Origin of the sequence: Roseovarius nanhaiticus (assembly GCF_900156535.1) — a bacterium.
Taxonomy (GTDB): Bacteria; Pseudomonadota; Alphaproteobacteria; order Rhodobacterales; family Rhodobacteraceae; genus Roseovarius; species Roseovarius nanhaiticus.
Map to the genome: position 1 here is coordinate 168325 of NZ_FTNV01000001.1, position 55763 is coordinate 224087.

Below are 55763 nucleotides of genomic sequence, written 5' to 3' on the forward strand. Positions count from 1 at the left end.
GCTGATCGATTTCGGGGATATGGTGCATACCCCCATCGCCTGCGATTTGGCAGTCGCCTGTTCGTATCAAGTGACCGAAGGCGACCGACCGCTGGACCGAATCGCGCAGATCATATCGGGTTATGCATCGGTGCTGCCGCTGGAGCCGGAGGAACTGGAGCTGCTGCCCGATCTCATGCGCCTGCGCTATGCCACCACGCTGATCGTGGCCGAGCGGCGCGCCCGCGCCTACCCGGCCAATGCCCACTACATCCTGCGCAACACCAAAGTGTCGCTGAACGGCCTCGACGCGCTGGACCGCGTCGGCACTTCGGCCGCACAGGACATTCTCTGCGCTGCCGCCATGGAAAGGCCCACCCGATGAGCATGGTCAACGCCTTCGACGCAACCGCCGCCGATCATCTGGACCCGGAGGACCGCGCCCTGATCGACCGGCGCAGCAAGGTGCTGGGCCCCGCCTATCGCCTTTTCTACGACGAGCCGCTGCATCTGGTGCGCGGCGAGGGCGCGTGGGTCTGGGACAAGGCCGGCAAGAAATATCTCGACGCCTATAACAACGTCGCCTCAATGGGCCATTGCCACCCGCATGTGGTGCAGGCGATCTCCGCGCAGCTGGGCGTTCTGAACACGCATACCCGTTATCTGCACGATGGCGTCGTCGACTATGCCGAGCGTCTGCTGTCCACGATGCCGGATGCGCTGGGGCATGTGATGTTCACCTGCACGGGGTCCGAGGCCAACGATCTGGCGCTGCGCATCGCGCGCAGCTACACGCGGCGGCAGGGCGTGATCGTCACCCGCCTCGCCTATCATGGCCTCAGCGAGGCCGTGTCCGAGCTGTCGCCATCCTTGGGCGATTTCGTGCCGCGCGGCCCGCGCGTGCGCCTGATCGACGCGCCCAATGCGTTGACCATTCCGCCAAAAGAGCAAGGCGCCAAACTGGCCGCCGACCTTGCCAGTGCCATCGTCGATATGCGTGCCGACGGGATCGAGCCTGCGGCGTTCATCGTGGACACGGTATTTTCCAGCGATGGTCTTTATCCCGATCCCGCAGGATTCCTGCAACCGGCCGTCGATCTGATCCGCGCCGAGGGCGGTCTTTTCATTGCCGACGAGGTGCAGCCCGGTTTCGCCCGCACGGGCGAGGCGATGTGGGGCTTTCAGCGGCACGGGCTGGTCCCGGATATGGTGACGATGGGCAAGCCGATGGGCAACGGCTTTCCGGTCTCGGGCACGGCGATGCAGCCGCACCTGGTGGCCGAGTTTGGGGAAAAGGCGCGGTATTTCAACACCTTCGGCGGCAACCCGGTGGCCGCCGCCGCGGGCATGGCCGTGCTGGACGTGATCGAAACCGAGGGCCTGCAAGAGAACGCGCGGCGCGTCGGCGGCTACCTCAAGGCAGGGCTTGAGGATATCGCGTCCGGGCATCGGAACATCGCCCAGGTGCGGGGCGCGGGCCTGTTTCTGGCCGTGGAATGCATGAATGAGGACGACAGCCCGGATGCGGCCCGCGCGCGGTTTGTCGTCAACCACCTGCGCCGCAACGGTGTGCTGATCAGCGCGACGGGCCCCGGTGCGAATATCCTGAAAATCCGGCCGCCACTGATCCTGAGCGAGGCGGAGGCGGACCACTTCATCGCCGCCACACGCGCCGCCTTCGCCGCCGCTTAGTCCTGCTGCACCTCGTCCAGTCCTGTCGCCAAGACGGACCCCAGCGCCGCGATGACCGCAAAGAGAAGAAGGACCGGCGCGGGTCCGAATGTCTCGGCGGCAAGACCGAATAGACCGCCCGCCAGCAGGGCGATCCCGATCAGCGTATTTGACAGCGCGGTATAACGCGCTCGAAACGCGTCTTCGGCCATGTCGGTCAGGTGCAATTTGCGCCCGGCGCGCACACCCTCATACGCAATCTGCGCCGCAAAGATCGCCGCCGCCGCGCCGATAGCGCCGCCCAGACCGTCCCAGATCAAGCCAGCTGCCCCGACGCAGGCAAAGACAAACGCGCCCAGTGCGCCCGCCGCCATCAGCGTTTGGCGGCTGGAATGGTCCGACAATCGCCCCCAGACATAGGAGGCCAAGACAGACGCCGCTGTCGACGCCATGACAAGCGGGCCCAGCTGGTCCAACGCCGCGCGCCCCGACGCCGCCGTCAGCATGACGATGAAGGGCGGCGCCAGGGCCGTGACCGCAAGGGCCGCGCGCGATCCGACGAAAAGGCGCAGCTGCGCATCGCTGCGAATCGGCTCGATCAGTGCGGCGAGCGTGCCGTCGTCCTCTTCGGGCTCGGTATCGCCCTCGGGTTCGTTCAAACGCATGAAAATGGCCGAGGCCAGCAGGAACGCTCCGCCGGCGACGGCGATGATGGCCGCCAGCGGCAGAACCGCCACCTCAAAAAGGCCGGCCGCCATGACCAGGCCGACCAAGAAGACCGAGCCCGCCGCGACCGATGCAGCCAACCCCGTGATCGCGCCCCGGCGCCGCTTGGTAATAGTGCGGGCCAGTGCGTCCTTGTAACTGACCGACGCGGCAGACCGGGCAACCGCCAGCACGGCAAGGCACAGCACGATCGCGCCGCCCGCCCAAGCCCCCTCAAGCAGCAGGGCCGACGCCGCGATGCCGAAGGCAGCAAGGCCCTGCACAGCGCTGCCCACCGCCCAGAACCGCTTGCGCTGCGGGCTGGTCTCGACCTTGCGGGCCAACGCGAGCTGCGGCAGTAGAGCCCCCGCCTCGCGCACCGGAACCAGCGCGCCGATCATCGCGCCCGGTGCGCCCAGCGCGGTCAGCAGCCACGAAAGGACCAATTTAGGATCGATCAGCGCATCCGCCGTCTTGGTCAGCACCAAGGACACAGTATGAATGACACCGTTTCGGGCCTCTTCCGGTTTGACCTCGGCCGGGTCGCTGTCGGTGATGCGCCCAAACGCTGCCTTGATCGGATCGCCCATGGTGAATTCGCCTCTTCAAAATGCATCTGAAAGATAGGCACAATCCGCATGATCGCGAAAGGTTCCAATACGCCTCGTCCCCAGCCTGGTCGCAAAACAAATTCTGAACGGCGTTCTCCAGCGCATATCGGCTCTGCCTCTGTGTTAGCGGCACACTAGGCGCCAAGGGAGCATCAAGATCATGGGCAGCATCTTTTCCAATGTCTGGGCGCTGATGCTTGGCATTTTTTTCATCATGCTGGGCAACGGCATGCATTTCACCCTCATTGGCCTCCGCGGCGAGATTGAAGCGTTCTCGGCTGCCGAGCTGGCCGTCGTTACCTCCGGCTATTTCGCGGGCTTTCTTCTTGGGGCGCGGCAGACACCGCTGCTGATCCGAAAGGTCGGCCATGTTCGCGTCTTTGCTGCGCTGGGCAGTTTCATGTCGGCCGCGCTGATCGCCTTTACCCTACTGGCCGAACCATGGTCCTGGACGCTGCTGCGTTTGCTCGTGGGATTTTGCATGTCTGGCATCTACGTCACCGCCGAAAGCTGGCTGAACGATGCCGCGACGAATGAAAACCGCGGCAAGATCCTGTCGGCTTACATGATCGCGCAGACCCTGGGCATCATCACCGCGCAAGCCTTGTTGACGCTGGGCGATGCGGCGACTGCGAGCCTGTTCATCGCTGCATCCATCATGGTCTCGATCTCGTTCGGGCCAATTCTGCTGACAATCACCCCGGCGCCGGCAGCCGAGATCACGCGCAGCATGCCGTTGGGCAAACTCTTTGGCCGCGCGCCACTGGGCACGACCGGTGTTTTCCTCTTGGGCAGCGTCTATGCAACGCAATCGGGGATGGGCGCCGTCTTTGGCACGCAAATCGGCCTGACCACGGACCAGGTCGTGCTATTCATCGCAATGCTCTTCGCGGGGGCGCTGGTACTGCAATATCCGATCGGCTGGCTGTCGGACCGGATGGACCGCCGCGGCCTGATCCTGATTGGATCGGTTCTGGCCTCTGGGTTCTGCGTGCTGGGTTGGGCAGTGGGGGACGGCCACTGGATGCTGATGACCGCCGCCTTTCTCAGCGGGGGGATAACCACGCCGCTCTATGCCTTGCTCCTCGCGTACGCCAACGACACTCTTGAACCCGAGGAAATGCCGGCGGCCTCCGGCGGCCTTGTGTTGACCTTCGGCATCGGTGCCATCATCGGCCCACTTCTGACCGGCTGGGCGATGGAACAGTGGGATCCGTTCGCCTTCTGGCTGACCCTTGCCGGAACCTTCGCGGTCCTGGCGATCTACGCCGCCTACCGCATGACACGGCGCGCAGCAGTGCCCGCCGAAGATACCGAAAGCTATCTTAACGTCCTGCCAACCGCCTCTCCGTTGGTTGTCGAGGCGGCAGGCGCATGGTCCGCCGACCAAGGCGACGGCGCGGACGCGCAATCAACGGTGCGAGGGTCAGGACACGACAGTCAGGTATAACAGCGGATGTGCGCGCAGATCGTTGCAAAGCGCCGGCCCGGACAAGGCGCACAACCCGCGACGGCGCCCAAAGACGGGCGGGCGACGAAAGATCCGCAGGGAGGCCGGACCGTTAGCAACTGCCCCCCGAACAGTGGAGATGACATCAAACGCCAAGGGTCCGTGACGCCCTCTCACGCCATGGCGAGCGTAAAGTCAGCGACGCACGCCGTGATCGAACCGTTTCACTACACCGCAGGCTATGGATGGCTTCGAGGCCAACCCTTAGGGCGCCACCTCTTCATGGCCTCGCCCGCCGAAATCGGAAGGCGCATCGCAGGCATGGCGCGCGCATTCCAGCTCCAGGGTGGTGTGCTCGATGTCGAACGTATCGGAGAGGACGGTCTTGATCCGCTCCTTGATCGCGTCCGCCTCGCTCCAGCGGCCCTCCTCGATCACGATATGTGCGTCGAGTGCCGCGTGATGCTCGTCCATTTGCCAAAAATGCGCGTGGTGGATGCCCGTCACGCCGGGAACGCCGTGCACGGCGTCAAGGACGCCGCGCGTCTCGATATCGGGTGGTGATCCAAGCATGAGGATGCGAATGACCGGTCCAATTTCCCGGAAAGATTGCCACAGGATATAGCCTGCGATCATGACCGTGATGATGGGGTCGATCAGCCGCCAATCATAGAGCATGATCAGCGTCCCAGCGACAATCACGGCGACCGAGCCGAGCGCATCCGCAACGTTATGCAAAAAGGCAGCGCGAATGTTCACACTGGATTTGGACATCGTATAGGTGAGCAGTGCCGTTGCCACATCCACGATCAATGCGATTCCCGCGATGATCACAATCAGCCATCCGTCGACAGCTTGCGGATCGGCAAAGCGCATCGCAGCCTCGTAGAGCAGGTAGAGACCGATCAGGATCAACGTCGTGTAGTTGATCAGCGCGGCAACCACTTCGACGCGGCCGTAGCCGAAAGTCATGTTCGCGTCTCTCGGCCGCCGTGCGATCTTGCGGGCCGCGAAGGCAATGATCAGCGAGATCGCGTCAGAAAAGTTATGCAGGGCATCTGCAATCAGCGCGAGCGAGCCAGAGATGATCCCACCCACGATCTGCGCGATCGTCAGCCCTAGATTGACTGCAATTGCAGCAAAAACGCGACGATCACCCGCTTCCGGGTCGATATGGACGTGATCATGCGGCATCGGATGTTCCTCCGTGAAAAACGCGGCGCGACAATACTCGGCTATCGGCCCTACCGAAGGACAGGGTGGACCATGGCAAGCCCGAAGGTGCAATGCCGCGGGCTTGATTGCCAAGTTCCTTTCCTCATGTCGGAGAAAACAGGCTCATGCCGAGATTTTAACTATGGGGTCGGCCAAACGGGCGAAGAGATCCGAAAGGGTGTGACAGCACGAGGCGGCAGCGCATTGGTAGCTACAGGCCAGAGCCCGCCTGGATAACGGAGAGCATTCACTTCCTGTGCAGCCACAAAATCTTCAGGATCGACAGTATTCAGTGCGAACCAACGGCACGCCCTGGCAGATTGCGAAGTGTTGTCTCACGACTGAAAATGACCCATCGGGCGCGGCGAACAACTTGGCAATACTGTCATGCAGCCTTGCGCGGTCTTGAAGTCGCATTCGAATGCAGACGCGCAACAAGAGTCTGCGCAATCCGACAACAACAAAAGGGAATTTGGTGGAGCCTAGGGGGATCGAACCCCTGACCTCCTGCATGCCATGCAGGCGCTCTCCCAGCTGAGCTAAGGCCCCGAAGCGGCCCTGAGGCCACGTGTGCTGACTTAGGCAAAGCGCCGGGCGGGATCAAGCGAAAAATCCAGCCCGGCGTGCGCCGTATCAGGTATCGTCGTCTTCCGATGCGACATCCGCGATCTCGTCCAGCGAGACATCATCGTCGTCTTCGTCATCCTCGAGCACGTCATCGCCCAGATCGACATCGACATCGTCGTCATCATCCTCCAGCACCGCGTCATCGTCGGTGTTGGCGTCCTTCATCTTCTTGGTCTCGGCATCCTCTGCGTCGGCCTTGATCGACCGGCTCTTGCCGGTGTTCAGTTCGACGACCTCGCCCGTGTAGGGGCTGACGATCGGATCCTTGTTCAGGTCGTAAAAGCGCTGGCCCGTTGTCGGGCACAGGCGTTTGACGCCCCATTCTTCCTTGGGCATGTTGCGTCCCTTCCAATATGGTGCCTTGCATGCGGTCTGCGCCACCTGCCATAACGGTGCAAAGGTGTCAAAGCCTTTAAGACAGGCACCCGCAGCGATATCAGGCATATGGGCGAGCATATCCTTCCCGGCAACCCCCCGATCGCGCTGACCTTGCGCAGATCCGCCCGTGCGCGGCGCATCAGCTTGCGCGTGTCGGCGCTGGACGGGCGCGTGACCCTGACATTGCCCAAAGGCTTGCCCGAACGCGAGGCGCTGGACTTTGCCCGCTCCAAGCAAGACTGGCTGCAAGGACATCTGGAGGCGCGCACGCCCGAAGTGTCCGTCATGCCCGGCGCGCGTATTCCGGTGGAGGGGCAGCTTTATGCAGTAGCCACCGGCACGGGCAAACGCGTAACCGTCGAGGGCGATTCCCTCCTGGTGCCCGGCGGTCAGCCCGCGCGCCTGCAAGCGTGGCTCAAGACCTTGGCGCGCGACAGGTTGGCCACCGCATCCGATCGCTATTCCGCCGCGCTCGGGCGCCCCTATGGCAGGTTGACCTTGCGCGACACGCGATCGCGCTGGGGCTCATGCTCGTCCAGTGCGGGGCTCAGCTATTCGTGGCGGTTGATCATGGCCCCGCCCGAAGTGCTGGATTATGTCGCGGCGCATGAGGTGGCACATCTGGAACAGATGAATCACTCGCCCGCGTTCTGGGGCTTGGTCGAGGATCTGATGCCCGATTACGGCACGCATCGCCGCTGGCTGCGCCAGCATGGCACGGACCTGCATCGCTATCGCTTTGATTGACGGCGGCGCGCTTTGTGATCACAAGTCATTCATGCTTTTGAACCCGCGCCCAGATCCCGTCCCAGCCGCCCATGATCGCGTCTATCGCGGGCTGCGCACCCGCATCATGCATGGACAAATTCCGCCGGGTCATGCGTTGACGTTGCGCGGGATAGGCAAGGAATTCGACGTCTCGATGACGCCGGCGCGCGAGGCACTGCGACGCCTTGTCGCCGAAGGGGCGCTATCGCTCAGTCAGTCGGGACGCGTTTCGACCCCGGAGTTGAGCAATGACCGGATCGAGGAATTGGCGGCGCTGCGCTCGCTGCTGGAGGTCGAACTGGCCAGCCGTGCCCTGCCCCGCGCGCATATTGCGCTGATCGACCGGTTGACCACGATCAACGGCGCAATCGCCGAGGATATCGCGCGGCAGGATGCGGTCGCCTATATCCGCCGCAATCTGGAGTTTCACCGCACGCTTTATCTGCGTGCACAGGCGCCCGCGATGCTGGCCATGGCCGAGCAGGTCTGGCTGCAACTGGGGCCAACGATGCGCAAGCTCTACGGAAAACTTCGCCAGAAAGAGCCGCCACCTTATCACCGCCTTATCATAGGCGCGCTGAAGGCAGGGGACGAGCCGGCGCTGCGTCTGGCCGTTAGATCGGATGTAACGCAGGGATTGAGAATGCTGGTCGGTTAGGCCGCCAGACCCTTGCTGCCCATGTTCAGGAACTTCTCGCGGCGGTCTTTGACCAGTGCCTTGGCATCCTTGCCATCCAGCTCTTTGAGCATCTCGCCCAGCGCGGTGCGAACATTGTCCATCGCCGTCTTGGGGTTGCGGTGCGCGCCGCCCATCGGCTCGTCGATGAGGCGGTCGGCGACGCCAAGCTTGATCAGGTCCTGCGCGGTCAGGCGCAGCGCCTCGGCGGCTTCGCGCATCTTCTCGGAATCCTTCCACAGGATCGACGCGCAGCCTTCCGGCGAAATTACCGAATAGACCGAATGTTCCAGCATGGCGACACGGTTGGCGCTGGCAAAGGCGACGGCCCCGCCCGATCCACCCTCGCCGATCACCACGCTGACCAGCGGCACGCCGATCTGGAGGCATTTCTCGGTCGCGCGGGCGATGGCCTCGGACTGGCCGCGCTCTTCGGCGCCCTTGCCGGGATAGGCACCGGGCGTGTCGACCAGCGTGATCACCGGCAGGCCAAACTTGTGCGCCATCTCCATCAGGCGGATCGCCTTGCGATAGCCCTCGGGGCGGGCCATGCCGAAATTCCGCTCGATGCGCGATTTGGTGTCGTTGCCTTTTTCATGGCCGATGACCATGACGGGTCGGTCATCCAGCCGCGCAAGGCCACCCATGACGGCGTGGTCGTCGGCAAAATTGCGGTCCCCCGCGAGCGGCGTGTATTCGCTGAAAAGCGCCTTGATGTAATCGCGGCAATGCGGCCGCTCGGGGTGGCGCGCGACCTGGCATTTCCGCCAGGGCGTCAGATCCTTGTAAAGGTCGCGCAGCATGTTGGCGGCCTTCTTGTCCAGCGCGGCAGCCTCTTCCTCGACATCGACGCCCTCACCGGCGCGGGCCATCGCCCGCAGCTCTTCGGCCTTGCCTTCGATTTCGGCGAGGGGTTTTTCAAAGTCGAGATATTGGGTCATTGCGCCGCTCCGCTTGATGCCAGCGTTATATGGCTGGGGATGGTGCGAAATGCAATCAGCTTGGCCTTACTGGGGCATCAGAACCGGGATAAGCGTGGCCACCAGCAGCGCGGCCATAGTCCAGTTGAACGTCCTGAGCCGGCCCGGTGTGCCGAGAAAGCGGCGCATCTGCTGACCCAGCGCGGTCCAGCTTGTCGTGCTGATGGACGACACCGCGCAATAGGCGCCCGCAACCCACAGGATCGCGGTCGGCTCACGCCCGCCGGCGTAGAGCGTGATGGCCGAAAGCGCCATGAACCACGCCTTGGGGTTCACCCATTGAAAGGCGGCCGCCTGCAGAAAAGTCAGCGGCTTGCCCGCGGCCTCGGCGCCCGCCTGAGGGGGCGGGGCGGCATTGGCGATCTTCCAGGCAAGGAACAACAGATAGCAAACACTGATAACGGTCAGGACGGTCTGAACAACGGGGAACGCTTCGAAGATGCGGATGACACCTATGCCCACCAGAAGCGTCAGCACCGGCATGCCGATCCCGATGCCAAACATATGCGGCACCGTTCGGCGAAAGCCGAAATTGGCGCCCGACGCCATCAGCATCAGGTTATTCGGGCCGGGAGTGATCACCCCGACAAAGCAGAAGGCGACCAGCGCCATGAAGATATCGAGTGTCATAAGGCGCAACATTATGCAGATAGAGCCGCAATGAAATTGCGTTCTCTTGTGCCGTGACGGGTAATACGCAATTATCCGGCGTAATGGACCAGATCAACACCCGCATATTGCAAGAGCTGTCGCGCGATGGCCGGATCAGCAACATCACGCTGGCCGACCGCTGTGGCCTGTCGCCCAGCGCCTGCCTGCGCCGCGTGCAGGATCTGGAGCGGCGGGGGATCATCGCAGGCTATCGTGCCGTGCTGGACCGCAGCCGGATGGGCGTCGGCTTTGTCGCCTACGCCACCGTCGGCCTCAACAGCCACACCAAGGCCAGCCAAGAAGCGTTCGAGCGTGCGATGACCGCCGCGCCGGAGGTGGTAGAATGCCACAACATCACCGGCTCGGTCGAATACCTGCTGAGAATCGAGGTGGCGGACCTCCCCAGCTACAAGACCTTTCATACGGATGTGATCGGCGTGCTGCCGCAAGTGAACGCGATCACATCCTATGTCGTGATGGGCTCGCCCAAAGACGCGCGCGCTTGATGACTTTCCAGCCGCCGCTGCGCAGGCTATGTCCCTGACCATGAAAACGATGCCCGACATCTACGCCGACAAGGTCAATTCCGGCGCGCTCACCGCCGACCCTGCGCAGGAGGCCGTCCTGCCCGAGTTCGAGCGCATCCGTGCAGCTCTGGCCGAGCCGCAATCCAAGGGCTGGTTCCGCAAGGCGCCCGAGCCGCCCAAGGGCCTCTACATGTGGGGCGGCGTCGGGCGCGGCAAATCCATGCTGATGGATATGTTCGCGGCCTCGCTGGATGTGCCAAACCGGCGCGTGCATTTCCATGCCTTCATGCAGGAGATTCACGCCGGCATCCACAAAGCCCGCCAAGAGGGCCGCGAAGATGCGGTCGCCCCCGTCGCCGCCAAGGTGGCCGAAGACGTGCGCCTTCTGGCCTTCGACGAGATGCAGATCACCGACATCACCGATGCGATGATCGTGGGGCGGCTCTTTCAGGCGCTGCTCGATGCGGGCGTCGTGGTGGTGACCACGTCCAACCGTATCCCCGATGACCTTTACAAAAATGGGCTGAACCGCCAGCTCTTCCTGCCCTTTATCGAGCTGATCAAGGAGCGGATGGTGGTGCACGAACTGGCATCCCCCAAGGATTACCGCCAGGACCGCATGGCCGGCAGCTCCACCTATTTCACGCCGATCAACGCCGAGGCGCGCGCCCAGATCGAAGAGGTCTGGCAAAGCCTGACCGAAGGCAAGGCCGAGCCGCACACCCTGATCGTGCAAAAGCGGCAGCTGGAGATCCCGGCCTTTCACAACGGCGTGGCGCGCGCGACCTTCTATCACCTCTGCGGGCGCATGCTGGGCGCCGCCGATTACCTGGCCTTGGCCGAGGCCGCCCGCGTGCTGGTGCTGGAGGATATCCCCCTGCTCAGTCGCCAGAACTTCAACGAGGCGAAACGCTTTGTCACGCTGATCGACGCGCTTTACGAGGCGCGGGTGCGGCTGATCTGCTCGGCCGCGGCGACGCCCGAATACCTTTATGTCGAGGGCGAAGGCAGCTTCGAGTTCGAGCGCACGGCCAGCCGCCTGCGCGAAATGCAGTCCGAGGGATGGGGCGACGTCTGATCCCCGGTGTCGCAGCCGCCCTGCGACCCCTTTCAAAATTCGCGGCAAACGCTATATAGACGGCCTGATCCACTGACAGGCACAGCAGACAAATGGACCGCATGACACCGCAAGACTGGACCATGGCCACAGGCGATGATGACGACAGCGATGCTTCGGTCGTCGTCGCCACGCGGCCCAAGACCAAACGGCCCCCGCTCTACAAGGTGCTGCTTTTGAATGACGACTATACGCCGATGGAATTCGTGGTCGCCGTTCTGGAGCGATTCTTTGGCCTCAGCTCTGCGCAAAGCTTTGAAATCATGTTGACGGTCCACAAAAAAGGCGTTGCCGTCGTCGGCGTCTTCAGCCACGAAATCGCCGAGACCAAGGTGGCGCAGGTCATGGACTTTGCGCGCAAGCACCAGCACCCGCTGCAATGCACGATGGAACGGGAATAAACCACATGACCGGTATCAGACTGTCACTGGCGCTGCATGGCGGCGGCCTGTCACTGCCGGATGGCGCGCGCATCGCTGTCTTTGCGCCGACGCCCGATAGCGACCTGTCGGAATTGCCGCAGGATCTGTGCCACGTGATCACCGGCACAAAGCCCGATAGCGATTACTTTGCGGCCCTTGGATATACCTGCAACACCGCGCCCGAGGGCCGCTATGGCGCGTCGCTGGTCTGCCTGCCCCGCGCCAAGGATCGCGCCCGCGCGCTGATCGCCGAGGCGGCGGATGTGACGGACGGGCCGGTCATTGTCGACGGCTTGAAGACCGACGGGATCGAATCGGCGATGAAAGCCTGCCGCAAGCAGGCGGATGGCGTGTCGGGCCCGATCAACAAGGCGCATGGCAAACTTTTCTGGATGGACCCGGCCCCCGAATTGGCCGGCTGGCGTATGGGCGAGCCGGGCGAGATCGAGGGTGGCTACGTCACCGCGCCGGGCGTTTTCTCGGCCGACGGGATCGACCCCGCGTCCCAGGCGCTGGCCGACAACCTGCCCGAAACGCTGGGCGCGCATGTGATCGATCTGGGCGCGGGCTGGGGTTATCTCACGCAGCGCGCGCTGGAACGGGACAGCATCCGGCGCATCGACGCCATCGAGGCGGATCACGCGGCGCTAGCCTGTGCGCGCCTCAACGTCACCGACCCGCGCGCGTATCTGCATTGGGAAGACGCGCTGCGCTGGCGCCCCGAGACGGGCGCCGACACGGTCATCATGAACCCGCCCTTCCACACCGCGCGTAAGGCCGATCCCGCGCTGGGCCGCGCCTTCATCGCGGCGGCGGCAGAGATGCTGAAACCCTCGGGTCAGCTCTGGATGGTGGCCAATCGCCATCTTCCCTATGAGCAGACGCTCGCCGGGCTGTTCTCTGATGTATCCGAGGCACCGGGCGGCGACACGCGGTTCAAGCTGCTGCACGCCCGCCGCCCCATGCGCAAAAAGCGCTAGGCACACCCCTTACAAGGACGCTTTCAAATGTCATTTTCGGTATCCGGCAAGACGGCCATCGTCACGGGCGGCGCCAACGGCATCGGCCTCGCCATCGGACGGCACCTGGCCGACAAAGGCGCGAACGTGATGTTCGCGGACATGGAAGAGGACACGCTGATCGAGCAGTTGGGCGAGAACCCCGAGGACGGCCCGATCCGCTTTTTCGCGGGCGATCTGCGTGAGAAGCTGACGCTCGCGAACCTTCTGTCGGCGACGATCGACGCGTTCGATTCGGTCGATATCCTGATCAACGCGTCGCGGCAGGTGGTGACATCGGACTCGCTCAACCCCGATGACGACGCGGTCGAGCTGCTGCTTCAGCAGAACCTGATCACCGCTCTGCGTCTCAGTCAGCTGGTGGCCAAGCGCATGATCAAGCAGTCCGAGGGCGAGGAGACGCCGCAGGGCGGCGCGATCATCAACCTTTCGTCCATCGCAACCTGCCGCGCCAATCCCGATCTTCTGGCCTACGGGATCTCATCCGCGGCGATCGACCAGATGACCCGCTCGCTCGCCGTGACGCTGGCGCCGCATCGCATCCGGGTGAACGCGCTCGCCTTCGGCTCGGTCATGAGCCGGTCCTTGCAGGAAACACTCAAGGATCACGACGACTACCGCAACGATATCGAGCAGCACACACCCCTGGGCCGGATCGCCGCCTGCAGCGAGTTGGCGGATGCGGTGCAGTTCTTGGCCAGTGAGGGCTCCGGCTTCATGACGGGGCAGATCATGACGCTGGACGGCGGCCGTTCACTGGTTGATCCTGTCTCGGCGCCGGCGCACTGACCAGGAAAGGGACACCCATGACCGACGATTTCACCAATGAAAAGCGCCGCGCCGCCGAATGGTTTCGCACGTTGAGGGACCAGATCGTCGCCGCCTTCGAGGGGCTGGAAGATAGTCACGACACCGGGCCGCTGGCCGATGCCGCGCCAGGCCGGTTCGAGGTCAGCGAGACGCAGCGCAGCGCCGAGGATGGCAGCGACGCGGGAGGCGGCCTGATGAGCGTGATGCGCGGCGGCCGCGTCTTTGAGAAGGTGGGCGTCAACGTGTCGGAAGTCTATGGCCAGCTGGGCGAGGGCGCGCAAAAGGCGATGGCCGCGCGCGGTGTGCCCGGCATGGAGAGCGATCCTAGTTTCTGGGCCAGCGGCATCAGTCTGGTGGCGCATATGCAAAACCCGCATTGCCCCGCCGTTCACATGAATACGCGGATGTTCTGGACGCCGCACGCCTGGTGGTTCGGCGGCGGGTCTGACCTGAACCCGTGCATCGAATACGAGGGCGACACCGCCCATTTCCACGCCGAGCAGCGCGCGCATCTCGACCCGCATGGTACGGATCTCTACCCCCGGCTCAAGGCGTGGGCGGACGAATATTTCTACATCCCGCACCGAAACCGCGCGCGCGGCGTCGGCGGCATCTTCATGGACGATCAGAACTCGGGCGATTGGGAGGCGGATTTTGCGCTGACCCAGGATATCGGGCGCGCGTTTCTGCCGGCCTATCAGCCGCTGGTCGAAAAGCGGCGCGTGCAGACCTGGGACGAAGCCGACAAGGACGCGCAGCTGGTGCATCGCGGTCTTTATGCGGAATACAACCTTGTCTATGACCGGGGCACGAAATTCGGCCTCGCCACCGGGCATGACGCCAATGCGGTGCTGATGTCGCTGCCGCCCTTGGCGAAATGGGTCTAAGGCAGGGCCAAATTAACCCAGACGGGGCGATGACGGCTGGCCGCCGCCGCCACATCGGCCCGCGGCCCCTCCTGCGGCCAGGCAACACCCGCGTCCAGCACAGTCATGTCACGTGACGGCAGCACATAACCGACGCGCTGCATTGACGGGGTTACGCGCGGCCAATCGACAGTCGCCTCGCGCGGTGTTCCACCGGGGCGCCGTGGCCTCACGTCCTGCAAACGCGGGTCGCTCAACAGACCGCGTATCCCCGCTTCAATTCCTTCACCGCGCTGGGGATCCTGGTTGGCGTGTCCGACCAGAACAAAGCGCGCTTGAACCGCAGGCCCGAACGCGCCGTCCAGATAGTGCCGCCAGAATGTCAGCTGATCGTGGTTGCGCCGGCCATTCCGGTCCTCGGAGCCGTCGAAAACGGGCGGGCTGGCATGGAAGGCCAGAATCGTCACAGGTCCGTCCGGCGCCTGCACCGGCACCACCCAATGCGCCACATCCGCAAGCCGAAGAACGTCCAGCACCTCGGGGGCGAAATAAGAAACGCCATCCATTTGCGGAAGCAAGGCACCCGGAAGATCGCGCCACAGGATCCCGCTGAGATCCTTGACGCCCGCCAAGTCGATCGGCCATCGCGACAGCAGCGCCATACCACCCTGCCCCGCGAAGGCGCCGTGTCCCTGCGCATCCTCAGGCTCGCCCAGACGCCCGTCCCGATCGAGATCAAGGCCGGTCCCGACTCCCGTATTCGGGCGTAACGCAAAAACAGTGGGGTAATCGAGCCCGCGCGCCGCGATCAGATCCCGCAGCGCGGCAAGTGCCAGATGGTCTAGATCGAAATCGACGTTTTGCAGCAGCAGGATATCGGCGCCCAGATCGGCAATGACCTGCGCCACGGCCTCGGCCTGATCGTCGCCCCGCAGAATGTCACGCAGCAAAAGGCCCGGCCCGTCACGCGAAAGATCGGTATTGTAGCTGGCCACACGCAATGCGGCACCCCAAGCTGGCGGCGCCAGCGCCAGCCAGATCAGGCACAGCGCAATCAGACCACCTGCAATGCATCCTCGGCCCGCGCATAGGCGCGCCGCCTTTTCGCGGAAATCAGCTCGGCCACCCGGTGCATGGCGATGCCGCGCATCACGAGGCTGGCTGGAAGAAAGGCCCATCCCGAAATCACCCAAATCAAGGTCTGCGGCGTGACATGCGTTTCGGTTTCGACCACGCCCTGCATCACCGCAACAATCGCTGGGAGCAAGAATGGCAGCACGAAGCCTAAAGATAGGTTAATGCCGGCTTCACGCTGAAGTTTCTGCACCACGTCGCCGCCCCGCGTCGGATCGAACATCGGCAGGTTCATCCAGACATTGAACGCGCCGCGCCGCACGGGCCAGCCCAGCACCCTTACGATCACAACGAAAAGGAGGATTGTCAGTAGCGAGACGCCATAGCTGAGCCCCGCCGCACTGCGGACGAGGTCGACCAGTGAGTCGGGCGCATCTGCAGGCAGCAGCAGGACGACCTGGCGGACGGGTGAATACGGAAAGTCGAGAGTAGCACCAATCGCGCGCGCCCAATCAGCAAACAGCAGTGTCAGTGAGCCAGGGTTTTCACCGCTGCGAACGATGTTCGACAGAAGTATGACGACACTCGCAAGCGCGATGAACTTGATGCGATTGTAGGGTGCGGCAAAACGGAACTCGAGGATGCTGGGCGATTCTACGGCATATTCCGAGAACACCAAAAGGCCCGCGAGAAGGGCGATGAGAAGAATGATCTGACTGGCCTCACGGGCAGCACCGTCCACCATCAAGGATGGCAGGGCGATCAAAATAGCCACCGATACGGCGCGCACAGCAGCGCCTACGACATGTGATACCACTGCCCGATCCCTTCAACTTGGCCTGCCACGATACGATGCCGCGGCGTTGTCCCAACTTGATCCCGCTCTTTATGGCGGTATGCCTCAATTGTGCCTTGATCTTGCCTTGTTTCCGCGGGGCGCTCAACAATTTGCGCAGCATTTCCACGCGCTTGGCGCGATGCGTTAAAGTAGTGATGCGCGGTTGCATCACGTTGCATGGAGGAAATTGGCACAGAATGTGCGCGCCACCAGATATGGGTGTTGCCTAAGATGCACCCACTAGGGGCCCGCTATCGGTCCGCGTTAAGCGGACCGATGAGGCATTTTGCAGGTCAGACCCAAGGGCGCTGCGCGCTCGCGCTGGCCTCGAACGTGTCGATCGACGCTGCTTTCTCAAGCGTCAGGCCGATATCGTCCAGACCTTCCAGCAGGCAATGCTTCTTGAACGCGTCGATCTCAAACGCGATCTCATCACCTTCGGAGGTGGTCACGGTCTGTGCCTCCAGATCCACCTCGATCCGCGCGTTCGCGCCCTTTTGCGCCTCGGCCATCAGCAGATCGACCTCGCTTTGCGGCAGGGCGATGGGCAGGATGCCGTTCTTGAAACAGTTGTTGTAGAAGATGTCGGCAAAGCTGGGCGCGATGACGCAGCGGATGCCAAAATCCTTGATCGCCCAGGGCGCATGCTCGCGGCTGGAGCCACAGCCGAAATTGTCGCCCGCAACGAGGATCTCGGCCTCGCGATAGGCGGGTTTGTTCAGCACGAAATCAGGGATTTCGTTGCCGTCATCGTCATAGCGCATCTCGTCAAACAGGTTCACGCCAAGGCCCGAGCGCTTGATCGTTTTCAGAAATTGCTTGGGGATGATCATGTCGGTGTCGATGTTGATCATCGGCATGGGCGCGGCGATACCGCTGATCTTGGTGAACTTTTCCATCGGTTTATCCTTGTACAGGGGCCACCTTGCCGGAACCCGGACTTGGCGGCAGACGTTCACATGCGGAACGCCAAAAGAGGAAGCATCATGTCATATATCGAAGGCACGAACGTCGAGTGGGACTGGGGCAACGGCACCGGGACCGGCAAGGTGACCAAGGTTTATACGCAAAAGATCACGCTCAAGATCGACGGCGCCGAAGTGACGCGCGACGCGTCCGAGGATGAACCAGCCTACCGCATCGAACAGGATGACGGGGACGAGGTTCTTAAATCGCACAGCGAGCTGCGCAAATCCTGAGGGCGCGCCGCCAGCCATCACATCATCTCGCGCACATCGGTGAGGCGGCCCGTTATCGCCGCCGCCGCCGCCATCGCGGGTGACATCAGGTGCGTACGTCCGCCGCGTCCCTGACGGCCCTCGAAGTTGCGGTTTGACGTTGCGGCACAGCGCTCGCCCGGCGAAAGCTGATCGGGGTTCATCGCGAGGCACATGGAGCAGCCCGCGAGGCGCCACTCGAAGCCTGCCTCAATGAAGATATCGGCCAGGCCTTCTTCCTCGGCCTGCGCGCGCACCAGGCCCGAACCGGGGACGATCATGGCCCGCAATCCGTCCTTGATTTTCTTGCCCTTCAAGATCGCGGCGGCAGCGCGCAGATCCTCGATCCGGCCGTTCGTGCAAGAGCCGATAAAGACCGTATCGATCTCGACCTCGGTCAGAGGTGTTCCGGCGGTCAGCCCCATATAGTCGAGCGAGCGCTGCGCCGCGTCCACCTTGCCGCCCGAGAAGTCGGAAGCGGCAGGAACCTTGGCGGTGATCGGCAGAACATCCTCGGGGCTGGTGCCCCAGGTCACGACCGGCGCGATATCCTCGCCCTTGAGCGTCACGACCTTGTCCCAATGCGCGTCGTCGTCTGAATAAAGCGTCTTCCACCACGCGAGCGCGGCTTCCCACTGCGCGCCCTTGGGCGCATGCGGGCGGCCCATGCAATACTCAAACGTCTTCTCATCCGGTGCAATCAGGCCGGCGCGCGCGCCGCCCTCGATCGCCATGTTGCAGACGGTCATGCGGCCTTCCATCGACAGATCGCGAATGGCCTCGCCGCAATACTCGATGACATAGCCGGTGCCGCCCGCCGTTCCGGTCTCGCCAATCACGCTGAGGGTGATGTCCTTGGCAGTGACGCCCGGCGCGAGCTTGCCGGTGATCTCGACCTTCATGTTCTTGCCCTTACGCTGGATCAGCGTCTGGGTGGCAAGAACATGCTCAACCTCGGAGGTACCGATACCATGCGCCAACGCCCCGAAGGCGCCATGCGTCGCGGTATGGCTATCGCCGCAAACGACGGTCATGCCGGGCAAGGTCCAGCCCTGCTCGGGGCCGACGATATGCACGATGCCCTGCCGCACGTCCGAAACGGGGTAGTAGTGGATCCCGAAATCGGCGGCGTTCTTGTCCAGCGCCTCAACTTGAATCTTGCTCTCGGGGTTCTCGATTCCCTTGGCGCGGTCCAGCGTCGTCGGCACGTTGTGATCCGGCACGGCGATGGTCTTGTCCGGCGCACGTACAGTGCGGCCCGTCATGCGCAGCCCCTCAAAGGCCTGCGGGCTTGTCACCTCATGAACGAGGTGGCGGTCAATATAAAGAAGGCAGGTGCCATCCTCGGCTTCGTGCACGAGATGCGCATCCCAGATCTTGTCATAGAGCGTCTTGGGGGACATAGGTCCTCTCCCATATTGTCAGAATGTGAAAGCAGTGAGCAGGCAAATGCCCGTCATAGGTGCGCAAGCACAGAGAGGGACGCGCCGAAGAACCGCCAAGGAAGGCGCGATCTGTCGTCCATGTCGATAATCTTTTTCATACGGACGAGATACTACCTGCGCCGCACGGTCGCAAGTGCGCCGGAAGGCGCATAATGCCGCCAGCAGGGCATGCATTCGGTCGAAATGCGAGTATTTTTGCCAAGATGAAAGCATAAGCGCCGCGCCTCTGCTTTTTCTTGGTGGCAAATACTCAAATCCCGCAAGCTCAATCGGGCGCCAACATATAGCCCTCGCCGCGCACCGTCTGCAGGTAGCGGGGCTGTTTCGGATCCGCCTCGATCTTGCGCCGCAGCCGCGTGATCTGAACGTCGATGGCGCGCTCCTGCGCCTGGCCGCGGTCGCGTCCCAGATCCTCGACCAATTTCGAACGGGTAACGGGCTGACGCAGGCTTTGGGAAAAGATGCGCATGAGCTGCGTCTCGGTCGCGGTGAGGCGGACCGGCTCTCCACCCTTGGTCAACTCTGCGCGCTCCATATCGTAGCGCACGGGGCCGAGCGTCAGGATCTTGGGCGCGGTGCCTTCCGCTTCGGGCTCGGGCATGCGGCGCAGGATGGCGTTGATCCGCAAGAGCAGCTCTTTCGGTTCGAAAGGTTTGGCGAGATAGTCGTCCGCTCCTGCCTCCAGCCCGCTGATGCGATCCTCCGTCTCACCCCGTGCGGTCAGCAGCAGAATGGGCGTCGTGAGCGTTTCACGCAGCGCGCGGGTCAACGCGACGCCGTCTTCGCCCGGCATCATGACGTCCATCACGATCAAATCGAATTCCAGCCCGCTCAGAACCCGGCGAGCATGGGCCGCATCCCGCGCGACCGAGACGAGAAACCCGTTCCGCGCGAGGAATTTACGCAGAAGGCCGCGGATACGCTCGTCATCATCGACGATCAGCAGATGGGGGGCCGGATCGCTCATGATTGCGCCTCTCTCAGCGTTTGGTAGCGGCGGCGCATGTCAGGATCCATCATCGCCTCCAGGACTTGCCGGAACCCGGCAACCGCACCTGGGCCGGCGGCGCGGTAAGCGGCGCGCATCCGGGCACGCTGCGCATCGCTCAGCTGCCGCTCCAGTGCGGCGCCTTCGGGAGTAAGGTGCAGGTTGCGTTCGCGCTTGTCCACCTTGCCGACGCGGCTGGCAACAAGGCCGTCCTCGACCAAGGTGCGCAAAACCCGGTTCAGCGATTGCTTGGTCACTCCGAGGATATTCAGAAGGTTCGTGACGGTCGTGCCCGGCTTGCGCGCGATGAAATGGATCGCACGGTGATGCGCCCGGCCGTAGGCCATGGTGCCGAGGATCCTGTCGGGGTCTGCGGTGAAGCCCTGATAGGCAAAGAACATCGCCTCGATCCCCTGCTGGAGCTGCTCGTCCGTCAGAAAGAGCAGCGCTTCGCCGCCTTGTGCCTCTGCCATGTCACGATCCTCTCTTTTGCCCGGAGGTTACGTCAGCTTTGTTGACTTTCCAAGTTTCAACTGGTAGCGAATCGCAGTTTCTGCGCAATTTTACGTCCGCTTCGGTCGCATTTAGCGCAACTTATGCAAAGAATGCACCTTGGAGGGCACAAAATGGTGGGCTACGATGATCGCGACGGCAAGATCTGGATGGATGGCAAGATGGTCGATTGGCGCGACGCCAACGTCCACATCCTGACGCATGCCATGCATTACGCCAGTTCGGTCTTTGAGGGCGAGCGCGCCTATAACGGCAAGATCTTCAAGAGCCGCCAACATTCAGAACGCCTGCACTATTCAGCGGGCGAATTGGACTTCGAGATCCCGTTCTCGGTGGATGAGATCGAAACCGCCAAGGCGCTGGTGTTGAAAGAAGCCGGTCTGACCGACGCCTATGTGCGCGCCATCGCCTGGCGGGGAGCAGGTCCGGACATGGGTGTCGCCAGCGCGCGCAACCCTGTTCACCTGGCCATCGCGGCATGGGAATGGGGCGCGTATTACGGCGACGCCAAGATGAAGGGTGCCAAGCTCGACATCTCGAAGTGGAAGCGCCCCAGCCCCGAAACGATCCCTGTTCATGCCAAGGCCGCCGGCCTTTACATGATCTGCACCACATCCAAACATGCCGCCGAAGCCAAGGGCTGCTCGGACGCGCTTTTCATGGATTATCGCGGCTACGTCGCCGAGGCGACGGGGGCCAACATCTTCTTCGTGAAGGATGGCGAAGTGCACACGCCGCTGGCCGATTGCTTCCTCAACGGTTTGACGCGCCAGACGGTCATTGGTCTGCTCAAGGACAAGGGGATCGCGGTGCACGAGCGGCATATCATGCCAGACGAGATGGAAGGGTTCGAGCAGTGCTGGCTGACCGGCACCGCCGCCGAGGTGACGCCCGTTGGCCAGATCGGAGATTACCATTTTGAGGTCGGCGCGCTGACGCGGGACATTGCGGAGACGTATGAAAAGCTGGTGCGCAGCTAAGCCACGCCATCGCGAAAGACAAAGGGCGCTCCGAAGAGCGCCCTTTTTGCATTTATCCCGGCGACATGCCGCGCAGTCGTTCGGACCTTCGTCTGAGCAATTCCACCGTCGTCAGCAGCGCGATCGAGATACAGACAAGGATCGTCGCCACCGCGAGAATTGTCGGTGAAATCTGTTCGCGCAGGCCGGTGAACATCTGCCACGGCAGAGTCTTTTGAGAGGCCGAGCCAACGAAAAGCACAACCACAACTTCGTCGAAGGATGTGATGAAGGCAAACAGGCCGCCCGAAATGACGCCGGGCAGGATCAGCGGCATCTGTACGCGAAAAAAGGTGGTCACCGGGTTCGCGCCCATATTCGCCGCGGCGCGCGTCAGCGACCGGTCAAAGCCGACCAGCGTTGCCGTCACCGTGATGATCACGAAGGGAATGCCCAGCACGGCATGGGCGAGGATAACCTTGATATAGCCGACGAGGTTCTTATCGAGGCCGATCGAGTTCTCCATGAAGTTGCCGATCTTCGAGTAGAAGAAGAACATGCCGGTGGCCGAAATGATCAGTGGCACAATCATGGGCGAGATCAGGATCGCCATGATCGCGCGGCGGAACGGCACATGGCTCTGGCTGAGGCCGATGGCCGCGAGCGTGCCGAGGCTGACCGAAATCAGTGTCGCGATCGGCGCGATGATCAGCGAGTTCTTGAAGCTCCGCTGCCACTCGTTGTTCGTGAAGAAATCGCGGTAATGCTTGAGCGAATATCCGTCGGGATCGAAGCTGAGCATTTCGGGCGTGAAGGTAAAGAAGTTCTCGGCGTTGAACGACAGCGGGATGACCACCAGGATCGGTGTGATGAGGAAGATGAAGATTAGCGCACAGATCACCCGGAAGGCATAGTACCAGACGCGTTGGCCGAACGTGGCGTAGATAGGAAGGCTCATGTCGCGTTACCCCAGTTTCACGTTATCGATGCCGACGATCTTGTCGTAGCACCAGTATAGCAGCAGCACGACGGCCAGCAGGATGGTGCCCAGCGCGGCCGCAAGGCCCCAGTTCAGGCTGGACGAGATGTGATAGGCGATCCGGTTCGAGATGAAGACACCCTTGGTGCCGCCAACGATTTCGGGCGTGATGTAGTAGCCGATCGACAGGATGAAGACGAGGATACTGCCCGCACCGATGCCCGGAATGGATTGCGGGAAATAGACCCGCCAGAAGGCGGTCCAATTGGTCGCGCCTAATGATTTCGCGGCACGCAGATAGCTGGGATTGATCGTCTGCATCACCGAATACATCGGCAGGATCATGAAGGGCAGCAGGATATGCGTCATCGCGATGATGGTACCGAACTGGTTGTTGATCATGATCAGCCGGTTCTCATCGGCAACGAGACCCGCCCACACCAGCACGTCGTTGATGACGCCCTGTTGTTGCAGCATCACCTTCCACGCAGAGGTCCGCACCAGAAGCGACGTCCAGAAGGGTAGCAAAACGAGAATCATCAGCACGTTGGCCTGGCGCATCGGCAGGTTCGACAGCAGCCATGCGACGGGATAGCCCAGCAGGATGCACGCGCCCATGATGGTCATCGACATGATCAGTGTGCGGATGAACAGCTGGATCAGCACGCGTGTATTCTCGGGCTGAACGGAAATGCCTTCCGGGGTCTTCTGCATGTCGATGGCGTTGAGGAAATAACCGCTCGTGTAGGGGGCGCTATGCGTTTGAATCACGCGCCATGTCTCAAGCAGCACCCAATCTTCATCGATATCGGCAAAGATGGCGCGGTAATCGGGCGGTGCCAGTCCGGCTTCTGCCAGCGCGGCGAGCGCGTCCCTGTGCGGTCCATCATAGGCGGCGAGGCGCTCGGCGAAACCGGGGCTGGTCACATCATCAAGAAGGCCAAGATACACGGTTTCGACGGGCTTTTCCTCGGCCACGACGTCGTTATTGATCAGCCCCGCGATCACGCCGAAGGCGGTGTAGGCGCGCGTGGCGATCGGCAAGAGCTCGGACGCAGCCAGCGATGGGCTGAAGTTCATCTCGCCGGTCGGCACCTCGTCTGCCATGTTGCGAATGCGTTTTTGCTGCGCGTTCAGCAGATCCTCGTCAACCTCCGTGCCTTCGGGCGCGTTGAAGATCTCGTAATAGGTCTCACGCTCGCCCCAGCGGGGATCGACCTCCTCAAGGATGTCCTGTGCGTCCTTGCCAGGATCATCCATCTTTCGCCCGGCCTGACGAAAGAGCGAGGACATGCCGCTAGCCTCATAATTGAGCCGCGAGCCGAGACGCGTGTGCCGCTTCATCTCATCCGCAAGGAAGAGATCGTAATACATCGCGCGGAACACAGGCTCGCCCGGCAGCTCGTCTCCAGAGCCGTCCCACTGGTTCAGCTCTTCGACGGTGTAGGGCAGCGTGTCCTCGACGATCTGGTTTTCGACCGAGCGGAACAGCATATCGCCGATGGGAAAAATGAAGGAGATGAGCACAAAGATCAGCAGCGGGGCGATCAGGCCCAGCGCGCGCATCTTCTGAACGCGCAGGGCTTTGTTCAAGCTCCGCTTGAGCGGCGTGCCATCGGCGGCCAATACCGGACCACTTTTGTCGCTGCGCGCGACCTTCAAGCCGTCATCGGGTGTGGGGCCGGTGGCTGCTGTTGTTGCGTCGCTCATTTCAGGCCCCTTCGACCAAGACAATCACGCTGTCGGCACTGTCCCTGCGGATCTCCGCGACGGCCTGATAGTCAGGGTCGTCATAGGCGCTGCGTGCGGCAGCATAACTGGGAAATTCGATGACCACGTGGCGCTGAAGCGTCTCGCCCTCAAGCTGTTCGGACTGGCCGCCCCGGACGACGAAACGTCCGCCGTGCCTCTCGAGGATCGCGGTGTCGCGCGCAACGTATTCGCGATACGCTTCGGCGTTCTTCACCGAGATATGTCCGATCAAATAGCCCTTGGGCATACGTGTGCCGTCCCTGTTTGAAATGTGCGGCCCGTACATTGCGCGCCGCACGTCTTGTTTGGCGGTGAGGCGGGCCGCATGGCCCGCCTCGTGCCGGATCTTATTGTGCCAGCCACGCCTGGAATTTGGCGTCGATGTCATCGCGGTAGTCGGCCCAGAACTCGTAGTTGTAGAGGAACGTGTTCTTGGCGTTTTCGGGATCGGTCGGCATGTGCGGCGCCATGTCGATGCCCAGCTCGGCATGCTTGCCGACCAGCGGGGCCGACGACTTGCGAGCGGGACCGTAGCTGATGTAGGCGGCCTGGTCGGCCAGGCGCTGCGTATCGGTCGCGAACTTGAGGTAATCAAGTGCCGCCGCCTGACGCTCTTCGCTGAGGCCGGTAGGAATGATGAAGCCGTCGATGTCGAAGACCTGTGCGTCCCACAGCATGGCGACGGGCTGATCCTGCTCTTCGATCAGGCTGAACAGACGGCCGTTATAGGTCGAACCCATGACGACTTCGCCATCGGCCAGAAGCTGAGGCGTATCCGCACCGGCCGACCACCAGACGACGCTGTCACGGATCGTGTCCAGCTTGTCCAGCGCCTGCTGCTGGCCTTCGTCGGTCTCCAGCACGTCATAGACGTCTTCTTTGGCGACGCCGTCGCACAGAAGGGCCCACTCCATGTTGTTGATCGGACGCTTTTCCAGCGAACGCTTGCCGGGATAGGCTTCGAGGTCGAAGACGTCGCAGACATCATCCGGAGGCGTGTCGCCGACCAGGTCGGTGCGATAGCCGAAGGTGGTCGAATATACGATCGTCGGAACGTAGCAATCCGAGACCAGCAGATCGCCGAAATCTTCTTCGGCGGTCGAGCCGTCATCGCCGGGTGCCAGCATCTCGTTGAAGTCGATTTCCATCGCGAGACCTTCGTCGCACAGACGGATCGCGTCGGCGGCAACCACGTCGACCACATCCCACGTGATGTTGTCGGCTTCGTTCATCGCGCGCAGCTTGGCCACGGCCTCGTTCGAGCTGTCGTCATTGATGATCTTGATGCCGGTCTTCTCGGTGAAGGGCTCATGATAGGCCTTCTGCTGCGAGTTGGAGTAGGCGCCGCCCCAGCTGACGACGGTCAGTTCTTCGACTTCGGCCGAAGCCATGCCTGCAACTGCGGTCAGCGCGGTCGAGGCCAGAAGTGTTTTGGTTAATTTCATTTCATTCTCCCTAGTGAGGCCCGGTTTTGATCTTTGATGAGGGGGTGGCACGGGCCTGTCCACATATCCCTCTGTTCATCGGACCCCGAAGGGCCGCGATATCATGCGGCCGGCGCGTCGAGCGCGCGGCAATCCTGTGGCAGCCAGCCGATTTCCAGCTGCTCGCCGGGCTGAAGGCGCCGCTGATCGGGGGCGTTCCGCGTTTTGACGATGAAATCATCCGTGCCCGCGACCCGAAGGCGCGTGCGGAAAATATCGCCCATGTAAACGAATTCCAGCACCTCGGCCTTGAGCGTATGCGCGCCCTTTTGCAGACGGTTCTTGTCAAACTCGACACGTTCGGGGCGGATCGAGACTTGCGTCCGCTCGCCGGCCTTGGTGACGTTGACCGGAAAGCAATCAATCATCCCGCCGCCATCCAGCTGAACCAGCGCAGTGCCATCCTTGATCTCTTTGACCACACCTTGCAGCGTGTTGTTCTCGCCGATGAACTGCGCGACGAAACTGTTCTCGGGCTGCTCATAAAGCACGTCAGGCGCCGCGATCTGCTGAATGCGCCCGTCGTCAAACACCGCGACGCGGTCCGACATGGTCAGGGCTTCGGTTTGATCGTGGGTCACGTAAACCGTTGTAATCCCCAGATTATGCGCCAGATCCGTAATCTCGAACTGCATCTTTTCGCGCAGCTGCTTGTCCAGCGCGCCGAGCGGTTCGTCCATGAGGACCAGCTCGGGCTCAAACACCAGCGCCCGGGCCAGCGCAACGCGCTGCTGCTGACCACCCGAAAGCTGCGCGGGGCGACGGCCACCGAAATTGCCCATCTCGACCATGTCGAGCGCGCGTTTGACCTTTTTCTCGCGCTCGTCTTTGCCGATCTTGCGCACCTCCAGCGGAAAGCTGAGGTTTTCGGCAATCGTCATATGCGGGAAAAGGGCGTAGTTCTGAAACACCATGCCGATGCCGCGCTTGTGCGGCGGGATGTTGTTGATCGAGGTGCCGCCGAGGCGGATATCGCCATGTGTCGCGGTCTCGAAGCCGGCAAGCATCATCAGGCAGGTCGTCTTGCCCGAGCCCGACGGCCCCAGCATGGTTAGAAACTCGCCCTTGGGAACTGACAGGTTGAGGTCTTTGACGACCAGAGTTTCCCCATCATAACTTTTTTGCACGCGATCGAATTCGACGAACGCGTCGCTGGTCTGCGACTCGGCCAAAAGAGTCTCCCCGTTGTTTATCTTACTCGCGATCCATGCCGCGTTGAGGGCAGACTAAACCGCCATTCGCGCATCATTGCAACCGTGATGCGTCACTTTTTCGCGCAAATGCGGCGCCCGCATTGCTGCGGCCTGATGTCGAGCCGATCGGAGCACTGATCGGCAGACATATGCTACCGACCTTTTGGAAGGGCAGACCCTTGTGACGAGAAGACTTCGGGCGCCGGGCAGTTGCCAGCGCGTCGCCTGTCGCGGCCATTAGAAAAGGAGCGCCCCCTTGGACGCCCCCACTCTTGAAACTTGCTGAAATCGCGCTTCAGCCAAGCACGGCCTTGACGGCTTCTACAGTCTTGCTGACGACCTCATCCGCCTCAGCGCGCGTCAGACAGAAAGGCGGCGCGAAACCCAGAATATCGCCCTGCGGCATCGCCCGCCCGATCACGCCGCGAGACATCAGAGCCGCAGTCACCTGCGGGCCGACCTTGTCCGCCGCATCAAAGAAGTGGCGTCCGTCCCGCTCCTTGACGAACTCGACCGCGCACATCATCCCCTCGCCGCGAATATCGCCGACATGGGGATGATCGCCCAGCGCGTCCTTCATCGCCGCGTTCAGATATGCGCCAGTTTCGCGGTTGTTCTCGATCAGGTTCAGATCATCGAGCACTTTGAGGTTGGCCACGCCCGCCGCCGCGCCGATGGGATGCGCCGAATAGGTCCAGCCGTGGCCGATGGGGCCATTCTCGTCCGTGCCCTGCTCCAGCACCTTCCACATCCGGTCTGACACGATGCTGCCCGAAAGGGGCGCATAGGCACTGGTCAAGCCCTTGGCGATGGTCATCAGGTCAGGCTTCATTCCGTAGTGGTCCGAGCCCATCATGCTGCCCGTGCGGCCAAAGCCGGTCACGACCTCATCCGCGATCAAGAGGATGTCATGCTTGTCCAGAACCTTCTGGATCGCGTCCCAATACCCGGCGGGCGGCGGGACGAGGCCGCCGGTGCCCAGAACCGGCTCGCCGATGAAGCCCGCGATGGTGTCGGCGCCATCCTGGGCGATCAGCTCTTCCAGCTTGTCCACGCAATGCTGCACGAACTGCGCTTCGGTCTGGTCCTGATCCGCGCGGCGAAAGTAATAGGGCGCCTCGGTATGGATCACCTGCTCCAGCGGCAGATCGAACTTCTTGTGAAACAGCTCGAGCCCCGTCAGCGAGCCGGTCATCAGCCCCGAGCCGTGATAGCCGCGCCAGCGCGAGATAATCTTTTTCTTCTGCGGGCGGCCGAGGATATTGTTGTAATACCAGAGCAGCTTGATGTTGGTTTCGTTGGCATCGGACCCAGACAGGCCGAAATAGACCTTGGACATATGCGCAGGCGAGCGATCCAGGACCATCTTGGCCAACGTGATCGACGCCTCGGTGCCGTGGCCGACATAGGCGTGGTAGTAGGCCAGCTCATGCGCTTGCGCGGCAATCGCCTCTGAAATCTCGGTGCGGCCATAGCCGACGTTCACGCAATAAAGACCGGCGAAGGCATCCAGATGCTTGTTTCCCTCACGATCCTCAATGTGGCAGCCCTTGGCGCCAGTGATAATGCGGCTCTGCATCTCGCCGCGCGCGAATTGCGCCAGATGCGTGGACGGATGAAAGAAATTGTCGCGGTCCCATTCGGCCAGCTGATCGTTTCTGAGCATCGGAATCTCCTAAAAACTGAAGGCCGCGCAATCGCGGCGGTATCTGCGGCGCAAGATGCCGCAAGCCATGCAGGGTGTGTAACTGAATAATCGCCAGTGTGCAGAAGATTCTTCTGTGCTTAGTCCAACAGCGCAGAAAATGGTGGCACGGGACTCTCCTTGACCGTCTTGGTCACGACATATGTGAAGTACCGCGCCAGTCCGATCCCGGCATCCAGCATGTCATCCAGGAGGTCCTGATACCCTTCGATATCCCGCGCGACGATATGCAAGAGGTAGTCATAACCACCGCCCAGCGCCCAACAGCCCATCACCTGATCATAGCCCGCCATCGCCGCCTCAAAGCGGCGGAAATCGGCACCGGTGTGACCCGTCAACTCGGCGGTGACAAAAACCGACACGTGCGGACCCAGTTTGCGCAGGGCGATACGCGCGTGCACACCCTCGATGACACCCGCCTCCTGCAGCTTGCGCACACGCTCCCAGCAGGGGCTGGCCGATAGGCCTACCTCGCCGGCCAGTTGCGCGTTGGTCATGCGCCCGTTCCGCGCGAGTGCGCGCAAGATATCGAGATCGCGGGCGTCGAGACGGGTCATGGCATGTATCGTGAGGCAGGGGTCATCCTTCACCAATGGGCACAGAACCTCGCCTCGTCAACGCGCCCCTTGCGCAATCGGGTTTTTCGGCATGAGATGCGCGGCGAAACATCCGAAGGAAAGGCCCCCCCGATGATTGAAAAGGATATCCCCTTCAGCACCGCCGAGTATGAGCGGCGGCTGACCAAGACGCGCCGGGCAATGGAAGACGCAGGCATCGACGTGCTGTTTTGCACCGATCCCAGCAATCAGAACTGGCTGACCGCCTATGACGGCTGGTCGTTCTACGTCCATCAGGGCGTGCTGGTAACGCGGGATGGCCCGCCCATCTGGTGGGGGCGGTATATGGACATGATGGGCGGGCGGCGCACCTGCTGGATGGAGGATGAACACGTTCTTGGCTACGAAGATCACTACATCCAAAGCACCGTGCGCCACCCGATGCAGGATCTGGCCGCGCGGATCCGCGACATGGGGCTGGGCGGCGCCCGTATCGGGGTCGAGATGGAGAATTATTATTATTCGGCCAAGGCCCATGCCGTGCTCACCGCCGAGTTGCCGGAGGCCGAGTTTGTAGACGCGACCGCGCTGGTCAACTGGCAGCGACTGGTCAAGTCGGACGAAGAGATCGGCTTCATGCGCCGCGCCGCGCGCATCACCGACAAGGTGATCGAGACCGCGATCGAGCGGGCCGCGCCGGGCGTGCGCAAGAACGATCTGGTCGCAGACGTCCTGCATGCCGGCATCACGGGGCTAGGGGGCGACTGGGGCGATTATCCGGCGATCCTGCCGCTGACCCCCTCGGGCGCGGATGCCACGGCCGCGCACCTGACTTGGGACGGCAAACCGATGAAGGCGGGCGAGGCCACGTTTTTTGAGCTGTCAGGTGTCTATCGCCGCTATCACGCGCCGCTCAGCCGGACCGTCTTTCTGGGCACACCGCCCGATGACATGCTGCGCGCCGAGGCCGCACAGATCGAGGGGATCGACGCAGGGCTTGAGGCCGCGCGCGCCGGTGCGCGCACCTGCGACATCGCCAATGCCTTCATGGGCGTTCTGGCCCGCCACGGGATCGAGCGGTCGGGCCGCATGGGCTATCCCGTCGGCGTCAGCTATCCGCCCGACTGGGGCGAGCGCACCGCGTCGATCCGCAGCGAGGATGACACCGTGCTCGAGCCGGGCATGGTCTTTCACTTCATGCCCGCGCTTTGGATGGACACTTGGGGCCTCGAGACGACCGAGACGATCCTGATCAAGGAGAGCGGCGCCGCCGAGCCGCTTTGCAGTCAGCCGCGCAAGCTCTTCGTCAAGGATTGAGATCAGCCAAGATAGACCTGACCCTTGGGATAGCGCACGCGCGGCACACTGCGCGTTGCCAGGAAAAACCCGAGGGTCAGGGGGCCGACGCGACCGAGAAACATGATCAGCATGATCACTGCACGGCCCACCCCGTCCAGCTCGCCCGTCGCGCCGCGCGACAGGCCGACCGTGCCGAAGGCCGATGTCACCTCGAAGGCGAGATCCAGAAAATCACCGTCATGCGAGATGGATGTGACAAAGATCCCGGTCAGGACGACCAGCATGCTGACCATGGTCAGGGCCAGCACTTTTTGCACCTCATCGGCGCCAAGGCTGCGACCAAAGGCGTTAAGCTGGGTCTGGCGTTTGAAAAAGGCGATCGTTGCGATGACCAGAACGATCAGCGTCGTCACCTTTATGCCGCCCGCGGTCGAGGTGCTGCCGCCACCGACAACCATCAACGCCATTGTCATCAGCGTTGTGCTGTCATGCATCGCCCCAGTATCAATCGAATTGAAGCCCGCGGTGCGTGTCGTTACGGCCTGAAACCAGCTGGCCCAGATGCGCGATCCGGTATCGGGCAGACCGCCCAATGTGCCGGGGTTGGTCCATTCCAGAGCCGCAAACATCGGCCATGAAAACCCGATCAGCGCAACCGTGCCAACGATCATCAACTTGGAATGAAGGGTCAGGCGGCGCCACTGGCGTACCTCGTAAAGATCCGCCAACACGATAAATCCAAGGCCGCCGAGGATGAATAGTGCCGGGATCACCAGATTGATTATCGGATCAGAAGCATATCCCATCAGGCTATCGGGATAGAGCGCGAAGCCGGCATTGTTGAACGCCGATACAGAATGGAAAAGCGCGTGACCTATCCCCTTGGCCCAGCCAAGCTCGGGCACGAAGACAAAACTGAGAAGCGCCGCGCCGATCAACTCACACAGGAGAGCAACGGTTATGATGACACGCGCGATGTCTGTCAGGTTATGAAGCGCCTTCTGATTGACCTCTTCGCGCAGGACGACGCGGTATGGCAGGCCGATAGGAATGCCCAACAGTGTCAGCAGCATCACGGCAAAGGCCATTAATCCAAGGCCGCCTAGCTGGATCAACAGCGCGATGACCACCTGCCCAAACGGGGTAAACGCGCTACCCGTATCAACGACGATCAGTCCGGTCACCGTCACGGCCGAGGTGGACGTAAAGAGGGCATCCCACGCCGAAACGTCGCCATGATTGGAAACCGGCAGCCAGAGCAGCACACCGCCGAGCAAAGTGAAGACCAGGTAGATGACGGCCAAGGTCGCAGGCGGCGTCAAACGCCAACGCCAGCCCGACCTTGCCCCCACAAACCGGCGCGCCATCAGAGGCTGGCCGCAAAGCTGCGCAGGTTGGCCCTCTGGCCCAGAAGCAACAACAAATCATCTTTTTGAAGCGTGCAGTCGCTGCCGTCGCAGCCCAGCCATTCGGTCCCGCGCATGGCCCCGACGCAGCGCAGGTCATAATCTGTATCGTAGGGGATATCCGTCAGCTTCTTGCCTTCGAGCGTTTCGGGAATGCGAAAATTCACCACGTTGAACCCGTTGCCGAGGCTGACATAATCGCGCACCAGCGGATTGTGCAGAACCTGCGCAATATGCTGGCCCACCTCCACCTCGGGGTGAATGATTCGGTCGACCTTCATCTTGCTGAGAATGCGGTGATGCGTCTTGCTCATTGCCTTGGCCCAGACCGTCTCGACCCCGATGGTCTTGAGGTTGATCGCCGCAAGGATGCTGGATTCCAGATCATCTCCGATGGCAACCACGGCCACACTGCAATCGCCCACACCCGCCTCGCGCAGGGCGGTCTCATTGCGCGCATCCACGATCAGGGCTTGGCTCAGAACGTCGGCCTGTGCGTTCACAGCCTTCTCGTCGTGGTCCATGCCGATGACGTAATTGCCAAACCGAACCAGCTCGCTTGCCACCGTGGCGCCAAAATTGCCGAGCCCGATCACCGCGTAGGCCCGTTGCCGATCCGTCTTCTTGCGTCTGTTCATCATGGCTCCATGGTATGGCCGGCAATTGCACGCATGGCCGAACCCATAGGTTCGGCGGTAAGTTCCACGGCTGATTGAACAGATCACCGGGCCTTTGCGCAACAAACGGGTCGCGTGAACCGAGCAATCGGCTGTTGTCTGGTCGGGTAAAATCCCTCGTGACACAAGTTCGGAGCCTCTCATGCCGTTTCAAATCCACGCAATATCGCCCACGCTCTTTGCGCCGCTTTTCGCGCTTTCGGACACCGAATTGGCCTCCCGCAAGGCCCGGCGGATGACCGTGACCGAGCATCCGGGCACCCCCTGCCGTGTCAGCCTCGCCGATGCCCAAATCGGCGAGACGGTGCTTTTGTTGAACCACTGGCATTTACCATCACAAAGCCCCTATGCGGCCAGTCACGCGATTTTTGTGCGTCAGGGCGTGCAACAGGCCCGGCCTACGCCGGGTGAGGTGCCTGAGGTGCTGCTCTCGCGGTTGATATCCCTGCGCGTTTTCGACGATTCCGACATGATGATCCACGCGGATGCGGTCGAGGGCACGGCCTTGCCAGAGGCACTGACCGAGGCGCTGGGCCTTCCCGGCGCCGAGTACATTCACCTGCACTACGCCAAACCGGGATGCTTTGCCGCGTCTGTCACGCGCGCCTAACAAAAACGGGCGCAGCTGATGGCTGCGCCCGTTCCATACCAATCGACCTTGATCAGGCCGCCTTCATCTTGCCCTCGGCTTCGACCTGCTTGTGCGCGAGGTCAAGCGCGATCCAAGCGCGCTCGACCAGCGTGTCAATTTCGGCGTCAGTGATGACAAGGGGCGGCGAGATGATCATGCGGTCGCCGACATGGCGCATCACCAGACCGTTCTTGAAACAATGCTCACGGGTGATCAGGCCCACATCGCCCTCGTTCCCGGCGAATTTCGCGCGGCGCTCAGCATCCGGCGTCAGTTGGATCGCGCCCATCATGCCGATGGTCGATGCCTCGCCCACCAGCGGGTGATCCCCAAGCGTCGCCCATTTCTTGGCCAGATAGGCAGCAGTATGATTGGCGACGTTATCGACGATACCCTCTTCTTCGAGGATGCGCAGGTTCTCCAGCGCGACGGCGCAGGTCATCGGATGGCCCGAATAGGTGTAGCCATGTGCGAATTCGCAATTGTTGATGACCTCGGCCACCTCGTCGCAGACGATCGAGCCGCCGATCGGCGCGTAGCCACTGCTGAGACCCTTTGCGATGGTCATGATATGCGGACGGATGCCCAACGTCTCCGACGCAAACCACTTGCCGGTGCGGCCGAACGCGCAGATCACCTCGTCGGCGATCAGAAGGATGCCGTGCTTGTCGCAGATGCGCTGGATCTCGGGCCAGTAGGTGCTCGGCGGAATGATGACGCCGCCCGCGCCCTGAATGGGCTCGCCGATAAAGGCTGCGACACGGTCGGCGCCCAGCTCTTCGATCTTGGCCTCCAGCTGGCGCGCGCGCTCCAGCCCGAACTCCTCGGGGGTCATGTCGCCGCCCTCGGCCCACCAATGCGGCTGGTCGATATGGTGAATGTCGGGAATGGGCAAACCGCCCTGCTCGTGCATGAAGGTCATGCCGCCAAGGCTGCCGCTGCCCATGGATGAGCCGTGATAGGCGTTCTTGCGGCTGATGATGATGTTCTTCTCTGGGTGGCCCTTTTGCGCCCAGTAGGTGCGCACCATGCGGATGTTGGTGTCATTCGCTTCCGAGCCGGAGCCGGCGAAAAAGACATGGTTCAGAGTATCCGGCGCCAGTTGAGCCAGCTTGTTGGCCAGCGCGATCGCGGGCACATGCGTTGTCTGGAAAAACGTGTTGTAATACGGCAGCTCGCGCATCTGACGTGCGGCAGCCTCGGCCATCTCCTCGCGGCCATAGCCGATATTGACGCACCACAGGCCCGCCATCGCATCGAGGTAATCGTTGCCGTCCGTATCGGTCAGCGTCACGCCATTCGCCCGCGCAATGACGCGCGCGCCCTTGTCCTTCAATTCTCCCGCATGGGTGAAGGGGTGCATGTGGTGCGCAGCATCCAGCGCCTGAAGCTCGGACGTGGGCGGATGGTTGGCGATCATGTTCATGTGCTGGCCTTTCGCTGAAATAGAAATGAGGCTGAAAACGGCGCCTTGCCGGATGATGCCCAAAATATGATCAAATTATTCTTTGTCAATCGAATCACTTGGCCTGCGCAATACCTTGCGCGGCTTCGTGAAGTGAGGCGTGCAACTGATCCATGCCTTGCCGGACATCGGCGGCAATCGCGGCCGCAGCGGCATCTGCATCCTGGTCGATCATGGCGGCCAGAAGGTCCTTGTGATTGTCCCTGAGATTCTGCGTGCCCAATCGCCCGCAAAGCACACGCATCGCCGGACCGAATCGTAGCCATAGCCCCTCGGCCAGGTCAGCCAGAATAGGGCTGGCGGCCAGCATGTAGAGGGTCAGATGGAATTGATGATTGAGATGCAGATAGGATCGAAGATCGCCCTGCTGGATCGCGCCATCCAGCGCCCCGTCAATTCGGGTCAGCGCGTCGATATCGCCGGGCCCGGCACGTGTTGCGGCGCGGCGCGCCAGATATGGGTCCAGCCACTCGCGCGCGACGATGATCTCGCTGATGTCATCGGCGTTCAGTTGCGGCACGCTGACTCGCCGATTGCCCTGAAATTCCAGCGCGCCTTGGGAAATCAGGCGGCGGATCGCCTCGCGCACGGGGGTCATTCCGGCGCCCAAACGGTCCGTCAGCCCCTGAATCGTCACAGCCTGCCCCGGAGTCAGATCGCCGTAAAGAATCATTTCCCGCAAGCGCAGATAGACTTGTGCATGCGCGGGCAAGCCCGTGTCTTCGCTACTGAATTTTTGTGCAGAAAGCTGCATCGCGCGCGGCGCCCCCGTCGTTCAAAATGACCGAGGTTGCGAGTTTAGCGACCCCGTGGAAACATTACCATATTGCCATGCGAGTGAAAACTTGATCAAATTCGCGGCAGCGGTGACAGCGATCACCGAACCAAAGGGAGATTAGAATGAAGAATACCATCCTGACCACGACAGCCGCCGTCACACTGATGGCAGGCGCGGCCACCGCCCAAGAGGTGCGTGTCTACAACTGGTCCGACTATATCGACGAGGCCCTGCTGGAAAAGTTCGAGCAGGAGACCGGCATCGACCTGATCTATGACGTCTTCGACAGCAACGAGGTCCTGGAGACCAAGATGCTGGCAGGCGGATCGGGTTATGACGTTGTCGTGCCCACCGGCACGTTTCTTCAGCGTCAGATCTCGGCCGGCGCCTTTCAGAAGCTGGACATGGAGCAGCTGCCCAATCGCGAGAACATGTGGGACGTGATCCAGGAGCGTACCGAGCAGTACGATCCCGGCAACGAGTATTCGATCAATTACATGTGGGGCACCACGGGCATCGGCGCCAATGTAGGCAAGGTGACCGAGCTTCTGGGCGAGGACGCGCCGATCGACTCGCTCGATCTGATCTTCAAGCCGGAGAATATGGAAAAGCTGGCCGAATGCGGCGTGCATTTCCTGGACGCCCCGACCGAGATGATCCCCGCCGCGCTGAAATTCCTGGGCGAGGATCCCGACAGCAAGGACCCCGAGGTTATCGCCAAGACCGAAGACGTGCTGATGGCGGTCCGCCCCTATGTGACCAAGTTCCATAGCTCGGAATACATCAACGCGCTGGCGAATGGCGATATCTGCGTTGCCTTCGGCTGGTCCGGGGACATTCTGCAGGCGCGCGACCGTGCTGCCGAGGCCGAGAATGGCGTCGAGATTGTCTTCAACGCCCCGACCGAGGGCGCGCTGATGTGGTTTGACCAGATGGCAATCCCGGTGGACGCGCCCAACCCCGAGGGCGCACATACATTCCTGAACTTCATCATGGATGCCGAGAACATGGCGGCGGCGTCGAACTACGTCTATTATGCCAATGGCAACAAGGCGAGCCAGGAGTTCCTGGTCGAGGACGTGATCGACGACAAAGCGATCTATCCGGGCGAGGCGACACTGGAGAACCTTTACACCGTGACGCCTTATGGCCCCAAGGTTCAGCGCGTCGTCACGCGCCTTTGGACCAAGATAAAATCGGGCACCTGATCCCCGGACAATCCCGACCCGCGCAACATCTGTTGCGCGGGTTTCTTCAAACCCCATCCGGGAGCGATGATGAGCGAGACCGTTTTCGAGCCGTGGAACGACCCACAGGCCAAGCCGCTGATTCAGTTCAAGAACGTGACCAAGCGTTTCGGCGACTTTACCGCAATCGACAACCAGACATTCGATATCTACGAGCGCGAATTCTTTGCTCTTCTGGGTCCCTCGGGCTGCGGCAAGACAACGATGATGCGAATGCTGGCCGGTTTTGAAAAACCGACCGAAGGCCAGATCCTCCTGGCCGGTCAGGACATGGCGCCCATCCCGCCCAACAAGCGCGCGGTGAACATGATGTTTCAATCCTATGCGCTCTTTCCGCACCTGTCGGTCTATGACAACATCGCCTTCGGCCTGAAACGCGACAAGATGGACAAAGACAAGATCGCCGAACGCGTGGCCCAGATGCTGAAACTGGTCCGGCTGGAAAAATTCGCCAAGCGGAAACCCCACCAGATTTCCGGCGGCCAGCGCCAGCGCGTCGCCCTCGCTCGCAGCCTCGCCAAGGCGCCCAAGCTCTTGCTGCTGGACGAGCCCTTGGGCGCGCTCGACGCCAAGCTGCGGCAGGACACGCAGTTCGAGCTGGTGGATATCCAGGAAAAGACCGGCACCACCTTTGTCATCGTGACCCATGACCAGGAAGAGGCGATGACAGTGGCCAGCCGCGTGGCCGTGATGGATGACGGCAAGATCATGCAGGCCGACACGCCCGCCAATATCTACGAAGTGCCCAATTCGGTCTATGTCGCCGATTTCATCGGTGATGTGACCATCATCGAGGGCCGCGCCAACAAGAACGGCAATGGCTATGACATCGCCTTCGCCGAAGGCCAGCCGACGCTGCACGCGGAATCGGAGAAATCCTTTGCCAACGGCCAGACCTGCCATCTGGCAATCCGGCCCGAAAAAGTAGCGATTACCGCCGAAAAGCCCGAAACGCGCAACGCGCTCAAGGGCAAGATCCTCGACATCGCGTATCTGGGCAACCTCTCGACCTACCATGTTCAGTTGGACAACGGGCAGATCGTCAAGGCGCAGACAGCCAATACGCGCCGGCTCTCGCGCCGCAGCTTCACCTGGGAGGATACCGTCTGGCTTAGCTGGACCGACACTGCCGGTGTCCTGTTGGAGGGCTGAGCGATGCGCCGCGTTTTCCTGATCGCAGTCCCCTATCTCTGGCTTGTTGCACTGTTTCTGGTGCCGTTTCTGATCGTGCTGAAAATCAGCCTCAGTGACATCGCGCTCGCCATACCGCCCTACACCCCGACGCTGGACTTCGGTGAAGGCTGGGCCGGAATCAAAGAGTTTTTCTCTGCGCTCGACTTTGAAAACTTCGAGTTCCTGACCACCGACGATCTCTACTGGAAGGCCTATCTATCCTCGCTGCAGATCGCGTTCATCGCCACGCTTCTGACGCTGATCGTGGCCTATCCCATCGCGTATGGCATGGCATCTGCACCCGATCACTGGCGTCCGACACTGATGATGCTGGTGATTTTGCCGTTTTGGACCAGCTTCCTCATCCGGGTCTATTCCTGGGTCGGGATCCTATCGGGCGAGGGGTATCTGAACCAACTGCTGCTCAGTATCGGTGTCATCTCCGAGCCGCTGACGATCCTGAACACAAACATCGCGGTCTATATCGGCATCGTTTACACCTATCTGCCGTTTATGATCTTGCCCATCTATGCCGCCCTTGAGCGGATGGACGCCTCGCTTCTGGAGGCGGCCGAGGATCTGGGGTGCAGCCGCATCACTGCGTTCTGGCTGGTCACGTTCCCACTGTCCAAGAACGGGATCATTGCAGGGTGCTTTCTGGTGTTCATCCCGACGATCGGTGAATTCGTGATTCCGTCCCTTTTGGGCGGTTCCAAGACGCTGATGATCGGCAAGGTTCTTTGGGAGGAATTCTTCAACAACCGCGATTGGCCCGTCGCCAGCGCCGTTGCGGTGATCCTGCTGATTATCCTGATCATCCCCATCATCCTTTTTCAGCGGAACGAGCAAAAGCAACGGGAGGCCGAAGGATGAGGCGCGTCACATGGTTCAACTCCACTTCCCTGACACTGGGCTTTGCGTTTCTCTATCTGCCAATGGTCATCCTGATCATCTACAGCTTCAACGAAAGCCAGTTGGTGACGGTCTGGGCCGGGTTCTCGACCAAATGGTATGGCGAGCTGTTCAGAAATGAGGCGTTTCTGGACGCAGCATGGGTGACGATCAAGGTGGCGGTGATATCGTCCTCCATCGCCACCGTGCTCGGCACGATGGCGGCGGTCGTTCTGGTGCGCGCAGGCCGGTTTTCGGGGCGTACGCTTTTTTCGGGGATGATCTATGCCCCTCTCGTCATGCCCGAAGTCATAACGGGTCTGTCGCTGCTTCTGTTGTTCATCGGGCTTAATATCGACCGGGGCGTGATGACCATCGTTCTGGCGCATACAACATTCTCGATGTGCTACGTGTCGGTCGTCGTCTCGTCCCGCCTTGTCAGTTTCGACCAATCGCTGGAGGAGGCGGCGCTGGATCTCGGCTGTTCGCAAATGCAGGCTTTTTTCCTCGTGACGCTTCCCATCATCGCACCCGCCGTAATCTCGGGATGGCTTCTGGCCTTCACGCTCAGCCTCGATGATCTGGTGATCGCAAGCTTTACCGCCGGCCCGTCCTCGACCACGCTCCCGATCAAGATCTGGTCGTCGATCCGCCTTGGCCTCAGCCCCGAGATCAACGCGCTTTCGACGCTGATGATCGCCATCGTAGCGGTCGGTGTGATCACCGCATCCCTGGTTAGCAAGCACAGCAGCCTCAAACGGCAGGCGGATGAGCGTGCGGCGGGCGCATGAAGCGCATTTATCCCGCCCACGCCTATGGCGAGGCGCCGCGCGCCACCTGTTACTGGCCTGTCACGACCGAAGGCGTGGCCAACCCGCCCGCGCGCGGCACACTGACAGCAGATGTCGCGATCATCGGCGCGGGGTTTACCGGCCTCTCGGCCGCGCTGCATCTGGCCGAGGACGGCGCGGATGTCATCGTGCTGGAGGCGCAGGATGTCGGCTGGGGCGCCTCAGGGCGCAATGGCGGGTTTTGCTGCCTCGGAGGCTCGGCTGCCAGCGACAAGGCCCTGACCCGCATGTATGGGGAAGACACGCGCCGCGAGTTTCGGATGACCGAGAAACACGCGGTAGAATTTGCCGCAGGGCTGATCGAGCGTCACGGAATGCAGGTCGACCGCCACTCGCAGGGCGAGACCGTGATGGCCCATACGCCCGCGGCCTATGACGGGTTCGAAACGCGCGCCCGCGAGATCGAGCGCGATTATGAGGTGACGCCCACCATCGTCGCACCCCATGAGCAGGCTCAGAATGGTATGTCAGGCCCGTTTCACGGCGCCATGACCACACCCATCGGCTTTGCGCTCAACCCGATGAAATATATCCAAGGTTTGGCCGCCGCCTGCCGCGCCGCTGGCGTCCGCATCCGCGCGCACAGCCCCGTTCATCAAATCGACCAAGGCGCCAGCTTCAATCTCCAGACGCCCGAGGCGCGGGTTCAGGCACGCCGGCTGATCGTGGCCACGAATGGCTACAGCTCGGACGATCTGCCCGACTGGATGAAGGGCCGATACCTGCCCACGCAGTCAAATGTTCTGGTGACGCGGCAGATGACCGACGAAGAGTTGAGCCAGCAGGGCTGGACGACGCGGCAGGCATGCTACGATGACCGCTTTTTTCTGCATTACTTCCGACTGATGCCGAATAACCGTATGCTCTTCGGCATGCGCGGCGGCCTGTTCAGCGCGCCTTGGGCCGACAAGAAGATGCACGGCAACATCCGCCATCATTTCGAAGAGATGTTCCCAGCCTGGGCCCATGTCGAAACCCCGCATAGCTGGCACGGCCTGCTGAGCATCGCGCGCGATCTTACGCCCTTTACCGGGCCGATCGACACGATGCCCGGCGCCTTCGCCTCGATGTCCTATCACGGCAACGGCGTGGCGATGGCAACCTATGCGGGCGCGCTGCTGGCCGATCTGGCCATGGACCGCGCGCCCGGCAATCTCTACCCCGAGATCATGAAACGCCCGCCCAAACGCTGGCCCTTGGGCCGGTTCAGGCGGGCGTGGTTCTGGCCCGTCTACGGTGCGATGTGGGCGACAGGCGCCTGAGCGCCTAGCGCATCACCATGATCGCCTTGGCATTGGTGAATTCCTTCATGCCGAACCCGCCATGTTCGCGGCCGTACCCGGCATCCTTGACCCCGCCAAAGGGCATATTCGGCGTCGCCATGCCGAACCCGTTGATAAAGACCATTCCGGTATCGAACTCTTCCGCCGCCAGCTTGACTGCGGCCTCGGTATCTTGCGACAGGATACCCCCACCAAGACCATAGCGGCTGTCATTGGCGATGCGCATGGCATCCTTGTCATCCTTGGCGCGGATCAACGACGCGACGGGACCGAACAGCTCGTCATCATAGGCGGGCTGACCGGGCGCCACATCGGCCAGCACGGTGGCAGGATAGAAATAGCCGTCGCCGGTTGGCTTTTCACCGCCGCACAGGATGGTTGCCCCGTTTTTGACACTCTGCTCCACCTGCTCGTGCAGATCGTCGCGCAGATCTTCGCGCGCCATCGGTCCGATGTCGCTGTCATCGCTGGTCGGATCGCCCGCCTTGAGCGCGCTCATCTTCTCGACGAAAGCATCGCGGAACGCGTCGTACATCGAGTCGACGACAACAAAGCGTTTCGCCGCGACACAGGTCTCGCCATTATTATAAACGCGGCCCGTCACACAGGTCTCGACAGCCGTGTCCAGATCGGCGTCGGATAGAACCAGATAGGCGTCGTTTGATCCCAATTCCAAAACCGTTTTCTTAAGCGCCTTGCCGGCGCGTTCCCCCACATGGCTTCCCGCGCCGGGGCTGCCCGTCAGGGTCACGCCGCGCACCTTATCATTGTCGATTACGTGGTCCGATTGATCGTGGCTGATGACGAGAACAGTAAAGAGATTCTCGGGCAAGCCCGCATCGCGGCAAATCTCTTCCAGCATCAGACCCGACCCGGTGACATTGGCCGCATGTTTCAGCAGCACGCCATTACCGGCCATAAGATTGGCGATGGAGTAGCGCACCACCTGGTACGCAGGGAAGTTCCATGGCTGAATGCCATAGATGACGCCGAGCGGCGAGTGAACAACCTTGCCGCGCTTGCCATTGGCAATCTCACGATCTTCGGGCGCCAGCTCCTTGGGGCCGTTTTCGGCAGTGTAATCGCAGATCGCGGCGCAGAGATCGATCTCTTGATACGATTGCTCCAATAGCTTGCCCATCTCTTGGGTCATCAGCTGGGCCAGCTCTTCCTTCCGGTCACGCAGACCTTGGCCGATAGCCTTCAATACCTCGCCACGTTCCTCGTGGCTCTTTTTGCGCCATCCCTCGAAAGCTTTGTGGCAAGCGTCGATTTTACCTTCCATCTCGGCATTCGAAATGTGGGTATAGCTTTGGATTTCGGTCCCGGTGGCGGGATTGATCGTCTGAAACGTATTGGTCATTGCAGCCTCGCATTGATGTGCATTTGCAGACCGAACGCGCCGGTGCCCGGCGATGTTCCATCACCCTTGCGGCGTACGCAGCGCGCGGGCGCGCCCTCGCTTGAGGCCCAGATGATGCTCGCGCAGGATAATCGCGATCCCCGCCGCCGCGATCAGCGCCGCCCCAATCAGCATCGGCACGGTCGGCACCTCATCGAAAATGAAATAGCCGATCAGCAGCGCAAAGATCATCGAGGCATAGTCGAATGGTGCGACGATGCTGGCATCCGCATAGCGATAGGACAGCGTGAGAAAGATCTGAGCCGCGCCGCCCAGAATGCCCGCCAGCACAAGCTGGCCCAACAGCCATCCCGATGGAATCACCCATCCAAACGGCATGGTCAGCGCTGAAAGTGCGGTGGCGGTAACCGAGAAATAAAAGGCGATGGCCGCCGGATGTTCGGTCTGCACCATCGAACGGATGGTGATCTGTGCGATCGCCGCGCAGGTGGCACCGACCAGGACCACCGCTGCGCCCAGCGCCTCTGAGGCAGCCACCGGCGCGCCTCCGAAAACGGTCAGTTTCGGTGCGAGAATGATCAACACGCCGACAAGGCCGATACAGACGGCGCCAATGCGAAACACGCCGACACGCTCGCCCAAAAAGAGGGCAGCAAAGATCACGATCAACAGCGACGAGGTGTAGCTAAGCGCGGTGACCTCGGGCAGCGGCAAGAGCGCGAGACCGGCGAACATCATGGCCATCGCCATCGTGCCTGCGACGCCGCGCCGCACGTGCCCCCAGATGGATTTGACACGCAGCCCGGTTGTCAACTGGCCCAGCATGATCAGCCAGACCACCGTCACCGGCATCGCAAAGAAGGAGCGAAAGAAGACGGCCTGACCGGGTGGCACCGCGTCCGACGCCGCCTTGATCAGCGACGACATAATGATGAAGAGAACGACCGCGCAAAGCTTCAGCGTGATCGCCTTGACCGGCTGCATCGGCATGGCTCCTGTAATGCGCCATGCATGCGCCCGGCCAGACCGGAGGTCAAGGGCCGGGCGCCGGTCTATAGTCTGCGCCTCTAGCTGCGGGGCAATACCCAATCAGCGCGCGGGAAATGGCAGGTATAGCCGTTGGGCACCCGCTCAAGATAATCCTGATGCTCGGGCTCTGCCTCCCAGAAATCGCCCACCGGCTCAACCTCGGTTACGACCTTGCCGGGCCAGTTGCCGCTGGCCTCGACATCCTTGATCGTGCGCAGCGCCTCCTCGCGCTGAGCCTCATCAACATAGTAAATCGCCGAGCGATAGCTGATGCCACGATCATTACCCTGCCGGTTCAGCGTCGTCGGATCGTGGATCTGGAAAAACAGCTCGAGTATCTCGCGATAGCTGATCTTTGCGGGATCGAACATGATTTCAATCCCCTCGGCATGCGTGCCGTGATCGCGGTAGGTGGCATTGGGCACATCGCCGCCCGTATACCCGACCCGCGTCGAGACGATGCCATCCCGCTTGCGGATCAGATCCTGCATACCCCAGAAACAACCCCCGGCCAGAACTGCGCGCTCTGTGCTCATGCCACATCCTCCACTTGATTCAGATACTCGCCATAGCCTTCGGCTTCCATTTCATCCTTTGGCACAAAACGAAGCGAGGCCGAATTGATGCAGTAGCGCAGGCCGCCACGGTCCTGTGGGCCATCCGGAAAGACGTGGCCCAGATGGCTGTCGCCATGCGCGCTGCGCACTTCGACGCGGCGCATGCCCAACGTGTCATCCGAAAGCTCTGTCACATAAGCGGGCTCTATCGGTTTCGTAAAGCTGGGCCAGCCGCAACCGCTTTCATACTTGTCCGACGACGCGAATAGCGGCTCACCCGAGACGATATCAACGTAAATGCCAGGCTCCGTGTTGCCGAGATACTTGCCCGTGCCGGGCCGCTCGGTGCCGCTTTGCTGCGTCACGTGGTATTCTTCGGGGGTCAGTCGCGCGATGGCGTCCGGATCCTTGGTGTAGCGGGTCATAATGCGCTCCCTTTTCGTGTGATGTTGCCCTCATAAATGGCGGGCGCGCGGGAATTTCCAAACGATATTTCAGATGGCTCGCAAGGTATTGAAAGCCACCCATGTTTTTTCTTGGGCAAAATACCCAAATCGCTCAGGCCACAATCAGGGCAGACGCCCGCAATAAGAGTGCCATCACGGCGCCAAAAGGTCCTTGATGTCGTCTTCATCGACAGCACGCTGAAGCCCTGCAAAGTCGCCCTGCAGAATATCCCGCGCTGCCGTTATCGCTGCGCCATAGCCCACCCGCGCCAGCGCGCCGCCGATCGTGATGCGCCCTGCACCCATGGCCGCGAACTCGGCGCGCGTCACTTTGGCAAATGGCCCGGATGCCAGCACGTTGACCGGGATGGAAACCGCGTTGACGATGCGCTGCAGCGCCGCGCTGTCCGGTGGGGCCGGCACATAGACGCAATCCGCGCCTGCCGCCTCATACGCGCGAATGCGGCGGATCGCCTCGTCGCAATCGTAATTGCCCAGCATCACGCCGTCGGCCCGCGCCACGACCACGAAGTCCCGCGGCAGTCCGCGCGCGCCACTGGCCGCGGCGCGGATCCGCTCGACCGCAAGGTCAAAGCCGTAAGAGGTAAAATCGGGCAGAGCCGTATCCTCGATGGAACAGCCCGCCAGCCCGGCCTCTTGCGCCAAGCGAATCGTTTCGGCCACCGTCTCGGGCGCCTCGCCGAAACCGTTTTCAAAATCTCCCGAGACAGGCACCGATACCGCCGCCACGATGTCCTGCGCATGCGACAGCGCCTCATCGCGGCTGAGCGTGCCGCCATCGACGCGCCCCATCGAAAAGGCATGGCCCGCCGAGGTGGTTGCAAGAGCCTGCGCCCCCAGCGACTGCATCATGCGCGCCGATCCCTTGTCCCATACATTGACGATGGTGACAGGATCGCCCCGGCGATAGAGGGCGCGGAAGTCGGCCCCGATATCGTTCATGCGGCGTTCCAATCCATGACAACCTTGCCGGAATTGCCGGAAATCATGGCCTCGAACCCGGCCTCGAAATCGTCGATCCCGATGCGATGCGTGATGAGGCCGCTGACATCGAGTCCCGATTGAACCAACGCGATCATCTTGTACCACGTCTCGAACATTTCGCGGCCGTAGATGCCCTTGACATGCAGCATCTTGAAGATGATCGCATTCCAATCTACGGCGAACTCGGTCGGCGCGATGCCCAGCAGGGCGATCTTGCCGCCGTTGTTCATGCGGCTGATCATCTGCTGCATCGCCGCCGCCGCGCCCGACATCTCAAGGCCCACGTCAAAGCCTTCATGCATGTCGATCCGTGCCATCACATCGCTCAGCTGCTCTTTCGAGACATCGACGACATGCTGCACGCCCATGCGGCGCGCCAGATCCAGGCGGTAGGGATTGATATCGGTGATCACCACCTTGCGCGCGCCCACCTTCTGCGCAACCAGCGCGCCCATGATGCCAATCGGCCCGGCGCCGGTGACCAGCACATCCTCGCCCACCAGATCAAAGCTGAGCGCGGTATGCACGGCATTGCCGAACGGGTCGAAAATGGCGGCGATCTCGTCCGGCACATCCTCGGGGATCGGCACGACATTCATTTCGGGAATGCAGACATATTCGGCAAAGCTGCCGGGCCGGTTGACGCCCACGCCCTTCGTGTTGCGGCAAAGCTGCCCGCGCCCGGCGCGGCAATTACGACAGGTGCCACAGACGATGTGACCCTCACCGCTGACCCGTTGCCCGATCTTATAGCGGGTCGCTGCGCTGCCCGTATCGGCGATTTCGCCGACGAATTCATGCCCGACGACCATCGGCACGGGCACCGTCTTGGCGCTGAATTCGTCCCACTTCCAGATATGCACGTCGGTGCCGCAAATCGCGGACTTCGTGACCTTGATCAGCACATCCTTCGGCCCCGGCTCGGGCACCGGGACATACTCCATCCACAGGCCCGGCTCGGGGCGCGATTTCACCAGCGCCTTCATTTCGTTCTTCATGAGATCACTCCCAATTCGCGGCCCACGACCGCGAAGGCGTCTATCGCTTCGTCCAGCATCTCGCGCGTCAGTGCCGCGCTCATCTGCGTGCGGATGCGGTCTTGATCCTTTGGCACGACCGGATAGCTGAAGGCGGTGACATAGACCCCATGGTCGCCCAGTTTTGCCGCCATCTGTTGCGCCAGCTTCGGATCACGCAGCATAACGGGGATGATCGCATGCTCACCCGGAAGCAGCTCGAATCCCAGCTCGGTCATGCGGGTGCGGAAATGCGCGGCATTGTCCCAAAGCTGCGCGCGCAGATCATCGCCCTCCTCGATCAGATCGAACATGGTCAGCGAGGCGGCGGCGATCACCGGCGCAAGCGTGTTCGAGAAAAGATACGGGCGCGAGCGTTGACGCAGCCAATCGACCACCTTGGCAGAGGCTGCGGTATACCCCCCCGACGCACCGCCCAGCGCTTTGCCCAACGTGCCGGTCAGGATATCGACCCGTCCCATCACGCCGCAATGCTCGATGCTGCCGCGCCCGGTCGCGCCGACAAAGCCGGTGGCGTGGCAATCATCCACCATCACCAGCGCTTCATATTTCTCGGCCAGATCACAGATCTCGTCCAGCTTGGCGTAGTAGCCATCCATCGAAAAGACGCCATCCGTGGCGATCAGGCGATGCCGTGCGCCCTCTGCCTCCTTCAGGCAGCGCTCCAGATCCGCCATATCGCTGTTGGCATAACGATAGCGCTGCGCCTTGCACAGGCGCACGCCGTCGATGATGCTGGCGTGGTTCAATGCGTCGCTGATGATTGCATCCTCGGGGCCGAGAATCGTCTCGAACAAACCGGCATTCGCGTCAAAACAGCTGGGGTAAAGGATGCTGTCCTCGGTCCCAAGGAACTCGGCGATGCGCGCCTCCAGCGTCTTGTGCTCTTCTTGGGTGCCACAGATGAAACGCACCGACGCCATGCCGAACCCGTAGCGGTCCAGCGCCTTGTGGGCCGCCTCGATGATCCGCGCATCATCGGCCAGCCCAAGGTAGTTATTGGCGCAAAGATTGATGACTTCGGCGCCGCTCGCCAGCGATACGCGCCCCGACTGCGGCGATGTGATGACCCGCTCGGTCTTGTAGAGGCCCTCGGTCTTCAGATCTTCCAGGCGGGCGCCGATGTCGGCATCAAATGTCTGGGCGGCTGTCATGGCAAAATCCTTTCGGTGACTCGCGTTTTCCTGATGGTATCGCATCAGAGAGCTCGGTGACATGGGCTGCGCTCAGATTGCGATCCTGGGCCGGCCCGAGGCTTCGACTGTGATCTCACCCTCGAGGAACACCTGCCGCGCCTCGGCTTCTGCTGTGCGCAGATCGCGTGTTGCCGTAATGTGGATATCCTCGGCCCCCGCAGCAACGGCATCAGCGCGCGCTGCCGACTCGAGCGCGCGTTGCAAGGCATCCAGTGCCGCCTCCGCAGTGCGATGATCCTCGGGCCCGGTCTCCAGATGAACCCGAAACAGTCCCTCGGAGGGCGACGTGACAGTGCCGCTGCGCCGGATCGTGACCCGGCCGACGATTGCGCCGATGGCGTTTGCGACGCCCGCATGCCGTGGCAAAATCATCTCGCACCCCAGCCGCGCGCCGACCGCGGGATAATAAGTGGCCGCAGAAGCGCCCAGACCAACGACCGGAACGTTCAGTCCGGCGTCGACCCTCAAGAGGCCGCGATGGCGGTCCAGCCCGCGTTCCATCAGAACGTGGCGCGCCAAGAGATCGGGCGGCAGGCCGAAACTGTCGGCCTCCTCCGCAAATCCAGCCTCAAGGATCGCCAGCACCGTCTGACGGGTCAGCTGATCTACGATCATTTGCGCCATCTCTTGTACGTTGCCTGCGATCAGATTGCCCGATCCCGTACGCTTTCGCGCCAGCAACGCCAGCGCCTTTTCCGCTGCCTCAACATCCCATGCGCCAGCTTGGCTCAGAACATGGCTGGCATCTGATGGCGTGACGCCAGACACCTGAACCAGCCCTCGCGCCACCAACCGGCGCAGCGCCTGACCTTCCAGCCTGGTGCGCAGAACGGCGCCAACCGGCTGCACGCCGCCTTCGATGATGCGCAGTAACAGACCCTCGTCGCGCTCGGCCAACCCGCCCGCCTCAATGCCGGGCACCGCCCGCACGAAAACGCCGTCATGCTCTCCGGGAACGGTTGCGCGCATTTGGGCGTCGAGAGCGCGCTGGACCACCTCGGGCGCCTCATACGCAATCAGGCTGACCGGCAGCACCCGGCGCGGGCCCAAGGTCAGGCCGCCGATCAGGCCATTATCCGCTAGATGGACCTCACTATCGCCGCCAAGACCAGTGGTGCGCATCGCCACCGCCTCTACCATGGTGCGCCATGGACCAACCTGCGCACCCCCGGGGTCAATCATTGGCTTGCCGCCACGCAAGATGGCCACGTCCGTCGTCGTCCCGCCGATATCCGAAACAAGCGCCGTCTCGGCTCCGGTCAACCACCGCGCCCCCACAATGGATGCGGCTGGGCCACTGAGAATCGTCTCTATCGGGCGCTCTCGAGCCTGTTTTGCACTGATAAGCGCTCCGTCGCCGCGGACCACCATCAGCGGCGCAGCGATCCCAAGATCAGCAAGCTTGCCCTCGGCCTTGTCTATCAACCGGGCAATCATCCCGATGAGACGCGCATTCAGCAGCGCAGTGAGCGCCCGCTTTGGTCCATTTAGCTTTGCAGACAGATGATGCGAGCATGAAACAGGCTTGCCTGTCACGTCCTGGATCAGACGTTGCGCTGCCAATTCGTGCTCGGGATTACGCGTGGCAAATTGCGCAGCAACCGCATAGGCCGAGATGCCACGGTCCTCACGCAGCCACGCATCGAGCGCGTTCAAGTCCAGCGCCCGCGCCTCGTAGCCCGCGTGATTGTGACCGCCACTCAGGATCAAGGCCGGATCGCCCGCCAGCGCCGCGCGCAGCCCATGCCCCTCCAGATCCTGCTCGCGAAAGCCGATATAGATCAGGCCTGCGCGCCCGCCCTGCCCCTCGACCAGCGCATTCGTCGCCAGCGTGGTCGACAGCGAGGCCAGCGCGATATCACCGGGCGCGGTGCCACTCTGGGACAGAACATTCTGAACCGCAGCACCAATCCCGATCGCCAGATCGTGCCGTGTCGTCAATGCCTTGGCGCTGGCGATGACCTGCGTTTCGTCGCGGATCAAAACCGCGTCGGTATAGGTACCGCCCGTATCGACCCCTAGCAAAATCGCCATGCCCTAACTCCCGCAGCAGCGCTTGGTTTGCTGTATGCCGGAACTCAGGGCTGTTCCATCCCTTTCGCGGCATCCTGCAGTCGCTCAAGCGCCCAGCGCGCCGCATCGACGACTGTTTCATCCGGATCATTCACATGCGGACGCGCCGCCTCGGCCAAATCGGGCTGGCCGGAATTGCCAATGGCGTAAAGCACGTTGCGAAGAAAACGGTTCCGCCCGATCCGCTTGATCGGGCTGCCCGAGAATTTGGTGCGGAAGGCTGCATCATCCAGCTGTGCCAACTCAGCCAATGGCGGCGCGCGCAGGTCGTCGCGTGCGTGGTAACGCGTCTCACGCGCCTCTTGGGCAAACTTGTTCCAAGGACAAACGGCGAGGCAATCGTCGCAGCCATAGATCCGGTTTCCCATCAGCGCGCGCAGGTCCGGATCGACCGGGCCGTGATGCTCGATGGTCAAATACGAAATGCAACGCCGTGCATCCAATTGGTAAGGTGCAGGAAAGGCCGCCGTCGGACAAATATCGAGGCAAGCCCGACACGACCCGCAATGATCGGATTCGCCCGTATCAGTCTCGATTTCCAAAGTGGTGAAGATGGATCCGATGAAAAACCAGCTGCCCAAATCCCGGCTGACCAGATTGGTATGCTTGCCCTGCCAGCCCAGACCGGCCGCCTCACCCAGCGGTTTTTCAGGCACTGGCGCGGTATCGACGAACACCTTCACCTCGGTGTCCTGACCGGTCTCGGCGATAAGCCAGCGCGCCACCCGCTTCAAACGTTTCTTGACCAGATCGTGATAGTCTTTGTTCTGCGCATAGACGCTAATGGCACCCAATGCCGGACGCTCCAGCACTTCCAAGGGATCATGCTCTGGCGTGTAGCTTTCCCCCAGCATGATGACCGAACGCGCTTCGGGCCAGAGCGCGGTGGGATCGGCCCGCCAATGGCTACGCTCTGCCAGCCAGCCCATCTGGCCATGTCGCCCCTTGTCCAGAAACTCGGATAGGCGCGCCGGCACTTGAGGCACGTCACCAGGCCGACAAATGCGCGCCAGATCGAAGCCCTCGGCCTGCGCGTGTGCGATCAACCTGCTCTTGATGTCATCCATGGTTCATCTTGGCAAAAATACTCATCGAACGGCAGCAATCAAAAATCGAGGTTCGAGTAGTGGCGCGGCGGCGGAAAGCCGGACACCTGGTCAGCCAAGATACTGCGAAATGCGGGGCGCGACTTGATCTTGGCGTACCAATCCTTGACCACATCGCTGCGGTTCCAATCGACATCCGAGATGTAGTCCAGCGCACTCAGATGCGCTGCGGCGGCAAAATCGGCAAGCGTCATCACATCACCCGCCAGCCAACGGCGTTGCTCGAGCAGGAAAGCCATGTAATCGAGGTGATACTTGATCGCTTTCGCACCCGATTTGACATTGCCGCTATCGGGAAAGCCGGCGCCGGTGATCTTCTTGTTGACCCGCTCATAAAGCAGTTTTGACGTCACCTCGTGGTGGAACTTGTCATCGAACCAGGCGACCATGCGGCGTACTTCGTAACGGCCATCGGCGCCGCGCGGCATCAGCGGAGGCTCGGGGTACTTCTCTTCCAGGTATTCGCAGATCGCGGTGCTTTCGGGTAGGGTCTTGCCGTCGATGCGCAGCACAGGCACCTTGCGGGCCGGGTTGCGGCGATGAAAATCCGGATTCTCTTCCCAATAACGCTCTTCGATCAGCTCGCATTCGATTTTTTTCTCAGCAAGGCTCAGACGGACCTTGCGGCAGAAAGGCGATAAGGGAACGTGATAGAGCTTGGCCATGACGTGGCGGACCTTTGTTGCGAGGACTGCCCTTCCATGCCCTTTAGCCGGTTGGTTTTCAATCCTCGAAACACGCGGCGCGGCCGTCGCGGCGGATCGTGGCCGCGCCATCCATGATCGACGCGGTCCTCTTTCGCACCCAATTGGACGGCCGACTGGCCGAGCGCCCCTTGGGATCGGGAAGAATGGCGGCAAGCCGCGCGGCTTGCAGCGCCGAGAGGTCCGCGGCCTCGACCCCGAAATAGTGGCGCGCTGCGGGTCCGATGCCGAAAATGCCTTCGTCGAACTCGGCGACGTTCAGATAGACCTCGATGATGCGGCGCTTGGACCAGGCAGCCTCCATGGCGGGTGTGATGACCGCCTCCAGCGCCTTCCGCGGCCAGGATCGGCCATGCCAGAGATAGACGTTCTTGACCGTCTGCTGACTGATCGTCGAGGCGCCGCGCGCGCCGCCGCGCTCCAGTACCTGCCGGATCGCTCGCATGTCGAAACCCCAGTGGTTGCAGAAATCCGCATCCTCCGCCGCCACGGCGGCCCGCGCCATCACCGGGGCTATATCGTCAATCGGGGTCCAGACATAAGCAATTTGTCCAAGACGCCGCGCCTCTTGTTTCATGTAAAACGTCGGGCCGGGAGCCATCACCCGGTGCCACACCACGGCCACGCCGATGACGAGACCCCCTGTGATCAGCAGCCAAAGCGCCCAGCGCCGCAGCCACGCCAGGGGCGCGCGGGAAATGAGCGTGTCCTTGGTGGTGCTGCGGGGCATTGCGGGCCTCTATAAGATGCGCGATCGCCACATTGGCAGATCGCGCAATTGAGTGTTTTCAGAACAATGAAAGCACGCGGCCCTCAGCCGGCCAGATGATCTACAAGTTCGACATGCTGGGCAAGGCGCCGCACCTCGGCCAGGTAGCGATCGACCAGTGCCGGATCGTGCGGGGCGGGGCTGACACCGGCCGGAAGCTCGCCAGCGAGGGCCGACTCGATCGCCATCGAGAGCGGGATCGAGACGAGCCGCGCCATGGCCGTGCCGCGTTCGTCGCCCCATGCGTCCATCACATAGGTCTTGTGCCAGACCGTGGCGCCGTCCCGCTCGGCCTTGAGCGAGACGCACATCACCACGCGGTCGGGCTCGCCCTCGTCATAGGCATGCTCGCCCCAGAACGTGTCGGACATCTCGCGCAAGCGCGCGTCGCCCTCAGGGCCCTGCAACGTCTCGACCTCTTTGAAGACGTCCGCCCATGCCTCGGTCCAGCCATTGAGACGCAGGGTGCCCCGCACGAATTCCTTGATCCGCCAGTTCGGGTCAAAGCCGTAATCCTCGATGAAAGGCAGGCTGTCGCGGTTGGGATAGACCTCGAACGTCTCGGGCGCGGGCAGCGGCGCGGAGTAGCTGCTGATCGCGTCCCAGGGGCGGTCGACGCGCAATTCCGCATGATCGCGGATCGAGCGCGAGGGCGAGCGCAGCGCCTTGAGCACGCCGAGGGGCGACCAGCTGAACTTGTAGCGAAATGCGTTTGGATGCTTGGGGATGCCGCCGCAATAGCTGAGGAAGGTCAGGTCGTTCTCGGGGTCCACCTCGCCGCTGGCGCGGTAATCCGCGATCAGCGCGTGGGCCATCAGGTGGTCGATGCCGGGATCGAGGCCGATCTCGTTGACGAAGGTCAGGCCCGCTGCCTCGGCCCGCGCATGCAGCGCGCGCATCTCGGGCGCGATGTAGGACGAGCTGGCGAAATGCGCGCCCTTGGTTAGGCAGAGCTCGGCCAGCGGGACATGCCAATCGCCGGGCAGCATCGAGACCACAATGTCGCCTGCCTGCACCTCGGCCGTCAGTGCGTCCATATCAAAGGCCTGAATGCGCTGCGTCAGATCACCCACGGCGTCCTGCGCCTTGCCGATACTGCGGTTCCAGACGGTCACTTCATGCCCCGCCTCAATCAATCTGCGCAAACCTGGGATAGCCGAGAGGCCAGTACCGCACCAATGTATTGTCATGTCAAAGGCCTTTCATCGCGTCTGTAAATGTCTCATGCGCCCGTCCCCAGACGCCGCAGTCAAGATGGCCCAACCCGCGCAGCGAGGGCAAGAGCAGCGCGGAAAAGTCTTGGCTTGCCTCGACCGGCAAGAGCGAGGGCAGATTGTCGATGGCCATCACATCCATGGGTGGCGCGTCATGGACGCGGCGCGCGGGCGCGGCCCAATCTGTGGCCTCGTCGTAAATCGGCACCGGGTTGTAATCGCTGTCCGGATCGCAGGCGACGTCACCGATTACGGTCAGGTCACGGGGCGCGTCCAGTGCAGAGGCGGGGACAAAAACCGGCGTACCGGGCCGTGCAAAGATGCAATTGAGGAACATGTCGTGGGCGAGGATTTCGGGAAACGGCCCGCCCTTCGACGTCTCGTTCATGTCCCAGCGTGTGGGGGCGAGGCCCAGCGCATCGCAGAGGTCAGCCGCTCCGGTCCCGACGCGGCCCAGCGCGCCGATGATGATGGCCGACGGCGCACGGAGCCCTTCGAGATCACGCTCAAGGTCGGCAAGCAGAGCGTCCTTGCCCGAATAGGTGCCCACAGCCGGGCAAATGCCGCCGCGTCGCTGCGCGGCCCATGATTTCACCGTGACGGCGGCGCCCGCATACCCCGCCCAATAGCCAAAGGCGGCAACACGGCGCCCCTGACCATCAACGAGATACTCCAGATCATAAAGCGTGCCGCCGCCCGCCTTGAACCGCTCCAGCAGCGCGCGGCCGGAATGCTGCCCCTTGAAGGCGTGGCCGAACATGATGTGGCGATGCCGCAGGGGCGTGCCATCCTCGGGCAGTTCCTTGAGGCCGAAGATGATGGCATCGTCGGGCGCCTCGGGCCAACTGCCCTCGGGGGCGATGGTGCATCCCGCATCGCGGTAGCCGTCTATCGGGATGGCGCGCTGGCGGCTTTCCTCGACCGTCACTGTCATGCCCTCGGCGATGAGCGCGCGCGCACCGTCGGGTGTGAGTCCGACGCGTTCCTCATTGGTGCGCTGCTCGGCGCGGACCCATAGATGTGTCATGTTCAGCCTCCCTTACAGCATACCGGCAGCGCGGACGGCCTTGACCGACTCGCGCTCTTCCATCGCGGCCATGAAGGCGGTGATCAGCGGATAGCCATCCACATCGACGCCGTCACCCTTCAGCCAGAGGCACATCACAAAGAGATGCGGATCGGCCACCGTCACATGATCGCCCATGACATACGGCCCTTTGAGGCAATGATCCTCGATATAGGTTGCGCTGGCGGCCATCGTCTTGGGCACTTGCGCGCGCATGTCGGCGTGGCTTTCCTCCTTTTCGGCCCAGCGATAGGCGCGGGGGCCATGTGCGTGGTTGGGCTGTACCGTGCTGGCGAGGTAATGCATCACGCCGCGCACGCGCGCAGCATCCAGCGGCGCCTCGGGCATCAGCCCGGTATCGGGCGCGACAGCGGCAATGTAATCAAGGATGGCGCCTGTCTCGGTCAGGACCCTGCCATCTACCTCCAGCGCAGGCACCCGGCCCTTGGGGTTGATGGCGTGATACTCGGGCTTGGTCTGCTCGGCATCCTTGAAGCTGACCTTTTGTGCGTCAAAATCGAGGCCCGCCTCGTGCAGGGCGATGGCCACCGCAATGGATACGGTGCCGGGGGCGTAATAGAGTTTCATGTCAGTCTCCTGCCGGATCTAGATGAATGTGCGGGCGTGGGCCCGATCCTTGGCGTCAAGGTGCGGTGTGGCGTTGAAGCTGTCCAGCACCAACTGCCCGTGAACATGGCGTAGCCGGTGGACCGAGCTGTTATGCGTGCGCAGCATCATGCGGGTCATGGAATGGGTATCAAGCCCGAGGACATGCCGCATGATCATGCCGATCACGCCGCCCGATGTCACCAGCATGCTGCGCCCGTGCTGAGACGCGATCTCGTCGATCATTGTGGTGATACGAGTGTGAAAACTGCCGAAAGTTTCCGGCACATCGGCCAAGCGGTCCTCGGCCCAATGCGCGATGACCTGTGGCATGTAGTGTGAAAATTCCTGCGCGGTGTCAGGTGCGGCGACGCCGTGCTGCGCCTCCATTGCCTGGGCCAATGCGAAATAGGTCAGCTCATTCAGGCGGGCATCCTCGCCGGTTGCGGCAAAGCCCATGGAATGCGCAGTCTGGCGCTGCCTTGTAAGCGTACCGGTGATCACCCGATCGAAATGCGGATCCGTCGATTGCAGCCATTCGCCCAGCCACGCGGCCTGGCGATGACCCAAGTCGGACAAGCGGTCGTAGCCCGCCTCGTCAGAGGCGCCAGAATTGGCCTGCCCGTGGCGGATAAGGATGATTTCGGTCACACGTCACGTCCCTTATTCAGGCGAGTATACCTAGCGCCGGTGCGGCGCCGCTCCAAGGGGCATT

The 55763-nt window shown here is 62.0% G+C and carries 56 protein-coding genes, 1 tRNA gene and 1 pseudogene (1 of these 58 running past the window's edge); 20 read left to right on the forward strand and 38 right to left on the reverse strand.

Features of this window, described 5'->3' with window-relative positions; translation table 11 throughout:
• On the forward strand, window positions 1–364 hold the final stretch of the coding sequence (locus BW975_RS00820; RefSeq protein ID WP_076530152.1) for a phosphotransferase. 728 nt of this gene lie to the left of the window's left edge; the window shows 364 of its 1092 coding nt (coding positions 729–1092); its start codon lies beyond the left edge, outside the window; the stop codon is at window positions 362–364.
• The gene (locus tag BW975_RS00825; protein WP_076530154.1) at window positions 361–1671 is read left to right on the forward strand and encodes an aspartate aminotransferase family protein; all 1311 of its coding nucleotides are present in this window, start codon (window positions 361–363) and stop codon (window positions 1669–1671) included. Before BW975_RS00820 ends, BW975_RS00825 begins: the two co-directional genes overlap by 4 nt.
• Here BW975_RS00825 and BW975_RS00830 read toward each other — a convergent pair.
• A complete protein-coding gene (locus BW975_RS00830; protein WP_076530156.1) occupies window positions 1668–2945 on the reverse strand; it encodes an MFS transporter in 1278 nt (425 codons plus the stop codon). The genes BW975_RS00825 and BW975_RS00830 overlap by 4 nt on opposite strands.
• A 181-nt stretch (window positions 2946–3126) precedes the next feature.
• Here BW975_RS00830 and BW975_RS00835 point away from each other — a divergent pair, with 181 nt between their 5' ends.
• The gene (locus tag BW975_RS00835; protein WP_076530157.1) at window positions 3127–4416 is read left to right on the forward strand and encodes an MFS transporter; all 1290 of its coding nucleotides are present in this window, start codon (window positions 3127–3129) and stop codon (window positions 4414–4416) included.
• Window positions 4417–4680: 264 nt separating this feature from the next.
• On the opposite strand, the gene BW975_RS00840 is transcribed toward BW975_RS00835, so the two are convergent.
• From BW975_RS00840 to BW975_RS00850, 3 genes are all read right to left on the reverse strand, one after another.
• Window positions 4681–5610 (reverse strand): cation diffusion facilitator family transporter, encoded by a 930-nt coding sequence (locus BW975_RS00840; RefSeq protein WP_076530159.1) that lies wholly within the window; start codon window positions 5608–5610, stop codon window positions 4681–4683.
• A 494-nt stretch (window positions 5611–6104) separates the two neighbouring features.
• Window positions 6105–6180, reverse strand: a tRNA-Ala gene (locus tag BW975_RS00845).
• An 84-nt stretch (window positions 6181–6264) separates the two neighbouring features.
• Window positions 6265–6594, reverse strand: coding sequence for a TIGR02300 family protein (locus BW975_RS00850; protein ID WP_076533245.1), 330 nt, complete (start codon window positions 6592–6594; stop codon window positions 6265–6267).
• Between the two features lie 108 nt (window positions 6595–6702).
• On the opposite strand from BW975_RS00850, the gene BW975_RS00855 reads away from it, so the two are divergent.
• Both BW975_RS00855 and BW975_RS00860 read left to right on the forward strand, forming a co-directional pair.
• Entirely contained in the window at window positions 6703–7383 is a 681-nt protein-coding gene (locus BW975_RS00855) for a M48 family metallopeptidase (protein ID WP_076530161.1), read from the forward strand.
• 31 nt (window positions 7384–7414) lie between these two features.
• Entirely contained in the window at window positions 7415–8062 is a 648-nt protein-coding gene (locus BW975_RS00860) for a GntR family transcriptional regulator (protein ID WP_076533247.1), read from the forward strand.
• Here the strand turns inward: BW975_RS00860 and BW975_RS00865 are convergent.
• Both BW975_RS00865 and BW975_RS00870 read right to left on the reverse strand, forming a co-directional pair.
• Entirely contained in the window at window positions 8059–9021 is a 963-nt protein-coding gene (locus tag BW975_RS00865) for an acetyl-CoA carboxylase carboxyltransferase subunit alpha (RefSeq protein WP_076530163.1), read from the reverse strand. The genes BW975_RS00860 and BW975_RS00865 overlap by 4 nt on opposite strands.
• Window positions 9022–9087: 66 nt before the next feature.
• Complete coding sequence (locus BW975_RS00870; RefSeq protein ID WP_076533248.1) at window positions 9088–9690, reverse strand: LysE family translocator; 603 nt, start codon at window positions 9688–9690, stop codon at window positions 9088–9090.
• An 83-nt stretch (window positions 9691–9773) separates the two neighbouring features.
• On the opposite strand from BW975_RS00870, the gene BW975_RS00875 reads away from it, so the two are divergent.
• The 6 genes from BW975_RS00875 (at window position 9774) to hemF (ending at window position 14493) form a co-directional block, all read left to right on the forward strand.
• A complete protein-coding gene (locus BW975_RS00875) occupies window positions 9774–10217 on the forward strand; it encodes an Lrp/AsnC family transcriptional regulator (RefSeq protein ID WP_076530164.1) in 444 nt (147 codons plus the stop codon).
• A gap of 40 nt (window positions 10218–10257) precedes the next feature.
• Entirely contained in the window at window positions 10258–11316 is a 1059-nt protein-coding gene (gene zapE, locus BW975_RS00880) for a cell division protein ZapE (RefSeq protein ID WP_076533250.1), read from the forward strand.
• Window positions 11317–11417: 101 nt separating this feature from the next.
• A complete protein-coding gene (clpS, locus tag BW975_RS00885; protein ID WP_076533251.1) occupies window positions 11418–11756 on the forward strand; it encodes an ATP-dependent Clp protease adapter ClpS in 339 nt (112 codons plus the stop codon).
• A 5-nt stretch (window positions 11757–11761) separates the two neighbouring features.
• Window positions 11762–12757: a class I SAM-dependent methyltransferase gene (locus BW975_RS00890; RefSeq protein WP_076530166.1), complete on the forward strand. Its 996-nt coding sequence runs from the start codon at window positions 11762–11764 to the stop codon at window positions 12755–12757.
• 27 nt (window positions 12758–12784) lie between these two features.
• Window positions 12785–13585 carry an SDR family NAD(P)-dependent oxidoreductase gene (locus tag BW975_RS00895; protein ID WP_076530168.1) on the forward strand — a complete coding sequence of 267 codons (801 nt, stop codon included), beginning with the start codon at window positions 12785–12787 and terminating at the stop codon, window positions 13583–13585.
• A gap of 17 nt (window positions 13586–13602) precedes the next feature.
• Window positions 13603–14493, forward strand: coding sequence for an oxygen-dependent coproporphyrinogen oxidase (gene hemF / locus BW975_RS00900; RefSeq protein ID WP_076530169.1), 891 nt, complete (start codon window positions 13603–13605; stop codon window positions 14491–14493).
• Here hemF and BW975_RS00905 read toward each other — a convergent pair.
• The 3 genes from BW975_RS00905 to leuD all read right to left on the reverse strand — a co-directional run bounded on the left by BW975_RS00905 (window position 14490) and on the right by leuD (window position 17283).
• Window positions 14490–15467: an endonuclease/exonuclease/phosphatase family protein gene (locus BW975_RS00905; RefSeq protein WP_244512548.1), complete on the reverse strand. Its 978-nt coding sequence runs from the start codon at window positions 15465–15467 to the stop codon at window positions 14490–14492. The genes hemF and BW975_RS00905 overlap by 4 nt on opposite strands.
• A gap of 59 nt (window positions 15468–15526) precedes the next feature.
• A complete protein-coding gene (locus tag BW975_RS18190; protein ID WP_244512547.1) occupies window positions 15527–16336 on the reverse strand; it encodes a hypothetical protein in 810 nt (269 codons plus the stop codon).
• Window positions 16337–16677: 341 nt separating this feature from the next.
• A complete protein-coding gene (leuD, locus tag BW975_RS00915; RefSeq protein WP_076530173.1) occupies window positions 16678–17283 on the reverse strand; it encodes a 3-isopropylmalate dehydratase small subunit in 606 nt (201 codons plus the stop codon).
• Window positions 17284–17370: 87 nt separating this feature from the next.
• Between leuD and BW975_RS00920 the strand changes: the two genes are divergently transcribed.
• Window positions 17371–17583, forward strand: coding sequence for a hypervirulence associated TUDOR domain-containing protein (locus BW975_RS00920; protein WP_076530175.1), 213 nt, complete (start codon window positions 17371–17373; stop codon window positions 17581–17583).
• Window positions 17584–17600: 17 nt separating this feature from the next.
• Here BW975_RS00920 and leuC read toward each other — a convergent pair whose 3' ends face one another.
• The 3 genes from leuC to BW975_RS00935 form a co-directional block, all read right to left on the reverse strand.
• Window positions 17601–19004: a 3-isopropylmalate dehydratase large subunit gene (gene leuC / locus BW975_RS00925; RefSeq protein ID WP_076530177.1), complete on the reverse strand. Its 1404-nt coding sequence runs from the start codon at window positions 19002–19004 to the stop codon at window positions 17601–17603.
• Between the two features lie 307 nt (window positions 19005–19311).
• On the reverse strand, window positions 19312–20013 hold the full coding sequence (locus BW975_RS00930) for a response regulator (RefSeq protein WP_076530179.1): 702 nt from the start codon (window positions 20011–20013) through the stop codon (window positions 19312–19314).
• A complete protein-coding gene (locus BW975_RS00935; protein ID WP_076530181.1) occupies window positions 20010–20507 on the reverse strand; it encodes a MarR family winged helix-turn-helix transcriptional regulator in 498 nt (165 codons plus the stop codon). Before BW975_RS00935 ends, BW975_RS00930 begins: the two co-directional genes overlap by 4 nt.
• Before the next feature lie 153 nt (window positions 20508–20660).
• Between BW975_RS00935 and BW975_RS00940 the strand changes: the two genes are divergently transcribed.
• Window positions 20661–21527, forward strand: coding sequence for a branched-chain amino acid aminotransferase (locus tag BW975_RS00940; RefSeq protein WP_076530182.1), 867 nt, complete (start codon window positions 20661–20663; stop codon window positions 21525–21527).
• A 52-nt stretch (window positions 21528–21579) separates the two neighbouring features.
• On the opposite strand, the pseudogene BW975_RS18195 reads toward BW975_RS00940, so the two are convergent.
• The 7 genes and pseudogenes from BW975_RS18195 to BW975_RS00975 all read right to left on the reverse strand — a co-directional run.
• Window positions 21580–22458 (reverse strand): annotated as a pseudogene (locus BW975_RS18195) (ABC transporter permease); the annotation flags it as partial.
• Between the two features lie 12 nt (window positions 22459–22470).
• Entirely contained in the window at window positions 22471–24195 is a 1725-nt protein-coding gene (locus BW975_RS18200) for an ABC transporter permease (protein WP_076530186.1), read from the reverse strand.
• Between the two features lies 1 nt (window position 24196).
• Window positions 24197–24484 (reverse strand): DUF1330 domain-containing protein, encoded by a 288-nt coding sequence (locus tag BW975_RS00955; RefSeq protein ID WP_076530188.1) that lies wholly within the window; start codon window positions 24482–24484, stop codon window positions 24197–24199.
• A gap of 100 nt (window positions 24485–24584) precedes the next feature.
• Window positions 24585–25682 (reverse strand): extracellular solute-binding protein, encoded by a 1098-nt coding sequence (locus BW975_RS00960; protein ID WP_076530190.1) that lies wholly within the window; start codon window positions 25680–25682, stop codon window positions 24585–24587.
• Window positions 25683–25783: 101 nt separating this feature from the next.
• Window positions 25784–26893, reverse strand: a complete 1110-nt coding sequence (locus tag BW975_RS00965) for an ABC transporter ATP-binding protein (RefSeq protein WP_076530192.1) — start codon at window positions 26891–26893, stop codon at window positions 25784–25786.
• A 316-nt stretch (window positions 26894–27209) separates the two neighbouring features.
• On the reverse strand, window positions 27210–28580 hold the full coding sequence (locus BW975_RS00970) for an aspartate aminotransferase family protein (protein WP_076530193.1): 1371 nt from the start codon (window positions 28578–28580) through the stop codon (window positions 27210–27212).
• A 119-nt stretch (window positions 28581–28699) separates the two neighbouring features.
• Window positions 28700–29176 (reverse strand): Lrp/AsnC family transcriptional regulator, encoded by a 477-nt coding sequence (locus BW975_RS00975; protein WP_076530195.1) that lies wholly within the window; start codon window positions 29174–29176, stop codon window positions 28700–28702.
• 132 nt (window positions 29177–29308) lie between these two features.
• Here BW975_RS00975 and BW975_RS00980 point away from each other — a divergent pair, with 132 nt between their 5' ends.
• Entirely contained in the window at window positions 29309–30493 is a 1185-nt protein-coding gene (locus BW975_RS00980; RefSeq protein WP_076530197.1) for a M24 family metallopeptidase, read from the forward strand.
• 2 nt (window positions 30494–30495) lie between these two features.
• On the opposite strand, the gene BW975_RS00985 is transcribed toward BW975_RS00980, so the two are convergent.
• On the reverse strand, window positions 30496–31842 hold the full coding sequence (locus BW975_RS00985; RefSeq protein ID WP_083686940.1) for a TrkH family potassium uptake protein: 1347 nt from the start codon (window positions 31840–31842) through the stop codon (window positions 30496–30498).
• Entirely contained in the window at window positions 31842–32519 is a 678-nt protein-coding gene (locus tag BW975_RS00990; protein WP_076530198.1) for a potassium channel family protein, read from the reverse strand. The genes BW975_RS00985 and BW975_RS00990 overlap by 1 nt, the downstream gene beginning before the upstream one ends.
• Before the next feature lie 181 nt (window positions 32520–32700).
• On the opposite strand from BW975_RS00990, the gene BW975_RS00995 reads away from it, so the two are divergent.
• Window positions 32701–33168: a DUF1203 domain-containing protein gene (locus tag BW975_RS00995; RefSeq protein WP_076530200.1), complete on the forward strand. Its 468-nt coding sequence runs from the start codon at window positions 32701–32703 to the stop codon at window positions 33166–33168.
• A gap of 52 nt (window positions 33169–33220) precedes the next feature.
• Here the strand turns inward: BW975_RS00995 and BW975_RS01000 are convergent, their stop codons facing one another.
• Both BW975_RS01000 and BW975_RS01005 read right to left on the reverse strand, forming a co-directional pair.
• Window positions 33221–34615: an aspartate aminotransferase family protein gene (locus BW975_RS01000; protein ID WP_076533256.1), complete on the reverse strand. Its 1395-nt coding sequence runs from the start codon at window positions 34613–34615 to the stop codon at window positions 33221–33223.
• Between the two features lie 94 nt (window positions 34616–34709).
• Window positions 34710–35408, reverse strand: coding sequence for a GntR family transcriptional regulator (locus BW975_RS01005; RefSeq protein WP_076530202.1), 699 nt, complete (start codon window positions 35406–35408; stop codon window positions 34710–34712).
• A gap of 146 nt (window positions 35409–35554) precedes the next feature.
• On the opposite strand from BW975_RS01005, the gene BW975_RS01010 reads away from it, so the two are divergent.
• The 5 genes from BW975_RS01010 (at window position 35555) to BW975_RS01030 (ending at window position 40856) form a co-directional block, all read left to right on the forward strand.
• Complete coding sequence (locus BW975_RS01010; protein WP_076530203.1) at window positions 35555–36640, forward strand: polyamine ABC transporter substrate-binding protein; 1086 nt, start codon at window positions 35555–35557, stop codon at window positions 36638–36640.
• Between the two features lie 69 nt (window positions 36641–36709).
• On the forward strand, window positions 36710–37831 hold the full coding sequence (locus BW975_RS01015; protein WP_076530205.1) for an ABC transporter ATP-binding protein: 1122 nt from the start codon (window positions 36710–36712) through the stop codon (window positions 37829–37831).
• A gap of 3 nt (window positions 37832–37834) precedes the next feature.
• Complete coding sequence (locus BW975_RS01020) at window positions 37835–38725, forward strand: ABC transporter permease subunit (RefSeq protein ID WP_076530206.1); 891 nt, start codon at window positions 37835–37837, stop codon at window positions 38723–38725.
• A complete protein-coding gene (locus BW975_RS01025) occupies window positions 38722–39534 on the forward strand; it encodes an ABC transporter permease (RefSeq protein WP_076530208.1) in 813 nt (270 codons plus the stop codon). Before BW975_RS01020 ends, BW975_RS01025 begins: the two co-directional genes overlap by 4 nt.
• Window positions 39531–40856 carry an NAD(P)/FAD-dependent oxidoreductase gene (locus BW975_RS01030; RefSeq protein ID WP_076530210.1) on the forward strand — a complete coding sequence of 442 codons (1326 nt, stop codon included), beginning with the start codon at window positions 39531–39533 and terminating at the stop codon, window positions 40854–40856. The genes BW975_RS01025 and BW975_RS01030 overlap by 4 nt, the downstream gene beginning before the upstream one ends.
• Window positions 40857–40860: 4 nt before the next feature.
• On the opposite strand, the gene BW975_RS01035 is transcribed toward BW975_RS01030, so the two are convergent.
• The 15 genes from BW975_RS01035 to BW975_RS01105 form a co-directional block, all read right to left on the reverse strand.
• The gene (locus BW975_RS01035; RefSeq protein ID WP_076530211.1) at window positions 40861–42240 is read right to left on the reverse strand and encodes an NAD-dependent succinate-semialdehyde dehydrogenase; all 1380 of its coding nucleotides are present in this window, start codon (window positions 42238–42240) and stop codon (window positions 40861–40863) included.
• 60 nt (window positions 42241–42300) lie between these two features.
• Entirely contained in the window at window positions 42301–43224 is a 924-nt protein-coding gene (locus BW975_RS01040) for a DMT family transporter (RefSeq protein ID WP_076530213.1), read from the reverse strand.
• Between the two features lie 83 nt (window positions 43225–43307).
• Window positions 43308–43805 carry a peptide-methionine (S)-S-oxide reductase MsrA gene (gene msrA / locus BW975_RS01045; protein ID WP_076530214.1) on the reverse strand — a complete coding sequence of 166 codons (498 nt, stop codon included), beginning with the start codon at window positions 43803–43805 and terminating at the stop codon, window positions 43308–43310.
• On the reverse strand, window positions 43802–44251 hold the full coding sequence (gene msrB, locus BW975_RS01050; RefSeq protein WP_076530216.1) for a peptide-methionine (R)-S-oxide reductase MsrB: 450 nt from the start codon (window positions 44249–44251) through the stop codon (window positions 43802–43804). Before msrB ends, msrA begins: the two co-directional genes overlap by 4 nt.
• Before the next feature lie 174 nt (window positions 44252–44425).
• Window positions 44426–45235, reverse strand: a complete 810-nt coding sequence (locus BW975_RS01055) for an isocitrate lyase/PEP mutase family protein (protein ID WP_076530218.1) — start codon at window positions 45233–45235, stop codon at window positions 44426–44428.
• On the reverse strand, window positions 45232–46275 hold the full coding sequence (gene tdh / locus BW975_RS01060; protein ID WP_076530220.1) for an L-threonine 3-dehydrogenase: 1044 nt from the start codon (window positions 46273–46275) through the stop codon (window positions 45232–45234). The genes BW975_RS01055 and tdh overlap by 4 nt, the downstream gene beginning before the upstream one ends.
• The gene (locus BW975_RS01065; RefSeq protein WP_076530221.1) at window positions 46272–47468 is read right to left on the reverse strand and encodes a glycine C-acetyltransferase; all 1197 of its coding nucleotides are present in this window, start codon (window positions 47466–47468) and stop codon (window positions 46272–46274) included. The genes tdh and BW975_RS01065 overlap by 4 nt, the downstream gene beginning before the upstream one ends.
• Window positions 47469–47540: 72 nt before the next feature.
• Entirely contained in the window at window positions 47541–49544 is a 2004-nt protein-coding gene (locus BW975_RS01070; protein ID WP_076530223.1) for a hydantoinase/oxoprolinase N-terminal domain-containing protein, read from the reverse strand.
• A gap of 44 nt (window positions 49545–49588) precedes the next feature.
• Window positions 49589–50650 (reverse strand): tRNA epoxyqueuosine(34) reductase QueG, encoded by a 1062-nt coding sequence (gene queG, locus BW975_RS01075; RefSeq protein ID WP_076530225.1) that lies wholly within the window; start codon window positions 50648–50650, stop codon window positions 49589–49591.
• Window positions 50651–50688: 38 nt separating this feature from the next.
• Window positions 50689–51354, reverse strand: coding sequence for an FtsZ-binding protein FzlA (fzlA, locus tag BW975_RS01080; protein WP_076530226.1), 666 nt, complete (start codon window positions 51352–51354; stop codon window positions 50689–50691).
• Between the two features lie 58 nt (window positions 51355–51412).
• Window positions 51413–52123 carry a monofunctional biosynthetic peptidoglycan transglycosylase gene (gene mtgA / locus BW975_RS01085; protein ID WP_076530228.1) on the reverse strand — a complete coding sequence of 237 codons (711 nt, stop codon included), beginning with the start codon at window positions 52121–52123 and terminating at the stop codon, window positions 51413–51415.
• A gap of 83 nt (window positions 52124–52206) precedes the next feature.
• The gene (locus BW975_RS01090) at window positions 52207–53352 is read right to left on the reverse strand and encodes a saccharopine dehydrogenase family protein (protein ID WP_076530229.1); all 1146 of its coding nucleotides are present in this window, start codon (window positions 53350–53352) and stop codon (window positions 52207–52209) included.
• Window position 53353: 1 nt separating this feature from the next.
• Window positions 53354–54403 carry a saccharopine dehydrogenase gene (locus tag BW975_RS01095; protein ID WP_076530231.1) on the reverse strand — a complete coding sequence of 350 codons (1050 nt, stop codon included), beginning with the start codon at window positions 54401–54403 and terminating at the stop codon, window positions 53354–53356.
• Window positions 54404–54415: 12 nt separating this feature from the next.
• Window positions 54416–55030: a glutathione S-transferase family protein gene (locus BW975_RS01100; protein WP_076530233.1), complete on the reverse strand. Its 615-nt coding sequence runs from the start codon at window positions 55028–55030 to the stop codon at window positions 54416–54418.
• Window positions 55031–55048: 18 nt separating this feature from the next.
• Complete coding sequence (locus BW975_RS01105; RefSeq protein ID WP_076530235.1) at window positions 55049–55699, reverse strand: histidine phosphatase family protein; 651 nt, start codon at window positions 55697–55699, stop codon at window positions 55049–55051.
• Window positions 55700–55763: the final 64 nt, after the last annotated feature.

Excerpts from the sequence above, each read along its gene's own strand:
- BW975_RS00825 (WP_076530154.1), top strand. The coding sequence starts at position 361 with ATGAGCATGGTCAACGCCTTCGACGCAACCGCCGCCGATCATCTGGAC.
- BW975_RS00830 (WP_076530156.1), bottom strand. The coding sequence starts at position 2,945 with ATGGGCGATCCGATCAAGGCAGCGTTTGGGCGCATCACCGACAGCGAC.
- BW975_RS00835 (WP_076530157.1), top strand. The coding sequence starts at position 3,127 with ATGGGCAGCATCTTTTCCAATGTCTGGGCGCTGATGCTTGGCATTTTT.
- BW975_RS00840 (WP_076530159.1), bottom strand. The coding sequence starts at position 5,610 with ATGCCGCATGATCACGTCCATATCGACCCGGAAGCGGGTGATCGTCGC.
- BW975_RS00850 (WP_076533245.1), bottom strand. The coding sequence starts at position 6,594 with ATGCCCAAGGAAGAATGGGGCGTCAAACGCCTGTGCCCGACAACGGGC.
- BW975_RS00855 (WP_076530161.1), top strand. The coding sequence starts at position 6,703 with ATGGGCGAGCATATCCTTCCCGGCAACCCCCCGATCGCGCTGACCTTG.
- BW975_RS00860 (WP_076533247.1), top strand. The coding sequence starts at position 7,415 with ATGCTTTTGAACCCGCGCCCAGATCCCGTCCCAGCCGCCCATGATCGC.
- BW975_RS00865 (WP_076530163.1), bottom strand. The coding sequence starts at position 9,021 with ATGACCCAATATCTCGACTTTGAAAAACCCCTCGCCGAAATCGAAGGC.
- BW975_RS00870 (WP_076533248.1), bottom strand. The coding sequence starts at position 9,690 with ATGACACTCGATATCTTCATGGCGCTGGTCGCCTTCTGCTTTGTCGGG.
- BW975_RS00875 (WP_076530164.1), top strand. The coding sequence starts at position 9,774 with ATGGACCAGATCAACACCCGCATATTGCAAGAGCTGTCGCGCGATGGC.
- zapE (WP_076533250.1), top strand. The coding sequence starts at position 10,258 with ATGAAAACGATGCCCGACATCTACGCCGACAAGGTCAATTCCGGCGCG.
- clpS (WP_076533251.1), top strand. The coding sequence starts at position 11,418 with ATGACACCGCAAGACTGGACCATGGCCACAGGCGATGATGACGACAGC.
- BW975_RS00890 (WP_076530166.1), top strand. The coding sequence starts at position 11,762 with ATGACCGGTATCAGACTGTCACTGGCGCTGCATGGCGGCGGCCTGTCA.
- BW975_RS00895 (WP_076530168.1), top strand. The coding sequence starts at position 12,785 with ATGTCATTTTCGGTATCCGGCAAGACGGCCATCGTCACGGGCGGCGCC.
- hemF (WP_076530169.1), top strand. The coding sequence starts at position 13,603 with ATGACCGACGATTTCACCAATGAAAAGCGCCGCGCCGCCGAATGGTTT.
- leuD (WP_076530173.1), bottom strand. The coding sequence starts at position 17,283 with ATGGAAAAGTTCACCAAGATCAGCGGTATCGCCGCGCCCATGCCGATG.
- BW975_RS00920 (WP_076530175.1), top strand. The coding sequence starts at position 17,371 with ATGTCATATATCGAAGGCACGAACGTCGAGTGGGACTGGGGCAACGGC.
- leuC (WP_076530177.1), bottom strand. The coding sequence starts at position 19,004 with ATGTCCCCCAAGACGCTCTATGACAAGATCTGGGATGCGCATCTCGTG.
- BW975_RS00930 (WP_076530179.1), bottom strand. The coding sequence starts at position 20,013 with ATGAGCGATCCGGCCCCCCATCTGCTGATCGTCGATGATGACGAGCGT.
- BW975_RS00935 (WP_076530181.1), bottom strand. The coding sequence starts at position 20,507 with ATGGCAGAGGCACAAGGCGGCGAAGCGCTGCTCTTTCTGACGGACGAG.
- BW975_RS00940 (WP_076530182.1), top strand. The coding sequence starts at position 20,661 with ATGGTGGGCTACGATGATCGCGACGGCAAGATCTGGATGGATGGCAAG.
- BW975_RS18200 (WP_076530186.1), bottom strand. The coding sequence starts at position 24,195 with ATGAGCGACGCAACAACAGCAGCCACCGGCCCCACACCCGATGACGGC.
- BW975_RS00955 (WP_076530188.1), bottom strand. The coding sequence starts at position 24,484 with ATGCCCAAGGGCTATTTGATCGGACATATCTCGGTGAAGAACGCCGAA.
- BW975_RS00960 (WP_076530190.1), bottom strand. The coding sequence starts at position 25,682 with ATGAAATTAACCAAAACACTTCTGGCCTCGACCGCGCTGACCGCAGTT.
- BW975_RS00970 (WP_076530193.1), bottom strand. The coding sequence starts at position 28,580 with ATGCTCAGAAACGATCAGCTGGCCGAATGGGACCGCGACAATTTCTTT.
- BW975_RS00975 (WP_076530195.1), bottom strand. The coding sequence starts at position 29,176 with ATGACCCGTCTCGACGCCCGCGATCTCGATATCTTGCGCGCACTCGCG.
- BW975_RS00980 (WP_076530197.1), top strand. The coding sequence starts at position 29,309 with ATGATTGAAAAGGATATCCCCTTCAGCACCGCCGAGTATGAGCGGCGG.
- BW975_RS00985 (WP_083686940.1), bottom strand. The coding sequence starts at position 31,842 with ATGGCGCGCCGGTTTGTGGGGGCAAGGTCGGGCTGGCGTTGGCGTTTG.
- BW975_RS00990 (WP_076530198.1), bottom strand. The coding sequence starts at position 32,519 with ATGAACAGACGCAAGAAGACGGATCGGCAACGGGCCTACGCGGTGATC.
- BW975_RS00995 (WP_076530200.1), top strand. The coding sequence starts at position 32,701 with ATGCCGTTTCAAATCCACGCAATATCGCCCACGCTCTTTGCGCCGCTT.
- BW975_RS01000 (WP_076533256.1), bottom strand. The coding sequence starts at position 34,615 with ATGAACATGATCGCCAACCATCCGCCCACGTCCGAGCTTCAGGCGCTG.
- BW975_RS01005 (WP_076530202.1), bottom strand. The coding sequence starts at position 35,408 with ATGCAGCTTTCTGCACAAAAATTCAGTAGCGAAGACACGGGCTTGCCC.
- BW975_RS01010 (WP_076530203.1), top strand. The coding sequence starts at position 35,555 with ATGAAGAATACCATCCTGACCACGACAGCCGCCGTCACACTGATGGCA.
- BW975_RS01015 (WP_076530205.1), top strand. The coding sequence starts at position 36,710 with ATGAGCGAGACCGTTTTCGAGCCGTGGAACGACCCACAGGCCAAGCCG.
- BW975_RS01020 (WP_076530206.1), top strand. The coding sequence starts at position 37,835 with ATGCGCCGCGTTTTCCTGATCGCAGTCCCCTATCTCTGGCTTGTTGCA.
- BW975_RS01025 (WP_076530208.1), top strand. The coding sequence starts at position 38,722 with ATGAGGCGCGTCACATGGTTCAACTCCACTTCCCTGACACTGGGCTTT.
- BW975_RS01030 (WP_076530210.1), top strand. The coding sequence starts at position 39,531 with ATGAAGCGCATTTATCCCGCCCACGCCTATGGCGAGGCGCCGCGCGCC.
- BW975_RS01035 (WP_076530211.1), bottom strand. The coding sequence starts at position 42,240 with ATGACCAATACGTTTCAGACGATCAATCCCGCCACCGGGACCGAAATC.
- BW975_RS01040 (WP_076530213.1), bottom strand. The coding sequence starts at position 43,224 with ATGCAGCCGGTCAAGGCGATCACGCTGAAGCTTTGCGCGGTCGTTCTC.
- msrA (WP_076530214.1), bottom strand. The coding sequence starts at position 43,805 with ATGAGCACAGAGCGCGCAGTTCTGGCCGGGGGTTGTTTCTGGGGTATG.
- msrB (WP_076530216.1), bottom strand. The coding sequence starts at position 44,251 with ATGACCCGCTACACCAAGGATCCGGACGCCATCGCGCGACTGACCCCC.
- BW975_RS01055 (WP_076530218.1), bottom strand. The coding sequence starts at position 45,235 with ATGAACGATATCGGGGCCGACTTCCGCGCCCTCTATCGCCGGGGCGAT.
- tdh (WP_076530220.1), bottom strand. The coding sequence starts at position 46,275 with ATGAAGAACGAAATGAAGGCGCTGGTGAAATCGCGCCCCGAGCCGGGC.
- BW975_RS01065 (WP_076530221.1), bottom strand. The coding sequence starts at position 47,468 with ATGACAGCCGCCCAGACATTTGATGCCGACATCGGCGCCCGCCTGGAA.
- BW975_RS01070 (WP_076530223.1), bottom strand. The coding sequence starts at position 49,544 with ATGGCGATTTTGCTAGGGGTCGATACGGGCGGTACCTATACCGACGCG.
- queG (WP_076530225.1), bottom strand. The coding sequence starts at position 50,650 with ATGGATGACATCAAGAGCAGGTTGATCGCACACGCGCAGGCCGAGGGC.
- fzlA (WP_076530226.1), bottom strand. The coding sequence starts at position 51,354 with ATGGCCAAGCTCTATCACGTTCCCTTATCGCCTTTCTGCCGCAAGGTC.
- mtgA (WP_076530228.1), bottom strand. The coding sequence starts at position 52,123 with ATGCCCCGCAGCACCACCAAGGACACGCTCATTTCCCGCGCGCCCCTG.
- BW975_RS01090 (WP_076530229.1), bottom strand. The coding sequence starts at position 53,352 with ATGACAATACATTGGTGCGGTACTGGCCTCTCGGCTATCCCAGGTTTG.
- BW975_RS01095 (WP_076530231.1), bottom strand. The coding sequence starts at position 54,403 with ATGACACATCTATGGGTCCGCGCCGAGCAGCGCACCAATGAGGAACGC.
- BW975_RS01100 (WP_076530233.1), bottom strand. The coding sequence starts at position 55,030 with ATGAAACTCTATTACGCCCCCGGCACCGTATCCATTGCGGTGGCCATC.